64 protein-coding genes and 1 pseudogene (1 of these 65 cut by a window edge) are annotated in these 56,791 nt (G+C 46.2%); 30 read left to right on the plus strand and 35 right to left on the minus strand.

The window, feature by feature from the left end; translation table 11 throughout:
- Positions 1-139: 139 nt before the first annotated feature.
- Positions 140-904: a YoaK family protein gene (locus GO755_RS27540; protein WP_157588539.1), complete on the minus strand. Its 765-nt coding sequence runs from the start codon at positions 902-904 to the stop codon at positions 140-142.
- Between the two features lie 723 nt (positions 905-1,627).
- On the opposite strand from GO755_RS27540, the gene GO755_RS27545 reads away from it, so the two are divergent.
- A complete protein-coding gene (locus GO755_RS27545; RefSeq protein WP_157588540.1) occupies positions 1,628-3,265 on the plus strand; it encodes a Na+/H+ antiporter in 1,638 nt (545 codons plus the stop codon).
- Positions 3,266-3,406: 141 nt separating this feature from the next.
- Entirely contained in the window at positions 3,407-4,132 is a 726-nt protein-coding gene (locus GO755_RS27550) for a DUF72 domain-containing protein (protein ID WP_157588541.1), read from the plus strand.
- Between the two features lie 277 nt (positions 4,133-4,409).
- Here GO755_RS27550 and GO755_RS27555 read toward each other — a convergent pair whose 3' ends face one another.
- Positions 4,410-4,964, minus strand: a complete 555-nt coding sequence (locus GO755_RS27555) for an RNA polymerase sigma factor (protein WP_157588542.1) — start codon at positions 4,962-4,964, stop codon at positions 4,410-4,412.
- 661 nt (positions 4,965-5,625) lie between these two features.
- Between GO755_RS27555 and GO755_RS27560 the strand changes: the two genes are divergently transcribed.
- The gene (locus GO755_RS27560; RefSeq protein ID WP_157588543.1) at positions 5,626-5,979 is read left to right on the plus strand and encodes a hypothetical protein; all 354 of its coding nucleotides are present in this window, start codon (positions 5,626-5,628) and stop codon (positions 5,977-5,979) included.
- A 219-nt stretch (positions 5,980-6,198) separates the two neighbouring features.
- Here the strand turns inward: GO755_RS27560 and GO755_RS27565 are convergent, their stop codons facing one another.
- Positions 6,199-6,522 carry a hypothetical protein gene (locus tag GO755_RS27565; protein ID WP_157588544.1) on the minus strand — a complete coding sequence of 108 codons (324 nt, stop codon included), beginning with the start codon at positions 6,520-6,522 and terminating at the stop codon, positions 6,199-6,201.
- Between the two features lie 721 nt (positions 6,523-7,243).
- Positions 7,244-7,453 carry a hypothetical protein gene (locus GO755_RS27570; protein ID WP_157588545.1) on the minus strand — a complete coding sequence of 70 codons (210 nt, stop codon included), beginning with the start codon at positions 7,451-7,453 and terminating at the stop codon, positions 7,244-7,246.
- Between the two features lie 934 nt (positions 7,454-8,387).
- On the opposite strand from GO755_RS27570, the gene GO755_RS27575 reads away from it, so the two are divergent.
- Positions 8,388-8,561 (plus strand): hypothetical protein, encoded by a 174-nt coding sequence (locus GO755_RS27575; protein WP_157588546.1) that lies wholly within the window; start codon positions 8,388-8,390, stop codon positions 8,559-8,561.
- Positions 8,562-9,011: 450 nt separating this feature from the next.
- Here the strand turns inward: GO755_RS27575 and GO755_RS27580 are convergent, their stop codons facing one another.
- Positions 9,012-9,230: a hypothetical protein gene (locus GO755_RS27580; RefSeq protein ID WP_157588547.1), complete on the minus strand. Its 219-nt coding sequence runs from the start codon at positions 9,228-9,230 to the stop codon at positions 9,012-9,014.
- An 87-nt stretch (positions 9,231-9,317) separates the two neighbouring features.
- Positions 9,318-9,548 (minus strand): hypothetical protein, encoded by a 231-nt coding sequence (locus tag GO755_RS27585; protein WP_157588548.1) that lies wholly within the window; start codon positions 9,546-9,548, stop codon positions 9,318-9,320.
- A 1,352-nt stretch (positions 9,549-10,900) separates the two neighbouring features.
- Here GO755_RS27585 and GO755_RS27590 point away from each other — a divergent pair.
- From GO755_RS27590 to GO755_RS27610, 5 genes are all read left to right on the plus strand, one after another.
- On the plus strand, positions 10,901-11,305 hold the full coding sequence (locus GO755_RS27590) for a response regulator (RefSeq protein ID WP_317165969.1): 405 nt from the start codon (positions 10,901-10,903) through the stop codon (positions 11,303-11,305).
- A gap of 730 nt (positions 11,306-12,035) precedes the next feature.
- Complete coding sequence (locus GO755_RS27595) at positions 12,036-12,251, plus strand: hypothetical protein (RefSeq protein WP_157588550.1); 216 nt, start codon at positions 12,036-12,038, stop codon at positions 12,249-12,251.
- 570 nt (positions 12,252-12,821) lie between these two features.
- A complete protein-coding gene (locus tag GO755_RS27600; protein WP_157588551.1) occupies positions 12,822-13,019 on the plus strand; it encodes a helix-turn-helix domain-containing protein in 198 nt (65 codons plus the stop codon).
- 122 nt (positions 13,020-13,141) lie between these two features.
- Positions 13,142-13,576: a response regulator gene (locus tag GO755_RS27605; RefSeq protein ID WP_157588552.1), complete on the plus strand. Its 435-nt coding sequence runs from the start codon at positions 13,142-13,144 to the stop codon at positions 13,574-13,576.
- A gap of 74 nt (positions 13,577-13,650) precedes the next feature.
- Positions 13,651-14,085, plus strand: a complete 435-nt coding sequence (locus GO755_RS27610) for a response regulator (RefSeq protein WP_157588553.1) — start codon at positions 13,651-13,653, stop codon at positions 14,083-14,085.
- Between the two features lie 662 nt (positions 14,086-14,747).
- Here GO755_RS27610 and GO755_RS27615 read toward each other — a convergent pair.
- Both GO755_RS27615 and GO755_RS27620 read right to left on the minus strand, forming a co-directional pair.
- Complete coding sequence (locus GO755_RS27615) at positions 14,748-15,149, minus strand: LytR/AlgR family response regulator transcription factor (RefSeq protein ID WP_157588554.1); 402 nt, start codon at positions 15,147-15,149, stop codon at positions 14,748-14,750.
- 239 nt (positions 15,150-15,388) lie between these two features.
- Positions 15,389-15,790 (minus strand): LytR/AlgR family response regulator transcription factor, encoded by a 402-nt coding sequence (locus GO755_RS27620; protein ID WP_157588555.1) that lies wholly within the window; start codon positions 15,788-15,790, stop codon positions 15,389-15,391.
- A gap of 311 nt (positions 15,791-16,101) precedes the next feature.
- On the opposite strand from GO755_RS27620, the gene GO755_RS41895 reads away from it, so the two are divergent.
- The gene (locus tag GO755_RS41895; protein ID WP_262887030.1) at positions 16,102-16,275 is read left to right on the plus strand and encodes a hypothetical protein; all 174 of its coding nucleotides are present in this window, start codon (positions 16,102-16,104) and stop codon (positions 16,273-16,275) included.
- Positions 16,196-16,360, plus strand: a complete 165-nt coding sequence (locus GO755_RS42210; RefSeq protein WP_394351048.1) for a hypothetical protein — start codon at positions 16,196-16,198, stop codon at positions 16,358-16,360. The genes GO755_RS41895 and GO755_RS42210 overlap by 80 nt, the downstream gene beginning before the upstream one ends.
- Positions 16,361-16,386: 26 nt before the next feature.
- Here the strand turns inward: GO755_RS42210 and GO755_RS42335 are convergent.
- A pseudogene (locus tag GO755_RS42335) lies at positions 16,387-17,245 on the minus strand (IS982 family transposase).
- A gap of 116 nt (positions 17,246-17,361) precedes the next feature.
- Between GO755_RS42335 and GO755_RS27635 the strand changes: the two are divergent.
- The 3 genes from GO755_RS27635 to GO755_RS41595 all read left to right on the plus strand — a co-directional run bounded on the left by GO755_RS27635 (position 17,362) and on the right by GO755_RS41595 (position 18,413).
- Positions 17,362-17,595: a helix-turn-helix domain-containing protein gene (locus GO755_RS27635; protein ID WP_157588557.1), complete on the plus strand. Its 234-nt coding sequence runs from the start codon at positions 17,362-17,364 to the stop codon at positions 17,593-17,595.
- Positions 17,596-17,686: 91 nt separating this feature from the next.
- A complete protein-coding gene (locus GO755_RS27640) occupies positions 17,687-18,226 on the plus strand; it encodes an ABC transporter permease (protein WP_227687109.1) in 540 nt (179 codons plus the stop codon).
- Positions 18,195-18,413: an ABC transporter permease gene (locus GO755_RS41595; protein WP_227687110.1), complete on the plus strand. Its 219-nt coding sequence runs from the start codon at positions 18,195-18,197 to the stop codon at positions 18,411-18,413. The genes GO755_RS27640 and GO755_RS41595 overlap by 32 nt, the downstream gene beginning before the upstream one ends.
- Positions 18,414-18,750: 337 nt before the next feature.
- On the opposite strand, the gene GO755_RS27645 is transcribed toward GO755_RS41595, so the two are convergent.
- The 5 genes from GO755_RS27645 to GO755_RS27665 all read right to left on the minus strand — a co-directional run bounded on the left by GO755_RS27645 (position 18,751) and on the right by GO755_RS27665 (position 22,805).
- Entirely contained in the window at positions 18,751-19,179 is a 429-nt protein-coding gene (locus GO755_RS27645) for an SAM-dependent methyltransferase (RefSeq protein ID WP_198174953.1), read from the minus strand.
- 59 nt (positions 19,180-19,238) lie between these two features.
- On the minus strand, positions 19,239-20,123 hold the full coding sequence (locus tag GO755_RS27650; RefSeq protein WP_157588559.1) for a c-type cytochrome: 885 nt from the start codon (positions 20,121-20,123) through the stop codon (positions 19,239-19,241).
- Between the two features lie 361 nt (positions 20,124-20,484).
- Complete coding sequence (locus tag GO755_RS27655) at positions 20,485-21,222, minus strand: carboxypeptidase-like regulatory domain-containing protein (protein ID WP_157588560.1); 738 nt, start codon at positions 21,220-21,222, stop codon at positions 20,485-20,487.
- Between the two features lie 42 nt (positions 21,223-21,264).
- Complete coding sequence (locus GO755_RS27660; RefSeq protein WP_157588561.1) at positions 21,265-22,596, minus strand: glycosyltransferase; 1,332 nt, start codon at positions 22,594-22,596, stop codon at positions 21,265-21,267.
- Between the two features lie 35 nt (positions 22,597-22,631).
- The gene (locus tag GO755_RS27665; RefSeq protein WP_157588562.1) at positions 22,632-22,805 is read right to left on the minus strand and encodes a hypothetical protein; all 174 of its coding nucleotides are present in this window, start codon (positions 22,803-22,805) and stop codon (positions 22,632-22,634) included.
- Between the two features lie 706 nt (positions 22,806-23,511).
- On the opposite strand from GO755_RS27665, the gene GO755_RS27670 reads away from it, so the two are divergent.
- The 5 genes from GO755_RS27670 (at position 23,512) to GO755_RS27690 (ending at position 28,763) form a co-directional block, all read left to right on the plus strand.
- Positions 23,512-24,087 carry a cupin domain-containing protein gene (locus GO755_RS27670; protein WP_157588563.1) on the plus strand — a complete coding sequence of 192 codons (576 nt, stop codon included), beginning with the start codon at positions 23,512-23,514 and terminating at the stop codon, positions 24,085-24,087.
- Between the two features lie 71 nt (positions 24,088-24,158).
- Entirely contained in the window at positions 24,159-25,523 is a 1,365-nt protein-coding gene (locus tag GO755_RS27675; RefSeq protein ID WP_157588564.1) for a hypothetical protein, read from the plus strand.
- Between the two features lie 39 nt (positions 25,524-25,562).
- Entirely contained in the window at positions 25,563-26,651 is a 1,089-nt protein-coding gene (locus GO755_RS27680; protein WP_157588565.1) for a S41 family peptidase, read from the plus strand.
- A gap of 65 nt (positions 26,652-26,716) precedes the next feature.
- Positions 26,717-27,811 (plus strand): sensor histidine kinase, encoded by a 1,095-nt coding sequence (locus tag GO755_RS27685; RefSeq protein ID WP_157588566.1) that lies wholly within the window; start codon positions 26,717-26,719, stop codon positions 27,809-27,811.
- A gap of 175 nt (positions 27,812-27,986) precedes the next feature.
- Positions 27,987-28,763, plus strand: coding sequence for a LytR/AlgR family response regulator transcription factor (locus GO755_RS27690; RefSeq protein WP_157588567.1), 777 nt, complete (start codon positions 27,987-27,989; stop codon positions 28,761-28,763).
- 4 nt (positions 28,764-28,767) lie between these two features.
- On the opposite strand, the gene GO755_RS27695 is transcribed toward GO755_RS27690, so the two are convergent.
- The 5 genes from GO755_RS27695 to GO755_RS27715 form a co-directional block, all read right to left on the minus strand.
- Positions 28,768-29,625, minus strand: coding sequence for an arylamine N-acetyltransferase family protein (locus tag GO755_RS27695; protein ID WP_198174954.1), 858 nt, complete (start codon positions 29,623-29,625; stop codon positions 28,768-28,770).
- Positions 29,549-30,418, minus strand: a complete 870-nt coding sequence (locus GO755_RS27700) for a hypothetical protein (protein WP_157588568.1) — start codon at positions 30,416-30,418, stop codon at positions 29,549-29,551. The genes GO755_RS27695 and GO755_RS27700 overlap by 77 nt, the downstream gene beginning before the upstream one ends.
- Before the next feature lie 76 nt (positions 30,419-30,494).
- A complete protein-coding gene (locus GO755_RS27705) occupies positions 30,495-31,112 on the minus strand; it encodes a hypothetical protein (protein WP_157588569.1) in 618 nt (205 codons plus the stop codon).
- 153 nt (positions 31,113-31,265) lie between these two features.
- Positions 31,266-32,045: a LytR/AlgR family response regulator transcription factor gene (locus GO755_RS27710; RefSeq protein WP_157588570.1), complete on the minus strand. Its 780-nt coding sequence runs from the start codon at positions 32,043-32,045 to the stop codon at positions 31,266-31,268.
- An 18-nt stretch (positions 32,046-32,063) separates the two neighbouring features.
- Positions 32,064-32,993, minus strand: coding sequence for a sensor histidine kinase (locus GO755_RS27715; protein WP_157588571.1), 930 nt, complete (start codon positions 32,991-32,993; stop codon positions 32,064-32,066).
- A 174-nt stretch (positions 32,994-33,167) separates the two neighbouring features.
- Between GO755_RS27715 and GO755_RS27720 the strand changes: the two genes are divergently transcribed.
- Both GO755_RS27720 and GO755_RS27725 read left to right on the plus strand, forming a co-directional pair.
- Entirely contained in the window at positions 33,168-33,323 is a 156-nt protein-coding gene (locus GO755_RS27720; protein ID WP_157588572.1) for a hypothetical protein, read from the plus strand.
- A 164-nt stretch (positions 33,324-33,487) separates the two neighbouring features.
- Complete coding sequence (locus GO755_RS27725) at positions 33,488-33,937, plus strand: hypothetical protein (protein ID WP_157588573.1); 450 nt, start codon at positions 33,488-33,490, stop codon at positions 33,935-33,937.
- A 677-nt stretch (positions 33,938-34,614) separates the two neighbouring features.
- On the opposite strand, the gene GO755_RS27730 is transcribed toward GO755_RS27725, so the two are convergent.
- The 7 genes from GO755_RS27730 to GO755_RS27760 all read right to left on the minus strand — a co-directional run bounded on the left by GO755_RS27730 (position 34,615) and on the right by GO755_RS27760 (position 40,580).
- A complete protein-coding gene (locus tag GO755_RS27730) occupies positions 34,615-34,980 on the minus strand; it encodes a hypothetical protein (protein ID WP_157588574.1) in 366 nt (121 codons plus the stop codon).
- A 14-nt stretch (positions 34,981-34,994) separates the two neighbouring features.
- Complete coding sequence (locus GO755_RS27735; protein WP_157588575.1) at positions 34,995-35,972, minus strand: NADP-dependent oxidoreductase; 978 nt, start codon at positions 35,970-35,972, stop codon at positions 34,995-34,997.
- Between the two features lie 120 nt (positions 35,973-36,092).
- Positions 36,093-37,040 carry a hypothetical protein gene (locus GO755_RS27740; protein ID WP_227687111.1) on the minus strand — a complete coding sequence of 316 codons (948 nt, stop codon included), beginning with the start codon at positions 37,038-37,040 and terminating at the stop codon, positions 36,093-36,095.
- Complete coding sequence (locus tag GO755_RS27745) at positions 37,018-37,821, minus strand: AraC family transcriptional regulator (protein ID WP_157588576.1); 804 nt, start codon at positions 37,819-37,821, stop codon at positions 37,018-37,020. Before GO755_RS27745 ends, GO755_RS27740 begins: the two co-directional genes overlap by 23 nt.
- Positions 37,822-37,838: 17 nt before the next feature.
- Positions 37,839-38,747: a helix-turn-helix domain-containing protein gene (locus GO755_RS27750; protein WP_157588577.1), complete on the minus strand. Its 909-nt coding sequence runs from the start codon at positions 38,745-38,747 to the stop codon at positions 37,839-37,841.
- A gap of 14 nt (positions 38,748-38,761) precedes the next feature.
- A complete protein-coding gene (locus GO755_RS27755) occupies positions 38,762-39,529 on the minus strand; it encodes an NADPH-dependent F420 reductase (protein WP_157588578.1) in 768 nt (255 codons plus the stop codon).
- Positions 39,530-39,539: 10 nt separating this feature from the next.
- Positions 39,540-40,580, minus strand: coding sequence for an NAD(P)-dependent alcohol dehydrogenase (locus GO755_RS27760; RefSeq protein WP_157588579.1), 1,041 nt, complete (start codon positions 40,578-40,580; stop codon positions 39,540-39,542).
- Between the two features lie 533 nt (positions 40,581-41,113).
- On the opposite strand from GO755_RS27760, the gene GO755_RS27765 reads away from it, so the two are divergent.
- The 5 genes from GO755_RS27765 (at position 41,114) to GO755_RS27785 (ending at position 46,466) form a co-directional block, all read left to right on the plus strand.
- Positions 41,114-41,440, plus strand: a complete 327-nt coding sequence (locus tag GO755_RS27765; RefSeq protein ID WP_157588580.1) for an ArsR/SmtB family transcription factor — start codon at positions 41,114-41,116, stop codon at positions 41,438-41,440.
- 43 nt (positions 41,441-41,483) lie between these two features.
- Positions 41,484-44,027, plus strand: a complete 2,544-nt coding sequence (locus GO755_RS27770) for a YbcC family protein (RefSeq protein ID WP_157588581.1) — start codon at positions 41,484-41,486, stop codon at positions 44,025-44,027.
- Positions 44,028-44,031: 4 nt separating this feature from the next.
- Entirely contained in the window at positions 44,032-45,894 is a 1,863-nt protein-coding gene (locus GO755_RS27775; protein ID WP_157588582.1) for a proton-conducting transporter transmembrane domain-containing protein, read from the plus strand.
- A gap of 60 nt (positions 45,895-45,954) precedes the next feature.
- Entirely contained in the window at positions 45,955-46,197 is a 243-nt protein-coding gene (locus GO755_RS27780; protein ID WP_157588583.1) for a hypothetical protein, read from the plus strand.
- Positions 46,198-46,283: 86 nt separating this feature from the next.
- Positions 46,284-46,466, plus strand: a complete 183-nt coding sequence (locus GO755_RS27785) for a hypothetical protein (protein WP_157588584.1) — start codon at positions 46,284-46,286, stop codon at positions 46,464-46,466.
- A gap of 497 nt (positions 46,467-46,963) precedes the next feature.
- On the opposite strand, the gene GO755_RS42215 is transcribed toward GO755_RS27785, so the two are convergent.
- Positions 46,964-47,110, minus strand: a complete 147-nt coding sequence (locus GO755_RS42215) for an energy transducer TonB (protein WP_394351047.1) — start codon at positions 47,108-47,110, stop codon at positions 46,964-46,966.
- Between the two features lie 19 nt (positions 47,111-47,129).
- The gene (locus GO755_RS27795; RefSeq protein WP_157588585.1) at positions 47,130-47,378 is read right to left on the minus strand and encodes a hypothetical protein; all 249 of its coding nucleotides are present in this window, start codon (positions 47,376-47,378) and stop codon (positions 47,130-47,132) included.
- Between the two features lie 232 nt (positions 47,379-47,610).
- Here GO755_RS27795 and GO755_RS27800 point away from each other — a divergent pair, with 232 nt between their 5' ends.
- The gene (locus tag GO755_RS27800) at positions 47,611-48,177 is read left to right on the plus strand and encodes a hypothetical protein (RefSeq protein WP_157588586.1); all 567 of its coding nucleotides are present in this window, start codon (positions 47,611-47,613) and stop codon (positions 48,175-48,177) included.
- Between the two features lie 125 nt (positions 48,178-48,302).
- On the plus strand, positions 48,303-48,668 hold the full coding sequence (locus GO755_RS27805) for a hypothetical protein (protein WP_157588587.1): 366 nt from the start codon (positions 48,303-48,305) through the stop codon (positions 48,666-48,668).
- A 229-nt stretch (positions 48,669-48,897) separates the two neighbouring features.
- Here GO755_RS27805 and GO755_RS27810 read toward each other — a convergent pair whose 3' ends face one another.
- From GO755_RS27810 to GO755_RS27835, 6 genes are all read right to left on the minus strand, one after another.
- Entirely contained in the window at positions 48,898-49,101 is a 204-nt protein-coding gene (locus GO755_RS27810; protein ID WP_157588588.1) for a hypothetical protein, read from the minus strand.
- A 38-nt stretch (positions 49,102-49,139) separates the two neighbouring features.
- Positions 49,140-50,168: a hypothetical protein gene (locus GO755_RS27815; RefSeq protein ID WP_157588589.1), complete on the minus strand. Its 1,029-nt coding sequence runs from the start codon at positions 50,166-50,168 to the stop codon at positions 49,140-49,142.
- 102 nt (positions 50,169-50,270) lie between these two features.
- Positions 50,271-50,561, minus strand: a complete 291-nt coding sequence (locus GO755_RS27820) for a helix-turn-helix domain-containing protein (protein ID WP_157588590.1) — start codon at positions 50,559-50,561, stop codon at positions 50,271-50,273.
- 35 nt (positions 50,562-50,596) lie between these two features.
- The gene (locus GO755_RS27825) at positions 50,597-51,328 is read right to left on the minus strand and encodes a hypothetical protein (protein WP_157588591.1); all 732 of its coding nucleotides are present in this window, start codon (positions 51,326-51,328) and stop codon (positions 50,597-50,599) included.
- A 744-nt stretch (positions 51,329-52,072) separates the two neighbouring features.
- Positions 52,073-53,047 carry a ParB N-terminal domain-containing protein gene (locus GO755_RS27830; RefSeq protein WP_157588592.1) on the minus strand — a complete coding sequence of 325 codons (975 nt, stop codon included), beginning with the start codon at positions 53,045-53,047 and terminating at the stop codon, positions 52,073-52,075.
- Positions 53,048-53,083: 36 nt separating this feature from the next.
- A complete protein-coding gene (locus GO755_RS27835) occupies positions 53,084-54,040 on the minus strand; it encodes a ParA family protein (RefSeq protein ID WP_157588593.1) in 957 nt (318 codons plus the stop codon).
- A gap of 977 nt (positions 54,041-55,017) precedes the next feature.
- On the opposite strand from GO755_RS27835, the gene GO755_RS27840 reads away from it, so the two are divergent.
- Positions 55,018-56,265: a replication initiation protein gene (locus tag GO755_RS27840; RefSeq protein WP_157588594.1), complete on the plus strand. Its 1,248-nt coding sequence runs from the start codon at positions 55,018-55,020 to the stop codon at positions 56,263-56,265.
- Here the strand turns inward: GO755_RS27840 and GO755_RS27845 are convergent.
- Positions 56,258-56,566 (minus strand): hypothetical protein, encoded by a 309-nt coding sequence (locus GO755_RS27845; protein WP_157588595.1) that lies wholly within the window; start codon positions 56,564-56,566, stop codon positions 56,258-56,260. The two genes, GO755_RS27840 and GO755_RS27845, sit on opposite strands and share 8 nt — an antisense overlap.
- Positions 56,567-56,737: 171 nt before the next feature.
- Here GO755_RS27845 and GO755_RS27850 point away from each other — a divergent pair, with 171 nt between their 5' ends.
- Positions 56,738-56,791 carry the 5' end (the start) of a GNAT family N-acetyltransferase gene (locus tag GO755_RS27850; RefSeq protein WP_157588596.1) on the plus strand. It continues 1,020 nt past the right edge of the window, so the window shows 54 of its 1,074 coding nt (coding positions 1-54); its start codon is at positions 56,738-56,740; its stop codon lies beyond the right edge, outside the window.

Raw genomic sequence — 56,791 nt, forward strand, 5'->3', positions numbered from 1 at the left:
TACCTGATAGCTTATCGAGTTTACTGGTTACCTTCATAAAATCCCTAAAAGCGAAAAAAGGAAACAAATTCTGGCTAAATCATATCTATAGCCAATTATATTGGTACTTAAATGGATCAATCTTATCAAAAACTACTAACTAGTCGGCAAGATCGAATCTTTTGTTAGTAGTCGCCTTTTCGCTTGAGTTGTTTTTGCGTTTCCAACTGATCATTTTGAATTTTATGCTGTCATAAAGCAGGCCTACTGCCAACAAGGTTGCTGGTAAAAGTAAAACATAGAGGCCTGCATGGGAATAAAGAAGTCCGCTGACAATGCCTCCTAAAAAGAAGTATATAATGATTCTTAGCCGAAGTCTAATCGTGGCAATTAGTTTATCTCGTTGTTCTTTGATTTTATAAAAAAATAGTTGAGATAACTCGATACCCAAGTCCGTAAAAAGGCCTGTTAAATGGGTTGTACGGACCATAGCATCCGAGATTCTTGTTACCAAAGCGTTTTGTAAACCCATGGCGAACAATAGGCTATAAGTTATAAAATCTGCGTGCCCTTGAAGTAAGGCTTGCCCCCCTAAGGCAATGGCATATAATATAAGGCTTTCAAGTAGGGCCGGAATAATATAAATAAAGCGTTCATTTTTTCTAGTTATAATTTCGATAAGCAAGCTTGAGGTAAATGAGCCCAAAAAGAAAAATAGAATATAGATAAAAAAGATAAGGCCATTAGCGAGGTGAAGCTTAAAAATTTCATCAATAAAAAAGGCAAAGTGTCCGGTTACATTGGTAGTGAGTCGCTGCACCGATAAAAAGCCTGCCACATTGACTATTCCAGCGACAAATGACAGTAAGGAAGCAATTTTTTTATTATGGCTTAACATTCTAGCCTTTCCCTGATGTCTGAACATGCTGTTAGGTTATCAAGTAGTCACTTGATTTGGTGGGACCTAAAATTATAGCTAACTGAACGTAATCGATTTATACGGAGCTCCCAATTATTGTATATCATCAACCGAAAGTGGACAGATGCAGGTGAAAAGAGAAGAGAGACTTTTAAGTATTTTGTAAACGCTGAAAAAAATGATTTTTCCGGCTTTTCGACAGCGATAACTGTTTTAATTTTTTGCCGTTCCACTAGGATTTACTCTTGACGGCCCCAGTATGCATCCCTGGGTCGTACATTGTCTAGTGATTCATGGTAGTGTTAGTGTGGACTAGCTACATTTGACTGGACACCAAGTTAAGCATAATCTACCTTAGTAAATTATAAAAACTAGGATACAGGGGGTGTTCCTTTGAATTTTTTGCTTAATGATGATCACAGCCATCAATTGGCTATCCGGTCAGGCCAACTTCATTTTGTAAAGAAAAAGGGGCAGATTCCGAGATTGCTTAAAACAAAAATCGGGAGGCCAGAATAAGTGACATTGAAACTCAGTAATAAATTAATCCGCTCTACTCATCGTGCTGAGAATGAAGGTGACAACCGACGTCTCCCAATACAATAGTTCTAGCTAGTCACAAAAGCTAAAGATATACATCCCGGATTGACCAAACTGAAGAAGCTCTGGCAGTTGCGGCCATAAATCGGGAAAATCGGTTATAGAGGAAGGAAACACTATTCAGCCCACATGGCCAACTTTCAAACCGTCATCTTTATCCTCGCCATCTTGATTGGCTTGTCAGCCATCGCTGACAAAATCAAACTTCCTTACCCAATTCTGCTGGTGGGAACGGGCTTAGTGATTGGGTTTGTACCTTTCCTGCCTAACCTGGCTCTGGATCCCGACGTAGCACTGGTCATTTTTCTACCCCCGTTGCTCTACGATGCGGCCTCCAAAACGGCCTGGCAGGAGTTTACCCGCTCCATTCGACCCATCACCACTTTAGCTGTTACGCTGGTGTTTTTCACCACAACAGCCGTCGCTGCGGCTGCCCATTACGTGATTCCAGGCTTTAGCTGGCCGCTGGCCTTCGTGTTGGGGGCTATTGTCTCGCCCCCGGACGCCGTGGCCGCCAATAGTATCATTAAAGGCTTAGGACTCAACAAACGGGTAATTGCCATTCTGGAAGGGGAAAGCCTGCTCAACGATGCCTCCGCTCTGGTGGCTTATCGATATGCCGTAGCCGCCGTGATGACCGGCAGCTTCGTACTCTGGGAGGCCAGTCTGCAATTTCTGATCCTGGCCGGCGGGGGGCTATTGTTGGGTGGGCTACTAGGTTGGTTAATGACGGTAGCCCTCCAACGAATCGCCAGTGCAACGATCCAAACCAGCCTGACCTTACTGGCCCCTTACCTAGCCTACCTAGCCGCTGAACACGTCCACGCGTCGGGTATACTGGCCGTCGTCAGCGCCGGGCTCGTTATCACGCGTCGAACCCCGGAAGTGTTTTCGCCCCAGGCGCGCCTGGAATCCCGGGCCGTCTGGGACACCGCCATTTTTTTGCTGGAAGGGGTGGTCTTTATTCTGATTGGCTTACAGCTTCCAACTATTGTGACGGACTTGCACGGGTATACCACTGGTGAGCTGGCCTTATATAGTGTTGTGGTGAGCGTCGTCACGATTGTGATCCGAATTCTTTGGGTGTTTTTTAGTTCGTATTACCCGAAAGTGTTAGGTTGGTCTGAGCAATCAACCATCAGTAGTTCGGACACCGATAAACCTCCCAACCAAGTGGATTGGCGAAACGTACTGATTGTGGCCTGGACGGGCACGCGGGGCGTGATCTCCCTGGCGACGGCACTAGCCCTACCGCTCTCGCTGGCAGGGGGTGAATTGTTCCCCCAGCGCAACCTGATTCTCTTTTTGGCCTTCGTGGTTATCCTATCTACCCTGGTGCTCCAGGGGCTGACTTTACCCCTGCTGATCCAGCTGCTGGGCGTAAAATCTCAGAACGACCAGGCGCGGGAAGATCAGGCACTGGAGTTGCTGCTGGCTAGCCGGGCATTAAGGTATTTGGAAAATGACTTTCCCATGGCCTTACCCGGTCCCTTGAAACAAACCCTTGCCCGGCGGTATCAACTGTTAGTCAACGAACTTGGCGCTACACTTCAGGAATCTGAATTCGGGATAAACCCAGATAATGAACGCTCGTTAGTGGGTGAGATGCGGGCGGCTGAGCGAACCTTGGGGGAATACCAGCAGTCCTTACTGGTGGAGCTGGCCCGGGAAAATCGCTTTAGTGATGAGGTGTTACGAACGGCTGAACGGCGATTAGACCTGGAAATGGCCCGGCTGGATGCTTCGGAGCAAGCCGCTGGGGAGTAGGGACTGATCCTACAGTTCAAGGGAATCAAGAGCCGGTTTATGACCGAATTTTCGGCATACGAATTTACGGGCCTTGCTCTCTTTTACGGGATAGCGAGATCCTGTTTAAGTTAGTGTCGAGTTGAACCTAACCAATCCAGTATGAAGATTCACATTGGTACCTCCGGGTGGAGCTACGATCATTGGCAGGGCATTTTATACCCCCATGGAACCCCTGTCCATGACCGGCTAGAGCATTATGGGCAACGCTTTCAGACCGTTGAGCTAAACAGTAGTTTCTACCGCTGGCCAAAGCAATCGACGTTTGTCGGCTGGCGACGACGTTTACCGGAGGGCTTTCTGTTAACCGTGAAAGCGCCCCGGGGCTTGACTCACGCCAAAAAACTCTATGCCCCTGAAGGCTGGATCGAGCGTATACAAGCTTGCTGGCACCAACTGCGCGACAAGCGAGCCGTCCTGCTGGTTCAGCTTTCCCCCAATCATTCCTACGATTATGAGCGACTTGCCTATTTTTTGAAACAGCTTCCAGTCTGGATGCGGGTAGCCATCGAATTTCGGCACATAAGTTGGCATACTGAAGCCATTTTTGGCTTGCTCGAACAGTATCAGGTCGCTTACTGCATTATGAGTGGGGCGCACTTACCTTGTATGCTGCGCGCAACCGCTCCCTTTGTTTATGTACGCCTGCACGGGCCTGATCGCCACCATCTGTATGGGGGCTCCTACTCGGATACAGATCTGCGCTGGTGGGCCCATCGGCTAAGGGAGTGGGTTGATATGGGCAAGGAGGTCTTTGTTTATTTCAACAATGATGGGGGAGGGAATGCGGTTCGGAATGCCGAAACACTCCGTTATTTGATACAATAGAGAACGTTCCCCTGGACGTTTCAAGCGCATAAGTTGATCGACTTAGCCGGTCAGTCAGCTGTATACTTGGTATCCTTTACGGGACATGTCGTTAAATGACCTTTACGTAGTGTCCAATTTTAGATCGTTTACTGTTTTGTCCAGTAAAAGGTAGCGAATTCATAAAAAGCAACAGCATTAACCTGGAGGCCTTCAGCTAAACTTATGTCAAGCTCGATAATAGCTCTATGGTGAAAGTGTATAGGCTAAACAAAGTAGGAAGCTGACCTCAAGCGAGTCAACTTAAAGACGGTTGAACACACAGACTCCTTACCTTCTCCCGACTTCGCTTCAGGCGCATCTTGACCGCACTCGGTTTGATTTCGTACAACTGGGCCAGTTCCTCAATACTCATGCCATCCTCGTACTTCAAGCGCAGCAACGCCCGTTCCTCGACCGACAGCGCAGTCATGGCCTGTTGGACAACCTGGAGTGCTTCTTCGTGCAACTGGCTGTCCGCTACATCAGTTGTATGGTGGTCCATACCTGCTTCTTCCCAACTGGTGGTGGGCAACCGTTTGGCTAGCCGGAGTTGATCGGCACAATAGTTATAGGAAATTGAATAGAGCCAGGTCGAAAAAGTAGATCGTTCCTGAAAGGCATCCAGCTTATGAAATACTTTTAGAAAGATGTCTTGGGTAAAATCCTGCGCCTGATCGGCATCTTTGGTCATCGAAAGGCACCGTTTATAGACCTTATTAACGTATCGGTTATACAGGGTTTCGAAGCACTGATTGGGTTGGTTAGGCAATAATTGACGAATGGTTTCTTCGTCCGATAAGGAAGCGTACATGAATAAAGGAACTGTTACAAGTTTAAACTATCATGTATGATTAAATAAAAAGGTGTTTATTATATACTTTAGATTCAAATCGAATACTAAAGACACAATTAATCTACTAGACGGTAGACTTAATTTGGGCTATCCTTGTCAAGAATAGCTAGCTCCTTGAGTAAATCTACTCAAGGAGCTAGCAGCGTATTGATCTATCCGCTGCTGACTTAGCGCTTTGACAAGTCTAGTCTTAATTAATGAGTTCTAGAGGCCAGACAGCGTAACTGACTAGTTCACCCTAGCGGGTAGGTGCCTGGAGAGGAGTTAGGAAGCAGCCACAAACAAGCGGAGGTCCAGGAATTTTACTCAGGTTACTAAAACCAAACGAGTTCGGCTTTGACCGTTACTTTTTCGACCTATTCCGGTCTAAAAAGGAGTCGTTTCACTAAATCTGTAGCGGCTAAAAGGCTGGCCAATCCTAACCATCACCGCTGACCTTTGCTCAGCGTGACCAATCAAGACTTACCCAATTGGCTCGCTATACCCGTTGGTATAGGGTTTGCCCGTCAACGCAACCTGACTTAGGGGGGCTCCCTATTGGTGAACAGGTTTGGTCAGCTGCTTTTTACGTTTGAATACGCCGAACTTCTAAGGCGACACCCTTTACGCATATCCACTCATGGATACTAAATTCCTCAGCCGCCAACGACCCCCATCCCAGCACTTGGACGACCGAACTGTAGTGGCCGATTGGGTAGCATCGCTCGCTACGTTTTATGACTCCTATCATCAAGTGGCGGCTTGTCTTCACGGCGAGCCGGGGATAAACAGCGGTTACCCACCAGAGACGCTAATGGCCCTACGGATGAGCATGGAAGCGGAGTTGCAACTGCTTTTTCAGGATATGGATCGCTCCCCCCATACGTCTGCCCATGAAAAGCCATTCAATCAAAAGCTAGCCACTCACACAAAGCACCTAACCCACTTAAATCAGCAGGCCTTCTTGCTGCTAGTTGACCTGTTCCCCAAGTAGTTTTTTACGGCTGCCCGCTGATCACCTAGGTTGTCGTTCTGATTATACAAAAGTAACTCCCAGGCTCTTTACGGATGGGCATGCAGGGACAAACACCAATTTTTTCGTCGGATTAAACGCTTTAATCAGAAAGCAGCTTGGCTAGTCGGGCAGCTACCTATGATTAATGGTTGGGGTAACAACCCTCCTGGGGCTAGTTTATGGGCGACAGGAAGAGGATCAGGCCAATAACTTTATGCTTTGGGCCACTTTAGCCTGCAAGTCGGCCAGGGCAGATCCTTCTCCGCCTAAAAAGGCTGCCAGGTCTGGCTTAGCCCGGATTTCAATTAGTGTCGAGGCCATCGTGTAGTGGGTGATGCGCGCCCAGTCCTGCTCGGTAACGGGCGCTAAGAGTGGGCTTGGCTCAACTACCTCCAGCAGGAGCCGCCGAAATTCGGCGAAGCTTTCAGCGACTAGAATAGGGGATGAATGGGGGGTGAATTGCTGGATCTGCCGGGCTTGCAGTTGCAACCGTTCGATGCGAGACAAAGGAGGGTTAGTCATGTTATGGGTTAGCTAAGGGTCTACTAGATGATTTGGAATCAATAAGTGCTATTGGTCCTTGTTGGTACTTTTTTGACGAGCCTTTGCCGAACGGACTGGCTTCGTGTAGCCCTGGCCAATGGGTTAAATGGATGGCGTGCTTCTGGCGCATCTACTGCAAGAGTGCAGCCCGTGAAGGTCAATTTTTTACCGCTAGATAATACAGCATGATCAGGCTGATGGAACACAAGACCAGGACCATGATTAGAATAGGCCGTAGCCGCCGTTCAGTAGGAGTGGGCATAAAGGCTTGCTTTTAGAAAAGGTACGTGGCATAGGCTTAGTCCTCTACAACCTACAAGGAATACTCAATAATGTCAAATGAGAAACAAATTCTCCCCTGGTGAAGACCATTACTTCACGATCCGGCCTAGATTCTAGTTGTCTTTTGACTGCCCTAGTTGCATCTTTGTCCCATCGCTATCAAAAAGTTTCTCTTAACCAGTCAGCCACTCTATCAGGGGGTGTACCCCGGTTGATGGGGTCCAGAAAGCCTGGGGCAAGGCGCTATTTAATCATTAGGCTGCATAACGTATATGGCCGCAAGTTCACCCGCCAGGATGGGTTGCTGGTTTTAGAAGTACTTCGCAAGCTGGGTATTGACTTGGGGGAGATTACCGTTGCCGCTAGCTAGTAAGGTCAATTGCACTTGGTACCAACTTACCCTGGTTAGCTCACTTGGTTACGCTCCTGACGAGGGATCAGATCTATCAGCTAGCTTCCTGACCCCTGTTGAAGCAACGGTTTTGACGATACCGCTTCCGTCGAGTTTAACGGTGAGTCCCCCATTGCTCGTACTGCGAAGCACGACCGCTTCACTACGGCTCCGCAAGAAGCCTTTCACGGTATTGGTCACACTGACGCGATCACCGGCAGAAAAGATAAGGTTCATACAGAGAGACTTGGCTAGGGAAAGATACAAAAAAAGTTCAGTAATATATCAGTTCGTTACGTGTTTTGCCCAAACCTTTTGCTCGTTACCCGGTTAACGTATGCCTATGGATTTCATAAAACAGAATTAGGGCAGGTCACCTCAGATTGAGGTGGCCTGACTTGTTATTGAGCGATCTTATAAGCTGGTTTTTTAGTAGTACCACCGCCAAGTTAATCCTCAGTTTAAGGCTGCCAATGTCTTTTCAGGCTGATTGTGTAGCTCTTGTAAACGCTGTTGAGGCCGTAGCTTCTCTGGGACCAACTCCAGGTGGAGGTCAAGCAAATCAGCCAACTGCTGGACCTGCTGACAAAGCCACTTGTCGTAGGGGTGGTTCATTGCCTCCTACTAAGGGTCATAGGATTTATCTTGAATGGTCGCTGAAGAATATGAGCCAGCTATTTGTTTATTATTTTTCCTTTTAGTAAATAATTAGTGACCCTTTTGTGAAATAGAGTCTAAGGTATAAACTGTATTTAAGTGGCTTACTGATCATGAAAACCCAAAAGCGCCATTCTGTTCTGCTCAACTATATCGTTTTCACGCTGGCCCTCATGTCTGCCCTTGTTGCCGGGTTGATCATACTCTCTTGAGGGCCTTCCGTAAGTGAATCCTTCGTGTAGGAAGTGCAGGCGGTAAAACATCTTTTTATTTTTTAGTAAGCACTGGCGACTGTTAGCAGAACTGTATTTTTAAGCCATACAGCCTTCAGCCTAGCTGCAGCGCCCAAAAAAGCGCAACCCAATCGTCAGGTTGCGCAGGTTAAGCTAGAAGAGTACGGGAGTCAGGAAAGAAGGCAAAGTGACAGGGGAGTCTAAACTACTGTTAAACCATCCCTACTTTTGTCTGTTTCATTCGTATGAATCCAGTTATTTCCTCTGGCGACAGGGTTAATGTGGAACGCATCGTAAATGGCTTCCACCGGGGCGAGGATAAAGCGACCGTGTTGAGGAGGCACCGTAGTGGCCAAGTCAGGATCAAGCTCGACGGAAGTGGCATCGTTAGAACCATTTCACCCGATCGGATCAAGAAGATTGCCGACGGCAAGCCTATACGATTTGGTCTGTAGTAGGACTTACTACTCACCCAGCAACAAATCAGGCTACCCTAAAGCCGAAGCGATCTGAATACAACCCTTGAAGAGTAATTCTCTAGCTAATCAATCCTGAAAGACGTTCGGGTCAGTAGCGGTAATTTATTCACCTTTTTGCCGGAGGTGTTTGGTCGCCCAATAGCCCATTACTATCGATTTCTCGTACTATAGATAGCCAGGTACAGTTATGAATTAGGTTGGATAAGATCAAAACGCCAGCCTCGTTGGAATTGGCGTTTTCTATAGTATATCACTATTACTAGGTACTGGCCTTTATGGCTAAAGTAACTACTTGCTGAATGTCCACCCACCCTGAAGCTGACTCAGGTCACTAGTAAGTTAGGTCCTGTTGTCCAGACGGTATCGGTGCTCCTTAACTTTTGCGCAGTGCTGTACATACGCTTGAGTCATTTCTGAAAAGCAGCGTTACTGTCGAATCCAGCCTTTGAGTAGGGTCTTAGCCCACATGAAGTACTGAAGCATACTCAGGTCGGGGTTATCTTGGATAAATTTTTCCATTATTGTCGCAAACTCGCGTTCTTCTTCTGGGGTAAAGGCGGCCTGTTTTTCTTTCAGCCAACGAGGCATAAATTCGGTAATTGCCTTGCGCCGGCGGAGCTCTTCATCGCTTTCCATTATAGGCATATATAATTTCGTCTCTTTGTAGTGGGAAGAGCCCAGCGGACCTTCCTGTTTATTGGTAAAGCCTGGTGGATCATTCGCAAAGCTTTGTTATCGTATAGCGCCTTTATCGTTAATGGATTTCAGCATCTGCAATACTTCCTTATCGGTAAGCGCCTTGCCCCAACTAGCTACGATACCCACAATCAAATTACTTACTCGTAATTGCTGTAAACTTGACGCAATTACGAGTGGTGGCTTATTGAGTAGGTTGGTTAAATCACCTGTAAGGCCTTCAGCATGGCATGTAAGAGCGATTTCATGCAGTATCTGGTCTCGCATATCATACATGGCTTTTTATAGCTAAAATGGCGTTTATAGGCTTTTTCCTCTTTTTCGCCTTCTATTTTTAAACTAACAGGTATAAAGGATAAAGGGCTGCAAGGCGTTTTTATAGACTAGAGATGCTTTAACATGAAATTTCGGTTTTACGCTCCCAGGCTTTATTCATTCTACTGCCAGTCGGTTTGCTAGCTACTTCATGAGTGTATTTCTATGGCCTAATGACTAACCTAAGAGTAATTTAGGAAAATAGCAAATAAGCCAAACAGGTCTATGGAAGGATGGCTCTCAGTGCAGGAAATGCAGGCATAAACAACTATTTTTTATTTTCCCCTGCAACCGATCAGGGTTATTAGTGCCAACTTGCCTGTTCCAAGAGATTTCTGGAAAGACTCTATAGGGAGCTTTTGCCATGTAGACGAGGGCTTGTTTGACAAAATGATTGGGCCTTATTGCTCTCAATTGAGTTACTCTTAGCAAATTGTACGCCATAGGCCCAACATTCTTTAACTTCCCCAACCCATCAGTTAATTACCCATGTTAGAACTAAGTAAAATTACTTGTCTTTCCGTCAAGTAAGACACAAGTGTTTGTTAACAAACCAGAAACGCCGGTCTCGCATGAGGCTGGTGTTTTTTCTTATGACGCTCACTATTCCCTTTTCGTCTAAGCCGCAGGATTGCCAGGCTACAATCAGTTACGGTAAGTCTCTAACGCTGGCTCTGGTAGGGTCATCATTGTTTAGTAGATACCCATCTGGAGGTTCAAAGTCACATAAATATAACAAGCTGCCCAACTAATGAAGCCGGGCAGCTTTATTTTTACTTGGTTAATATCGCTAACCTCGATTACTGCGCTAGCTGGCACAAGGCGATATACGTAAGCGCTCCCCTAATCAGTTTCCGATAAGTTCCGGCTTTATAAGCAATAGGTGTAGCCACTTAGCTTGCATAGCACGGGTAATACGCTCCTGCACGATTTGATCTTTATTGACAACCTGGCTATACTCTAAGTGTACGCTCAATGAGGCCACCAACTCGGCTGCTGTTCTTCCAATGACAAATTTTCCTGTTGACACTGCAACAGGATAAAGTCAATCGTCGTCATCGTCGACTACTAAAATAGTATACTTCAGGGGTTGTTGAGTAGAGAAATTGGCAAAATGTAGGCCGCATTTAAACGTCAAATTCTCGAACTAGGGCCTTGACTCTGAGTGATTAACCGCTTTCGACCAACTTAGTTTTTACGAATTATAATCACGTTAAATACTAAACCAACCAATAAGTTGGTACTTGTTTATTACTCATCCAATCAGTAACATTGCCTGTATCCCCCACTTCCTACTTCATCCCGTGCCATCACCTCTATCCCCAACTGTTTGGATTGTTGACGACGACGAAGACGATCAACAATTTATTCGCTCCGCCTTTTGGGATGGAGAGCCTCCCATTAGTGTGCTTTCTCTAAGTGATGGGGAAGAACTACTACCCATGCTGGCTGACTGTATTGAAGTACCCCGACTAATTCTGTTGGATATTAATATGCCTCGTAAGGATGGGTTTGAGACCCTGCAGGAGTTGCGAAACCTTTATTCTTATACCGATCTGCCCGTTGTCATGCTGACTACATCTTCGAATGAAGACGACCGGAAGCGTTCTTTCCGTTTAGGAGCGAATCAGTTTTTGACCAAGCCGCTTACCTATGAGCAATTGCGTGAGATGGCACAGGCATTAAGCAAGAACTGGGAGTTAACTTAATACCTACGTACTTGCTTTGCCAACTCGGTAAGCGGGAGTTGGACCGGTAGTTCGACGTTGAAGCAAGAATCCCCCGTACTTTAACTGGGGAGGTCAAATTTATGGGCTAAAGGGGAAAAGTACTCTTGAGACGTTAAAGGTGCAGTTTGGACACAAAAAACGTTGGGGCCAGTAGCGCCAACGTTTCATCTAACCTATATATGTTTGTAATCTACCGAAACGATTGGCTTACAACCGACAATAAAATAGTCAAAATATTCTGCTATTACTAATTAATAGACGGCCTTGTTAAGTAAAAAAATCACGTTTAGGTAACAATAAAAAACAGCCGTCCTCTAAGTAGCTAACGGCTGTCAGGATTCTCACCGTAACAACTTCAGTTACAAATGGTATACAAGCACCGATTCTGTTTGTTATCTACTGAATTGAATAGTAAGGCAGTGGGACCGTCACCCTGTTACCAATTTTTGTCACTAAAAGCGCATTATGTTTATTCAAAGTTACCGACTAGTAAATTAATTAACAGTTGGCCTTAACAAACGATTTGCATGTTGATCGTCTACTTAGGCGAGTTCTTATGGGTTAGATCTAAATGCTGGTACTACTAATAGCGCCAGCATTTTTTTGTTACCACATTGTAGTTTTTTAGTATAAGTAGTATTGCCTAACTTTATATTGTAAAATATTAACATATTTAATGTAAGCCTATAGTTAAAACAAGATACTAATTATGATGCGTGATCTTGACGAACTTCTTGACTTCTACGGGTCCCAACAACGACCTCAACCAACCCAGTACTCCTTCCATTGGACCAATTCCAAAACCCTGCGAAACTGTATAACTCTGGCTATGCTTGGGGCTAAAAACGGCAATACGTCCAGCCTTAAGACGTTGCGCCTGATCAAGGATTTATGCATGGTGGAAAGATTAGTCATGATTAACTAACCGAAAAGTAAGGCCAAAACCTTCTCAATTATATGTTGTGAATGGCCGGGGTCTGGCTGTCAATGACAGGAGTTTGTAGATAAAGTAGTCAACTAAACAGACGCCACCTAAGCAGGTGGCGTCTGTTTGCCTTACTTAAAAATTATCACTGGCCTCTATTACTCACTGAAGACATATTTGTTGCAGAAACTAAGTGCAATGGAAAAGCCCCTGCCATGGCTGGTCAGGGGCTTTGAGGTTAAAAAGAGAAAGTTGCCTGTGAACAAGTAGCCAAAAGTAACATAGGTTCAGTTACTAATTGAAGCAAATGTTGTGAATGACCCCAGTTGGATGGTCAACAACAGGATTTTGTAGGTGAGAAAAGACCAACCCTAAACCCTGTTGAGGGGGAATAAAAATCATATAACCTTAGCGATGTATTCTTTTAAATCTAAAATAGCTCGCTTAAGCGCGTAGTAGTGTGGGTAAATGTGAAATGCCGACCTGGATCGAAATTTGTGAGGAGAATGACAAAAAAGTTAAGTAAAATTATTATAGTTTTATCGTATTAACTTACTGGCACCGTCTGCAATGGGGCATGTTATAGGTCAAAAGATTAAGGAAGCTCGACTAAAAGCGGGCTTGACCCAAAAAGAACTAAGTGAACGGCTAGGTATCTCAGCCGCAGCCGTTAATAAATTTGAAAGGCGACAAACACCTCCTTCAATATCTACACTTGAGCGGGTTGCTAAAGCAATTGGCTGTACGCTAGTGATTGATTTTAATTGATATTTTTTCCCAGCAATCCCTAAATCCTTTGCTTGAAAAGAAGAGAAAATGGCTTAAAGATCTTTATAGAGCCTATACATAAACTTTTATATTTGCCACTCTGCGTTTACTTAATTGGTTCAATGCCTGCTCAATTTACCATATTGCTGGTCGATGATAATCCGGATGTTGCCGACATCCTAAAACGGGTTTCTAGTCAATCATTTCCCGAAGTCCACTATGTACAGGTCAACAATTTTACAGAAGCTTCCAGATATCTGGATGATCTGGAAGGACTAGGGCCAAACATAGTCCTGTTAGATGTAAACCTCCAGACTGAACCAGGTGGGTTAGAATTTTTAACTCAAATGCGAAAGCACCCCGTTGTTTGCTTAGTGCCTATTATCATTCTAACAGGCATAACTAGTAAGGCATTAGCGTTAGAAGCCTACAGACGAGGAGCTAATGCGTTCACGATCAAGCCGTTTGATTATGGGGATTGGAAAGCTTACGTTAATGACCTGCGAACTTTCTGGTTTTTAACCGCAACAGTACCCAGATTATATTTCGGCGGGTAATTTTCCGGTTGATTCATAGAACACTACAGCTAATCAGCTTGTTAAGCTCTACTTTGTCTAAACAGTCATCCCCTATGCCAGACGCTAAATCCTTTGAAATCTTAGTAGTGGATGATGAGCCCCCCATCTGCGAGCTACTGGAATGGGTAGCCAGTCAGCTATTCCCGGAAGCTACGTTTATTAATGCCAGGTCAGCCCAAGAAACACTTGATCATTTAGACAAGAAGCCCGATAAAATCCCGCAGTTAATTCTGTTAGATATTGATTTAGGCACTTCCGTTAATGGATTGGACTTGATTCCTCAACTCAATGACCGCTTAAGGGGCAAGACTCCCATCGTTATGCTGACCTCCTCTACGGAGCCACCTGTCGTTAAGCAGGCGTATGAAAAAGGAGCAGTAGCCTATACACGGAAGCCCGATGATTTGCAGGGGTGGCGTACGTATGTGACTGCTCTGCGTTCTTACTGGCATGACACAACCATCCTGCCTACAACTATACAGTCTTAGCAAACCGCGACAAGCGATTTATAAATTCCCCTACCTTGTTAATGGTTTCTTTTTTAGTTATAACTTCCCGTTATAATACTTATTATTTTTAGCTATGGAGTGCTTATATTGCAAGCAGTTTTTTAATTAAGCAATCAGGCTGTCGATGAATTCTTCCACTGTGGCTCTTTCCTTTGGTACACTAATTCGGGATCCTGAATTACCGTACCATTAAAGGAAATACGAATATATAGTTATCGGGAAATGCCCAAAGGTTAAGTTTCAGGGAAGGGGAGAGCTCAAATAAATGCTTACTTTCGTACTTTAAGTAGAAAAGGACGAAATGGCATATTACAACGCAAACCGCCATAAGCGGACATTTTTAGTATTTAGATGATCTTCTCCCAATTGTCTCAGAAGATATGAAGTTATCAAGGCAGTTCAAGTAGTTGCGAAGGTCGCTACTAATTGAATGTAACTTAAGCAGATCGGTTATGCTTTTTTGTAGTTTCTTCCGTCTAGCACAATTTACTTTTGCTTGAGAAGATATTGCCCAATCAAAAAGGCAGTGCTGTTCTAACCCGCTGCTTAATTACCCATTCAAGGAGAATTTTCTGGCCATTACGATCGCAGAAACGGGGAGACAACACCGCCTTTTCAGAATAGATAGAGTCAAGCTGTGGTCAGGCAAGCTGGACTTGGGCTAGAGCAAACGAACGCCAGTCCGGTTTGATCATGTGCGTATTTATACCAGAATATTTGGATAAGGCAATCCCAAGCTGATCAACCACTTCATTAATTCGTCTGCGGCCAACAGCAAGTCGGGCGCCGTTATTCATCACGAGGTGGGCTTCGATAGAGGAAACCACAATACAACTGTGAATATGAGCTGGGTTAACCAGATTGCCTTTGTGAGCGCGTAGAAACTGAGGCCACCGCTCACAGTACCATTTTAGGGTCCGGCTGGTTAAAATAGCCTGGCCATTCCGTAAATACACAGTGCTATAATTAGCGTCTCCAGTTAAATAGAGGATATCCTTTGGGTCAAACTTATGCTGGACTTGAGCAGCGTCTGATCGCTTCATAATAGGTATACTTGAAAGGAGTGGAAAACCTAGATCGCCATATAGTTAGTCAAAATTAATAAGACTACCTTTATAATTCATAATTTTAAAGTTTCAGTAACAAAGAATCTCCTGATACTCCAATAACAGGACAAATAGAATCCCCAGCAAATGCAAAAGCCGACTTGATAAGTTTCACCTGACCCCAAAAAGCGTCTTTGCAAGCTGTAAAGACTCATTATTAGTTTCTGCTTAAGGGGCTAGGCAATCTGGACTTGGACTGCTATAAAGGCAGCCCATTCCGGATTAATCACATAGGTACTGCTGGCGGAAAATTTGGGCAAGGTAATGCCTAGTTGGTAGGTAACGGTTTTAATTCGCCTGCGGCCAATGAGAAGACGAGCGCCATCGCGCATAATCAGGTGAGATACCTCAGAAGAAACCACAATACAGCTATGAATCTGCTCGGGGTTAACCAGGCTGCCTTTGTGAACGCGTAGTAACTGGGGCCACCGCTCACTGTACCATTTTAGGGTCCGGCTGGTAACAATGGCCTGGCCATCCAGGAGGTATACCGTGCTGTAATTAATATCCCCGATTAAATACAGTATCTGGGAGACATCAAACTTGTGTAGCAGCGGAACTGCGTCTGATCGTTTCATAAAAAAAGAGGTAGGCAATAAGTAGTCTAGGGTCCTATAAGTATAGAACTAATAATCCAATTACATTTTAACCCTTGTCCAGGAGCAGTCTACCGAGGTGAACAAGCAGGGTCCTACGTAGTTAGATGGCCATAAAAAAGTGCCTTTGTGGCTTGTAAAGATGCTTTTTCTATATTCTACTAATAATCAGATAGTTATAAATAAAGCCCCAACGCTAAGAACTGTGCACGCTATTAGCGTTGGGGCATGTAAACACTCAAAGGGTCAGTTAATTATGCCTACGAAGCAAAGCTACGTGGGTAAAAGCAAGTATGCAACCCCTGCTTGGAGCGGCCACACTTACTGCACCCAAATTTACCTACTTATTGCGGCCATTGCCCGGATTGGCCCATGCAGCAGCAGTTTTTGGCCAGGCGTTATACGACGCACTGGAAGGAGATACTGAAGGTGAAGAAAAAGAGATTGAGCTACAACTGTATTTTTGACTATCTTAGTTGTATCATTTATATAATGGTGGGATACAAACGGAAACGCCCGGCTAAATCTAAGCCGGGCGTTTTTTTGATCTAGGCCACCAAAGTATATATAATACTAATCTAAGTTGCGAGATTGATCGGATAGACATAAGCTTTATCAACGGCGTAGGCCAGCACAAATAGGAACACCTTCAATAGAAACCCTTTGGCCGTAACAGCGTGAATCTTACGAGGGAAAAGTGCCTCTATCTGGCTAATGACCGTCTCGATAGGCTTTCGAAAGTGCTTCTTGAGAAAACGTTGCCAAGCTTCATCGGGTCGTTTTGAGGTACGCTTACGATGAATTAGAAGCGTAATCTGCTCGCAGTCAGCATACAAGTCCTCTTGTTCATAGTCGGTATAGCCACTGTCCCCGTATAACTTACTGCCTGCGGGTAAATCCAGTTGCATCGACTGGAAGGCCGTGCTATCATGAAAGCTGCCTGCACCAACGTAATAATCCACCGGTTGACCGGACGCTGTTGTGATGAGTTGGACTTTAAAGCCGTAGAACGGGGCCGCCCGCGCGGTACTCCTCTTTAGCTTCATTGTAGCCGTGGTAGGCTTTGCCCGTCAAGAGTTTACAAACAGGAATGCGACAGTTGCGGCAGACAGATACCGGAAAGGAGTCAATGATGTAACGAGCGGACGCATTAAGCTCTTTTAAGGCCAAGCCCATAGCCTGAAAGACCAGCAATAGAGTGGCTTCTAAGCGGTGTAACCGGTGATTAAATCCTGATTTGTCAATCATCCGGCACCCCATATGGCGTTGCATGTAATCACAAGCGGTGGCTTGATTTCCGTAGAAGAACAGGGCTGCCATTAGGGCAGTGGTAGCTACTTCAGCCTCATTAAGTTTGCAATGAGCGTCCGTTTTTAGGCCCATGATTTGAAACATATCATCGAGTAGGCAGTAAATTGCCAGTGCCTTGTCAGTCATGTGGGTGATCGTATAAAGTGTCAGCTACTTCAAAACGATCTCCCCGGCTGACGGGGTTCATATCTCGCAACTTAGATTAATACTAATTAAGAATTGGTTTGTCGTATTTTAACCCCATGAATTACGCTGACGAAATTATCCAAGATTTATCATACCTGAAACTGCTGGAGAAACAACAGACCAAAGCTCAACTCCGTGATTATGTCCAGTTTCTCCGACTGCTTAAGGCAGGCGAGTGCCCGACTCAGGAGGCAGCAGCTAACCAGGTCAATTTAAGCCTACGACAGGCACAACGACTTTGGAGACGCTATCGACAGGATGGACTCGACTCGCTGATCCAAACTAGATAGGCTGGGTATATGGGTAAACTATCGACTACCCAAATGAGTCGATTGCGGCAATTCCTCTTCGATGATCAAGCTCAAACCTTAGCGCATATCCATGCAAGCCTTGGTGTCAGACGAGAACTATTTGCAAACCTGCCAGATTCCGCTGGTAGCCGGTCGGTTTTTTGAGGGTCGTGATGCCGACTCGCTGACTATTGTTCTGAACGAAAAAGCGGTTCGGGCGATGGGGTATCGAAAATCAGGGTATACTATCGGCAAACAACTCCGGATGATGAGTGACCCACGGCTGTTTACGGTAGTTGGGGTGAGCGAGGATTTTCATTTCAATTCTATGCAGCAAGCTATCCAACCCATGCTGTTTTTTCGATCAAGGGCGTTTCTATCTACCGTTAACTCTCCTTCAAACTCCATCCTGGTTATATTTCTCACAGCTTGGAGTCCATTCAGCAGCAGTAGTCTACGCTTTTTCAAGATGCCCTTTCGAGTACCAGTTTATGGATCAGACGCTGGAAAAGCTCTATCAAACGGAATTGCAACTGAAGAAGGCCGCTTACCTAGCGACGGCTCTAGCCTTGCTGGTGGTGCTGCTAAGTTTGGTAGGCTTGGTCTCGCTGAGCGTAATTCGGCGGGCTAAAGAGATCGGTATCCGTAAAGTGCTCGGCGCATCAGTCGTGGGCATCGTGGGCTTATTTGTGGCGGAATACGCCTGGGTGCTGCTGGAAAATGTATTAGCGTGGCCATTAGCCTACTGGCTCGTATCAAAATGGCTAGCGGACTATACGTACCACATTCGATTAGTTGGCTACCCTTCGTGGGGGTAGGGTTAGTCGTTGCTCTGTTAACTACTTTACTCATTAGCTTCCAATCGATCAAAGCGGCTCTAGTGAATCCGGTCCAGTCGCTACGAAGCGAATAAAAGTAATTTTGATAGCAAGTGGTATTAGCTATTAGTGGTTGGGATGCAAGTTTATAAAGTCGTCAAGGCCGTTCTTAGCTTGGCAGTGCTATTTTCCTTGTCTCAAGAATCGCTCCTCAGCATGAGGCGTGAAAGACGAAGTCTGTTGTAGGCAAAAGTAGTGATTTCTACAGTTAAAACTTACAACTAGTCCCTTCTAAGGAGGCAGTTGTAGGTTTTTTATTGATTTATAGCTAGACCTACTAGCGCCAATACTGGCTCATTAAATCAGCTACCCAATCCGGTTGTTTGAGACTAGTCTGAGGTTGAAATTCTTGGAAAACAGGCTTGATATCCAGTACTGGGGTCCCATCAATTGCGTCCAAAAATTTTACGACAATCGTTCTGCCTCGGTGTTCTACCAGTTCAACCGTACACAGACCAAGCTGATTAGGCCGATCTTTTTTACGTTGACCAAAAATGCCCATCAATGGATAGGCTAGATTACCGCGTGGGTGCCCAGAAAAGACAATATTTTCCGGGGCAACTTGATTAAAATAATATATAATCTCTAAGTGTGAGAACGCTTCAATGTTATCTAATACTTCGCTAGGCATATGGTCAGCTAGTTCAATCTCAGATATAATGTCTCCCCAGGCGTCATCGATTGGCTGCTGACGAGTGTTTTTCACAACTGCTACATTAGTTAGGTGTATGTCCATCTCAAATGAATAATGGGTGGATCATTTCGCTATCGAAGCGAATGGAGGTACTGATACAGCGACTTTAACTCGCTGTCGGTGTATTGGGCCGTCATTTTCCAGGGCATTTCATTGTTATTCAGTTGATGACCAGTTGGCGTTTTGCCCGTTCGTAAAGTGCGGATAAACTGCTCTTTCGTCCAACGGCCGGTAGCACCACTGCGGGTCAGATCGGCTATCCGTGATCCGCCCGGCAGGGTTGGTTTCCCGCCTTTCATCGAAGGCTGGTGACAGCCTATGCACGACACAGCCAGATACTTCCCCTGCGCAATGCCTTCTAGCGTGTCGGCCTGGACAACCATCGGCCGGTTGTGATCAATCTGCTCGACTGGCAGCAACGGCATCTTCCCGACATAAGTCAATAGCTTCACAACGGGCCCTAGCTGATTCGCTGGCAGCTGGTTGTCAACAGGGCGGAGGTGTTGGCAATAGGCAATGAGAGCTTGCAAATCCGATTTTGCCAGGACTGTCGTTTCGTGGGAAGGCATGTACAGCAGCGGGCGTCCACTTCGATCCACCCCGTGCCGAAGGGCCATCAGCCAATCAGACGTGCTGTAATCGGTAGGGCGACCGCCCTGGCCCCACGTTAAGTTAGACGACGATAAGCGGCCAAGGGGGAAATTGTCAACCAAGACTTTTCCGGACAGCTTTTCGCCGTGGCATTCAACACAGCCTTTAATCAGGGCTAAGTGCTCACCTCGTGCCAGCGTAGCCCCATCCTGAGGAATAACTACTTGCTCAGTCTTAAATGCGTATCGTTTATCGATTCGCCCGTTGATCATGTAGGCGATAAAGAGGTAGATCATTAAGAAAATAACGGTCATCGCCAGGAGGGTACCGCCGATCCATTTGCCAAGTTTGCGCAGAGTGTTCATCCAACGTTTTGTGTTTGTGGTCACACAAAACTGGGGACTTGGTTGCTTTGGGCCAGGTGGCATCTGTTTAAAGCAGCGAGTTAAACGTGCGAAGCGGCTTAATAGTGGATTAAACTCTTTAGGCACAAATCGGCTCCTTACTTCTTCAGCCCTTAAAAATCAGTGGCTCGTTCCTGGTTCATCAAGACTTCTTATTAAGCATAGAATCAGTTTCTGGTATACTAGATATTGATATAATGTAAGCCGCGCCAGTAGGAACTGAACGCGGCTTTTCTCAGGCAAAGAGAATGCTCAACTGCCTGCAGGTTTCGAGAATTTTATTCCTTTATAGTCTATTCTATATTGGCTAAGATATTAGGCCCTATTCGGCCACCTCGATGTGCATTTCATAAATAGTTTCGATATAGTAACTCGATTGAAAAATCGTCGTTACGGATTCTTCATACGCCTGGTTGGAATCCAGAATACGAACGTAAAGCGGTTGGTTGGTCGAGATGCGACGGGCCGAGACGCGGTATTTGCCGATAGGCACGCCTTGTGCGGTATAATAATCGGTATGGAAGGTAAGCGTTTCGCCTTTGGAGCCATCGATCAGGGAAATTGGTTCCAGCATGAACTCAATATCACCGGTGTTAAAACTCGTGCGATTCGTTACTTCTACAGTGCCGCCGTATAAACCATCGTCGCCAAAGTTGCCCGTTTTTTCGCCCCAAAGTTTGAGCTGTAAGTTTTTAACGGCTCCCTCATCGGGCAAAAAGGTATCGTCGGCCTCGGTGAACAGCGGTAGCTGATAGGTCTTCCCTTCGAATTTCATCTTCACGTTCCCCCGCACGTAGAACGCACCGATGCCGGGCTCGTTGGGTAGGCTGATTCTGTAGTTCCCATTCGCATCCGTTGTACCGATGACGTTCTTACCAACCCAGATAGCATTGTTGGCAATGATGGTAGCCTCAGCCAATGGTCGGCCCTGGGTGTCGACCACATGACCTTTGACAAAACCGGCCTGAACCTTACCAGGATCAGTAGAGAGAGAATCTTTGGTGCAGGCTGCCAGACTGAGTAGGCCTGCTAGTAGTAAAAAACGGTTTATAGTTTTCATAGCAATTGTTGTTTAAAAGAGGATTGAAAAGGAATAACCTGATTAGACCAAGGTGGTCTGGTTTTTGGCTGGAGCGGTGGACGATTCGCTCAGCAGTTCCGAGATATATCTTTCACACAGACTGTTGGTGGCATACTGTTTAAACTCAGCACCAAGTCGCTGGACGTTGATTCGGTAGTACGGATCGCTGAGCACCTTTTCGACACTCTTTTTTATTTTTGCCGCAGTAGGGGTTTCCGTTTTTAGATTGATACCTACCTTAAAATAGCCGATGCGGGCTGTGATCTCGTTTTTGCCTTCGTGGACGCCCGCAGCTATTAGTGGCAGGCCGTGTTGCAACGCCAGCATTGTTCCGCCGTATCCCCCATTGGTCACGTAGACATCGGCAAAAGGCATGACGGAGTTAAAGTCGATAAAGTCTTCAATAAGTACGTTGGCCAGCGGATAGTTCGCCCGAAGTTCTACCGTCTGGGAACCACCGGTCGTTACGATAACCAGCGTACGAGCATCGTCTTTGAAGGCTTCCAGGGTAGGAATGATGAGTTTTTTCGGATCGCGCTCAACGGTGCCTTGTGTCACCAGAATTACCCGCTTATATTGATTTACCCGGGCCACGTGCTTGAAAGGATGCTTCGGTCCCTGGCTATAGGGAAGCAACGGACCTACGAATCGGATGTTGGGGCTCATATCCGGGCGAGAGTACTCGAAACCGGGCGTACCACTTTGCAGATACAGGTCGGGAGTACGGGTAAACGTATCGAAAACAAACTCCTTCTTGGGCGTTAATCCATACTGAACCAGTATTTGATTGTACACATCGGTACAGGGCTTCAGCAGAACGTTGGTAATCAGGTAGCGCATAAAATCCTGCTTAAGTCGCCCCAGGAACGTATTGGAAGGCTCCATACCGAGTCCAGTTGGGGGTAACGCTTTCGAGCTCTCACCCAATGGCCCGATGCCGATGGATACGACCGGTACGTTTAACAGCTTTCTCAGGATTAGCCCACCACTGAAGGCAGCATCGCACAGGAGCAGATCGAAGGGAAATTCTTCATAAATGGCTTTTACATCACTGACCAGTTCGGGGGCTCTGAAGAAAAAGACATTATTCAGATCGAAGCGAAGGCGCTTGATGGTACCTTTCATCTGTAGTCGTTCGGGAAACGCAGTGTCCAGATTGAGTTGGTTGACTTCGCGAGCTTTTTGGTATGGGTAGAACGGAATACCCAGTTTACGGATTTTGTCTTCGTAGCTGGGGCCCGTGTACCAGCGAACGTCGTGGCCGACACCTTGTAAATGTTTGGCAAGTCCCGTTAGCGGGTTCAGGTGGCCATCCAGGGGCATAGTGGCAATAAGAATACGTTTGTGGTTCATTGGATTGTTGTTTATGGTTTTTGTAAAAGAGAAAATTAACTGACTGTTGCCCATTGCAGCAGGGCCTGCTTTGACGGGAGCTTATCCTGAATAAAATCAGTGAATACTAAGGCATAATCGACTAGTAGACAGCTAACACCCCATAAAAGGGTCAGGAGTAGCGTTAGCGTGATAGTCACCCATTGGTTGTAAGGCATTGCTTTTTTCATGCGTATGGATTGGTTTTGGGTAAACCGTGTTGTTTACTGTCCGACAAAATTCTGATGATTAGTCAGCTTCTGAAATCCCGCCCTGTCTAAAGTATCGTTCTCACCCGTCGAAACAGCACAAGACTCATTTTAAGCAGCCGCGCTATCTGCGCTGCCGAATCGACTATTCTCTGATTGATTTGACGGAAATACTTGTCGAAATACCGTTCAGATTCCCTTCCCCAGTTGGCATTGGAGACGCTAAACCCCATACTTCTCTTTAATAATGAACCTATTTCAAGCTTTTGTTCAGAACCGTTTTTGTCATTGTGAGGGACGAAGAATCTTAGTGCCTCTTAGTTCGTAAGTAAGGAAACTGTAAGATTCTTCGTCCCTCACAATGACAAAAACGGCTCCTACTGACTTCGCTTCGAAACATGAAATAGGCTTACTTAGTAGACCGTCAAGACGGTTCATTGAATGGGTATATGTTTACTGAATTCACAGCTAAAGCGGTGGCACAATACGCTTATTGATCACAAGATAGCTTGACTGCTAGGCGCTGGATTCTGGCTGCTTCGATTGCAGCAAGTGCCACTTCGAGCACATACCGATTGGTTAAAGCACCTCCCTCCCCTCAATTTTGGGTGATCAAACCAATACCAAGCTGATCAATTGGGTCTGTTCCTAACCAATTAGACACGCTTGTTAACCACCGGAAAAACCAATGACAACGCCACCCCGCTCCGGACCACTTGTCGGGCGAACCATAGTCAATCCTGTTCTAAAAGAGGAAACAATCTTCTTGGAAATCAGCCGTGAAAGCGGTGGACGTCATACACTCGTTGATGTACTACTAGCCCCCGAAGCCGGAACCCCAATGCATTATCACACCGATTTTTCGGAAGAGTTTACGTGCCTGGAAGGTGAGCTGAGTATAAAGCTTAACAAGAAGATTATCCGGCTAAAACGGGGCGAATCCATTATCGCGCCCGCTCGTAGCAAGCATCGCTTTTTTAATCAATCGAGAGCGCCATGCCGATTTCAGTGCCGATTTACGCCCGGTTTTCCCGGCTTTGAGCAGACGCTACAGATTTCCTACGGCCTGGCCCGCGACGGGAAAACCACGGCGCAGGGAACTCCAAAAAATCCCTATGTACTGGGTTATCTGGTCCTGATTAGCGAAACGCGCATGTCAGGTTGGCTAGCCTTTTTGCAGCCGCTATTAAACTGGCTGGGGCGGCAGGCGCTCAAAAATGGCGTTGCTGCTGAGCTTCAACGGCGCTATCTGGCGGTCTGGTAGCCGTCAATTCATCTGTGTTCTCTTTCAATTTTTTACAACAACTAATGAATCAATCAACTCTCTTTTTAATCATGAAACGTTTCCTGTATGTCCCCCTATTTTTTTTCGTCGGTCTGCTGGCCTGTCAAAAGGCTACTGAGGCTGTCAATCCGGTGAATACAAATAAACCATCTGACACAACGACCCATACCTCCCCGACCCACTCTGGAGTTGTATATGAGCATGGTACGCCGGTCGGCCAGCCCACTCAGAAAACAATCGGCCCGCAAGGAGGTACGATGACCTCAGCTGATGGTACGCTGGCCATGACCATTCCCGCCGGAGCTGTTTCCAAAGCGACAACCTTCACCATGCAGCCGGTTAAACCCACATTACCTGGGTTAATTGGGGAGCAGTCGTTCCGACTTCTTCCCGAAGGACAGACCTTTGCTCAGCCAATTACCCTCCAGTACCACTACGATGCCGATAGTCTGGACGGCACGTCGGCGCAGGCGCTATTCATGGCTTATCAGGACAGTGATGGCTACTGGAACGCATTGCCTAAAACGGCACTTGACGAAACCGCACAGACGCTTACAGTCAGCACGAAACACTTTAGCGATTGGGGAGCCTTTGCCGAATATATGTTAACTGCCAGTCCCGATGTCATTTTCCCCGCCCAATCGTCGACGCTTGACATCGTCGGCTACGGAGACGATTTTTCACAACCGCTGCACGAGTTGGATGATGCCGTCAAACTGGCTCACCAAAAAACACTGGAGGACCCTGCCAACATCAAAAACTGGCGATATGCTGGGAGTAGTGGTACGCTGGAAGTGGCAAAAGCCCGCACGTCGGCAACTTTCTGGCCTTCAGAAAGTGTAGCTAAAGGTAAAACGGTGATAAAGGTCGATATCTATAACATTATACCGGCTGAGCAATCGCCCCGGGGCAGCGCAACTGGTAAAGTTGAACTCCTAAAAACCATCCGAATTGAGGGGGCCTATTTCCGGGCTACGGTGAACGGCAAAAGTTCCGAGGGCAAAGTCTGGCATGGCCTGGTAACTGCCAACCAAACAAGCATCGGTGGTTTATTGGTCAGTGGTGACTATATCGATCTGGCGATTGGCCAAACAGACCTTCATCCCGGCCGGATTGCCTATGCAGGCGACGACGCGACCAACCTGGCATCGACGGGCAATGCCCTAGCCACGCTGGAAATCGACGGCGACCTGACCCGGGAGTATGTAAGCTGGTATTCCCCCTGCGAGGGCGAGCACCTCATTCCGTCATCAGGATACATCACTATCGATGAGGTGAAGGAGTTTTACGGGGTTACCTACGTGCGAGGATCGTTCGAGGTGACGACGTACTGGGAAGAGGGCGAATGTCCGGACGTAAAGCTCGATAAGAAAACCATCAGTGGGGAGTTCCGGGTGCAGCTGAAAAAGAAGTAGCCGAACATCAAAGAAGAAGAAGAAATCCAACTGTGGCCAATGAACCCAATGTTCAACTCATTACGTCGGTCTCTGTTACCTATACTCATCTGGATTGTCTGCTTATTACCACGGGTTAGCCGTAGCCAACCCGTGGTGGCAGGTCCTGATCAACCGATTGACGCTCAGACGCGCAGAGTTGTCATTCAGTCGCTTATGCAGCAACTCGGTAGCCAGTATGTATTTCCGAAGGTAGTCGCTCAGATTCAGGAAGTTATTCAAGCCAAACTGAGCGCTGGCGACTATGACTCAATTACTAGCAGCAAGGCATTTGCCGATACTCTTACCGCTCATATACAGCGAATTAGCCACGATAAGCATTTGCGGCTGTTTTACCAGAATACACCGAGTAAGTCTTCTGACGGTAGCTCAACGGCCAATGAGCAAGCTGCGCTGCAACAGTATGGTCGGAGAATTAATTTCGGTTTCGGAAAACCGGAACTGCTACCGGGCAATATTGGCTATCTACGAATCGATGAATTTATGCCGATAGCACTGGCTGCCGGAACGGCTACAGACGCGATGAATTACCTGAGTCAGACCGATGCACTGATTCTGGATGTCCGCCATAATCGAGGGGGAGATCCCGCCATGGTGGCTTTTCTGGCCAGCTACTTTTTTGGGTCCGATTCAGTGCATCTAAACGATATTGTCAGCCGGGGTGGGAAGTCAGTTCAGGCGTTCTGGACGCATTCGCAGCTTCCGGGCAAACGCTACGTCGGCAAGCCGGTTTATCTGCTTACCAGCACAAAGACGTTTTCGGCGGGCGAAGAATTTGCCTATGATTTGCAGAATCTGAAACGCGCCATCCTCGTTGGCGAATTAACGGCCGGTGGCGCTCATTCCGGAGAGATGATTCGAATCGGAGATCATTTTACAGCCTTTATCCCCGTCGAATATGCCCGAAATCCCATTACCCAAACTAACTGGGAGGGAACGGGTGTAAAGCCAGACCTGGCGATCGCTCAGCGTAAAGCACAGAAAAAAGCGCATATCATAGCCCTGAAAACACTGATTTCCAGCACGCCCGGGGCTGTAAAAAAACGGGAGCTTGCCAGGGTCATTGAGCAGCTAAACGCAGTAGACTAACCAACATCGCAACCTTGTTTAATCGATCCAGGTACGTTATCTTTAACGACTCCATCCATCAATCCATGAACCGCCCTATCCACGACTTTTGGATACGCGTCGTCGGTATTAGCTTTCTGGCAACCCTAGCCATTTTAGACGATGACGTGATTCAGCAGCCCCTCACGTCGGAGGGGCTGGCTTCGATTGGCCTCAACGTCGTATCGATTATCCTGATCTGGCATCTGAACCGGGCCATCAATATCTACGGCCGGTACGTTGTGCTGGACCAGCTACACCCTACGTACCGACTGGCCCTAACCCTGCTGGCCTGTATGCTGGCGACTACGCTGTTTTCCTGGTCGGCCGATTTAATCCGGTACAGCTACTCGCAGGGAACGTTTATTGGGTTTCGAGTGGGCGAGCGACCTACCGTGATTCGCCTGGGCAATCATGTGTTCCGATTTAGTCCGAATGGCATCGATTTTTTTCATGCTAACTTCATTGCGCTGTTTTTTGTAACAGTCTATGAGTTAGTGTTTTATCGACTGGATTCGTCGCACTACAAGGCTCAGTTGCTTCAGTCAGAGCAGGAACGCGAGAAACTACGGGTGACCAATATGCAGAGCCAATTGGATGCACTCAAACAGCAAGTGAATCCACACTTTCTGTTCAACAGCCTCAATTCCCTGATTGCCCTGATCCGTAAAAATCCTCGGCAGGCCGAAACCTTTGCCGAAGAACTCAGTTCGGTATATCGCTACATATTACGCGCCAATGAACAGAATCTAACCGATTTAACTACGGAACTGGAATTCATCCATTCGTATGCCCATCTGCTACAAACACGATATGGCGAGGGTTTTGAGTTAACTATTCAGGTAGATCAGCGATTTGGGCGGTACCAACTGCCTCCATTGACGTTACAGCTTTTACTTGAAAATGCAGTGAAGCACAATGTTGTGCTCGCTAGCAAGCCATTACGGGTTGACATTCAGACCGATGAACTAGCGAATCTCCACATCCGAAACAACTTGCAACAAAAAAAGCAGGGTGTTATCTCCAACGGCGTGGGCCTGGCCAACATTATGGCGAAATACGAAACGCTGGGGCAAGCCAAACCGTCGGTGCGGGAAGAAGCTGGGCAGTTTGTGGTGGCCTTGCCCCTAATTCCTGTGTAATACTCGTTTTCGTAACACCTTCTTCAGGCTGCTTTAGGCTGGCTTTACGCTGTTTTGACCATCCTATTGACGGATTCGAACGGCCTATAGGTCCTATTCAGGGCGTCAACAGTTTACTTTACTGACGAAACGAACCTTCTGGCTTACCAGCTGCCCCCTCAACGCTGGCCATGTGATGAACGTACTCCTGATTGAAGACGAAGAATTAGCGGTCTTTCGGTTAACCGAACTCCTGTCGGAAGTGGCTCCACAGGTAAAGATTGTTCAGACCACGCCTAGCGTTGAAGCGTCGGTTGCCTATCTGCAAACGGCTCCTGAGCTGGACTTAATCTTCATGGACATCGAACTAGCGGATGGACAGAGTTTCGAGATTTTTGACCAAACGACGGTTTCAGCGCCAATCATCTTCACTACGTCCTACGATGAATACGCTATCAAAGCGTTTAAGGTCAATAGTATTGATTATCTGCTCAAACCCATCAAGCAGCAGGAACTGGCGGCTAGTCTGGAAAAATATGGGCAACTCAACCGTCGACCCCAAGTCAAATCCGTCCCGGTTGTGGCCATCGATGCCTTAATTCAACAATTACGACAACAGACCCAACCGACTGACTACCGACGTCGTTTTCTGGTTCGGCACCTCTCGCAATGGTTGCCGATCGATGTAGCCGACATTGCCTATTTTCACTATGAAGATCGGGTTACGTTACTTCGCACCTTGAGCGGTCAGAAATATTCACTGGATTACAAACTCGAAGAGCTGGAGGATATGCTCGATCCGTCTCTGTTTTTTCGGGTGAATCGTCAGTTTCTAATCAGTGTCCATTCCGTCCAGCAAATCCATTCGTATTTTCATCATAAACTGAAGCTGGTGTTAAAACCGGTGCCTACCGATGAGGTATTAGTCAGCCGGGAACGCGCCACGGATTTTCGAAAGTGGATGGGCAAATAACCATCTAGTAAGGATTCATCCCAAAATAATCGGTCAGCAACTGATCAAACACTTTAGGACTGGTAACAAGTTGCTCATACGTTTGCCCATTTTTGGTTCGCTTTAGCGAGTGATCTGTTAGTGTTATGCGGCCTTCTTCCGTGATGAGCGTACAGACTTTATTCCGGGTAAAAAACGAGGCAGGTGATGTCTGATGATAGTGACACATCGCATCAAAGGCAGACAGTTCCTGTGGGGTAAGCGTAAACTGATACACATTTTCCCACAAGCCAGCTTCGGTACGTTGAGACAGCATAAACGAACCATAAGCCGGTTGGGTAATTCGATAACAGCCCGTGTGATCTTCCTGAACAGAATCAACAATAAGCCGTAAAGGATACAGCGGAAAACGACGTCCCAAACCGATATCCACCAGATAATCAATCTCGTTTATTTGTACGATCAGCGCTAGATGGTCAAACTCTGGATTGAAGCCAATGCCTGCCGTATAGGTGCGTCCTGACACGCGCTTTACAGTGAAACCCAGTTCAAGGAGCAGTTCATAAAAAAGTCCATTCAACTCGTAGCAAATTCCACCGCGTCGCTGGGTAACGATTTTCTCGAACAGTGCATCGACCGACAAGCGGATAGGAATACCTGCGTGAATCGCCAGATTTTCCAGCGGTATGGCCAGCAAGTGCTGGTAGTGTAAGGTTTGCAGGCTAGCCAAACAGATGTCGGGCCAGCCTACATAACCAATTCGCTTCAGATAAGCGGAGGCATTCATGGCGATTGCAGATTTGTGCTTAATACGAATAGGTAGCGGATAACGAACCCCCAGAATAGTACGTCGTACGTTGTTTGGGCTTACCTTCCGCGTCATACATATAGACGTACGTTTCCCGTCCAATCTCGTTGCCGTCGCGGTAACGCACAATGCGGGTGCGGTAATTATTTGCGTAGAAGGTTACGTTCGGCAGGAAAGGGAAAGCTGCGAACAGGTTCTCTACGTGTTTACCCCGGTCAAAATCAGCATATGTCGTCACGGTTTCGATTCGATAATCGTCCGTACCGGGGATTTTCACCCAATCGGTACAGGTCGTCAGGTTGCCCGATTGGTCATACTGATACGTTTTACGACCTACGTAGCTGTCGGTCATGGATTGGGCGTCAAGCTGCACTAATTGTCCAATAGCGCTGTATTGATACGTTCGTATAAATAGCAGGCGTCCTTTAGCAGAATATTCCTCTACGCGATTAACCTGATTGGTTGGGCTGTATTGATAAAGAAAATAGCCCGCTCCCCGTAGATCGACCCGTTTTAACTGACCATTCGGCTGGTACAAGAATTGATACTCTCGCTGCTGCATCATGCCATTACCACCTAATACAGTTGTCGCCTGATTACGGTAATATATCACTTGATTAGCGGCATCGTATTGCACTTCCTGGTAATCATTGGCGGCATACGCAATGCGAAACGTGCGGAATACTCCAACAGAACCGTCGGTTGTCGTACCACTGCCCGGTTGGGTAGTCGTACTACTATTGGGCTGGGTTGCAGTGCCGCTACCCGGTAGGCTGCTAATGGGGTCGGGCGCTTTCAACAGATCAACATCGTGCTTACAGGCGGTTGTTAGCAGAGCCAGTATGACTAAAAAATAGATTGTTTTCATGATAAGAGGTGTAGCTATGAATCGGTGCGGGTGACTGCGCTAGCGATGGCGAGCGAAGCCACCCACCTAGATTCGTTTATTGTTTGAAGTAGCGAATGGTCCCGTTGGATTGCTCACTTTCGAAGCATGTTTTGCCGTAATAGGTCGTCAGCTTGCCGAACCAGTTGGTGTAGGTGGCCGGATAGAGTTTCTCTACTGCCAGGTCGTGGGCAAATACATCGTTATTGTAGACTTTGCCATTGGCCGGGTAGTACTTGAATTGCATATCACCGTTGCTATCCAGGTCAATTTCGTACGTGCCGTTGGTTTCAACCCGCTGGGTATCTTCTGACGAATACGTAGCCGTCGAAGCGGTTACGATGCTGAAGCCCGTTCCATCGGGGTTGATGTGGAAGACTGCGCCAAAAGCCCAGGCTGGCACGGTATGGCCGTTCGGACTGACTACATTGGTGCTGCTTACCTGCGTGAGTTGCCATTCGCCGACCAGTTCAGCGGGTACGGTTTTGCGTGGGCCATTGCCATATTCATTGGGTCGAAGCCCGTTACCCGGCTGGCAGGCCGTGTTCGTTAGTACTAGGAAGACGAGTACAAGCCAGCTGATCCGGGGAAGCACAAAATGGTAGTGATTCGTAGACCATTTGGTGAGAGCTGCTTTAGCAGCCATTGAGAAAGTACTTGTTGTGAACGTTTTCATATGTGTCCGCTACGCGGTGTTTAATGGTTCAAAAATTTGTCGTTTAACACCACAAACGTAGACAGGCACTGCGGACGGTGGAATCTCAACCGAGTCGAATTGAGGATTGATGAAGCCGAACCGGATGAAAGTCGCGCTTAATCTTTTGGGCGATCACCTTCCCATCCATTCTTTAAAGGACGTGAGTTTCTCCCGGCTTACCACCACATCTTTATCACTATCTGGTTTAAGCTTGAGAGCCAGTCGGTTGCCAAAGTAGGTTTGGATCTGATCCACACTAGTTGCCGAGACCAGAAACGAACGACCCACCCGAAAAAACTGTGCAGGGTCCAGCATCTGCTCCAGCTCATCCATACTGTAATCAACCAGCATCTTCCGGCCATCGAAGGTCCGAATCTGATTCATTCGGTTGTCGGTAAAGAAATAAGCAATCTGATGCGTGTCGACCGAAAGCAGTTTAGCGGCATACTGCACCAGAAACCGCTTTCGATAATCTTTGGGAGCGAGTTGTTTTCGGAGCTCATCCAACAGGTTATTCACACTCACTTCCGAACGTGACCCTTGCTGGCGACCGAACTTATCCAGAGCAGCCCTAAGCTCATCTTTCTGTACAGGTTTGAGCAAATAATCGACGCTATTGACCTTAAAGGCGCGTATGGCATATTCGTCGTAGGAAGTCGTAAAAATGACGGGCGGTTTAACCCCCGTCTGTTCAAAAATCCGGAAACTCTGCCCGTCCGATAGTTCGATATCCATCAGAATCAGATCGGGTGTATCAGGCTGGCCTGCTGCCTGGTGAGCCTGTAGCCAGGCCACCGTTTCCCGGACACTAGTCGTGACTGCTACTACCGTAGCGTCTGGTTCGACGGCAGCCAGCGTCTTGGTCAATTTCTTAGCCGCAATATCTTCGTCTTCAACGAGTAAGATGTTCATGGTATTGGTAAAAAAAGGTTATGAATAAACAGAAACATTGTCCGCCTGAATCAGCGGAATAATAACGGCAAACTGATCGTCGGTTTCGTCAATACGAATATCTCCCTGACCCAGCAGCCGGAATTTGGTCGTGATATTGCGCAACCCGATCTGGGTCGATACTAGGGATTGCGGCTTTTTTTGTAAGTTATTGCGCACGGTCAGCGTACCGTCGGGCTGAGTATGAATGCTGACAGTCAATGGCTGGAATTTATCAATGACATTATGCTTGACGGCATTTTCGACCAGCAGTTGCAGGGTCAGCGAAGGAAGCAGATACGATTCGTAGACCGATTCGATGTCTATTTGCAGATGTAGATTATCGCCGTAGCGAGTTTTCAGCAAATGAAAATAGGACCGGATAAATTGAAGTTCAGTACTGAGATCAATGAGTTCGTGTTCGTTAGCCCGCAGCAGGTAGCGGTATACTTTACACAACTCATTGAGAAAATCTTCCGCCCGCTCGGTATCATCCCCAATCAGGTACGAGAGCGTATTGAGGCTATTAAACAGGAAGTGTGGATTAACCTGTTGCTTTAAGCTGTCCAGTTGGGTTTGCAGATTTTCTTTTTTGAGTGTTTCGGCCTCTTTTTCGGATTTCAGCAGCCGGATGAAATAATAAACGGCTTCTTGTACACCTGCGATAAATACCGTAAAAAGTACCCCGGTTGGCAAGGCATTGGTAAACGCAAATTCCGGATACGGAGCATGGTAACCCGAAACATTCACCAGCAGCATGTCCGTACAGTCAATTAGGACGATGAGTACCCAGCAAACTGGTAACATCAGCGACACGCGCCGTCGGATCTGAGACAGATGCGGGAACCATTTTCGAGACTGGATAATCACCCATCGCAATGACTCCCAACTGGCTGTCCGAATCAGCAGAAATTCCAGGCTATACTTCAATGTAGTCAGCCTGGGGGCTGAGCTAGTAACCCAAAGCTATACAGGTCAACGATTACCAGCAGGCTGATACCCACAACACGAATCCAACGGTAATCGACCTTTTCCACGCGATCAGTAAGAGGCTAAAGTTTAGTCCTGAAATTAGGCCATGATAGAACTAACGACCAGTTAGATTTGCTCGAAGTGCGTGAAAATCAGGCTGAATTGCGTGAATATCAGGTTAAAGTTCCTACTGATGCTGGATGGATTGATGGGGAAATTAATACGGCTAAGCTACAAGTGAAGAAGGTAGCCTTTGTGGCAGGTTTATGGCTGGAATCAGGGTTTTGACTACTTAAAACCACCAGAATGTGGACTCAAATAGGCTTATCCTCAATTCGAACAGAACCCCTATCGAACTGACTGATGCGTCTGCCAACTTTGTATCGCCGGACGGCAAAACAGTCTCTCTCCGGCAATAAACTTTATTCTTTCAACCAAAAACAGTAAACACCGTGTACAGTCAAATTCTCCGTCGTGCTTCCCTGGCAGCCTTGCTGCTCGTTGGTTCACTCTCTGCCTGTAAACAACAGGCTACCGAAGTTAATCCTGCTCCCGCTCCTGTCAGCGAATTGTCCAGCCGCGTTTCTGGCCAATACACGCTCAAACAGGTAACGGCAAACGGTCAAGTCTACTCCGCCGACGACGCTGATCTGAAGGGCGGTGCCAAGATCAGTCGTGTCAGCGCCACCAGCGTAAACCTGGATCTAGACATTAATACGCTCTCGACGAACGAAGCCGTCATGAACGGTTCGGTCTCTGGCCTTACCTTAACCGATGCTGGTAACGACGAAGTGAACCTGGTTAAAGGTTCGGACACGATTGGTAAAGGCAGCTCCAACAAATTGACACTGAACGTAAAAGGTGGTGATGGCGTAGCATATGGCTTAATTATGACCAAATAAGTAGTGTTGGTTTAGCCAACTTTTCCAAACCTGAGTCCTCGTCTGGTCAAAACGAGGACTCCGTGTGTTAACTGGTAATGGTAGCGTTCTTATAAGTTTGTAAAAAGAATTTTGCAACATCTTTAACGTATACTACAGATTAAGCTTCGGTGGCCGGTACCGTAACGGCAGACCGTACTGGTGCGGGAACACTGGAGAGCTATTAAACTAGTAGGCTGCCATTGTAAAAGGAAAATTCTCTCAAAACCCTCCCAAAAGAGACGAAGAGAAATTTGCGTATCTGTAATTGGGGCGTTTTCTGAAACGGTAATTAGCATGAAGTTTCGTATTTTGGCCATCACGTAACCTAAAGACAGTTTTATTAACTCTTCTAAGGTAATGGTGAAGTAGCGGCAGAGCTTCTGCCAACTATTCCAGGATACAGAAGGGAGAAAGCTATCCTAGGTATACTTTCTAAAATCGCGACATAATCAAGTTTACTTTTCGCCCTGCTAAAGATTACTCCCTATTAATTTTAGAAAGCTCCCGTTGAAATACGGGAAGCCCGCGACCATAGACGAATACCATCAACCATGAAAGAACCCCATTAAGCAATCCTGGATTACTATATCGTGCCTTTCACGGGTCGGCATAAAACGGGCTTCCCTATTTAGTTATATATCTGGTCCAACAGGTGATTAGAGCTGATGGTTGTAAAACACAAAGTCTCCTCCTTGGCTCACTCCCTTCATAAACGCCACCGTTGATTCAGAATAAGATCCACTCAGTTCCATACGGTTTACGGTCCAATCCACCGTATATTTTTCGGAAAGCGGTTTAATCGCTTCAAGATGGCTCAAGAAAGCGGCTTCATCTTTATAGGCTTCAATGATCAGGCATTCGTAGCTATCCGCCTGATGATACGTAACATGCGTGAGCACATTCTCCGAACCTTCCTGCTGAACGATCTTTTTTACTTCATTGACCATTTGTGTGAAGCGCTCCCAATCGGTAGGGCTTATCGTGACTTGGGCATGGAGTCGAACGATTGATTGATTTGACATGGCGGGGGATCGTTTTAGGGTTTAACAATGATTTTACCGACCGTATTCTTGGTTTGAATCAAGGCGTGCGCTTTTGCCATTTCTTCCAGAGGGAATATTGAGGAGATGTGCGTCTTTATAGCACCCGAAGCCAGTAAGGCGGCTATCGCCTGCATATCGCGCAGGTAGCTTTCCTCCGGATGTCTCACGTTTACCCGGAGTACAGTCACATCCTTTTCTGCCTTGGCTCGCTCAATAAACTCGGGGTCAGGATATACAATCAGGCTTAACAGGGTTCCGCCCGGCTTCAAGGCTTTTAACGAGCGCTCGATATGCCGTTCGTCGTCACTCCAAACGGTATCATGCACCAGGTCGGCGTCGGTGATGATTTCTTCGAACCGTTGGGTTTCATAATCAATGAACTCATCGGCCCCTAGTCCTAACACAAACTCCCGGCCGGATGCGGCTGAGACGCCAATCACATAAGCCCCGAAATGTTTGGAAAACTGAACGGCATAATGACCAACTCCGCCTGAGGCACCGTGAATGATCACTTTGTCACCTTTTTTCAACTGGCCGTGGTCCATAATAGAAACCCAGGCGGTTAGGGCGGCCATCGTTGCACCAGCCGCTTCTTCAAACGAAACATTGGCTGGTTTTAAGACCATTTCGGCTTCCGGTGCTGCTACGTATTCAGCGTAAGCGTTAGCCTGACCCACAAACTTAAAATTGCCAAATACTTCATCCCCTTTTTTAAAGCGGGTAACCGCGCTGCCTGTTTCGACAACAACGCCCGCCACGTCCCATCCGAGGATAATATGCTCTTCGGTGCCTTTGTATTGGTAGACCCAGTCCAGGGCTTCTTTGGTTCTTCGGACAAAAGCGTCCACTGGATTGATACCAATGGCTTTTACCTGCACTAATACTTCGTTCTCGGTAATGGCCGGTGTTGGGATGTCGATCAGCACTAGGTTTTCGGGTGCGCCGATTTCTTTTAATACGATTGCTCTCATTTTTCTTTGTTTTATGAGGCAAAAGTAGCGGCCCGGACAAGGAGGGATTTTGTTTAAACTGTCATTCTGGTTTGTTCAACATGTCAATGAAGAATCAGAAATTAAACGGTGTGGGCTGAATCAGCTTTTGTAGAAAATTCTCAGCTGCTTGATTCGAGCTTTAACCCGTTTATTGTTCATCGGCTCAAAGCGCACTACCTCGACATTATTCTTTCTAACCAATATTCGGAATGGTTGGCCCATTTTGCGGGTATGATGATAGATGGCTTCGAGCTCGGCCAAATCCTCAAACCAGGCGGCCATTCCATAAAGCGAGGCAAATGGCGTCTGCTGAAGGGCTTTGTAAACGTCCGCGGCTGAGTCGATGGGTGCCGACCCCGTTCGGAAGCGGGTCTTTTCTAATAATGGATGGACAAACGTATTAACCGGACGATTCATCGTAGACCAGATATTTTTTGTAAACGTAGTCGGTTCAGCCAGTGCTTCGCTGGTTTTGGGATGAGGTGTAATGCTTAAAACGGCATCGACCACGTGGGTCGCTTCATGGAGTAAAACATATTGAATAGCATCCGATGTCCCCGCTTCAACCCGGATGGTAAAGACCGAATCAGTTGACTGGTTAAAGGATGTATATTCTTTCTTAGTGGCCCATTCCGAAACGGTTTCCCCTAAAATGCCTGCCCGAAAGGTTATGTTATACAGTTTTGTCGAATCGGAACTTTCCACCGGAGAGGTCAGCGCGTTATTGGGCATATTATCCATGAAGCTAACGCTTTGCAAATGCGCTTTCAGAATTTTCTGATGGAGAGGAGGCAACACGGCAAAGGCTCGCTCAACCTTTTCCTTTTCGGCTTCGGTTAATTCATGGTTTATCGGCTTCATCCCTGCCTCCCGAAACATCCTAAAAACAGCCTCTGGGGCTACCGAGATACGTTTCCCGGGTTCACCGTTGAGCGGTTGGGCTACTGTTGGAGCTTGAATGATCAGTGAGGAGAACAGGAATAGAATGAGTTTAAAAAGCCGTTGAATTAGGTATCGTTTAGTGTTAAATCGACTCGCTGGGTGCATATCCAAACTGTTTTTTGAACGCGAAGGAGAAGTGGGATAGATTTTCAAATCCGGTTTCCAGATAGACGTCAACTGGTTTTTTATGGTTTTTAGCAATCTGAAAACGAGCCAGTTCAAGCCGTTTATGGGTCAGCCATTTTTGGGGCGTCATCTGAAAAGTCTTCCTGAAGTCGCGATTGAAGGTGGATAGGCTTCTGCCCGTGAGATAGGCAAATTTCTCAAGCGGTATATTGAACATGAAGTTCTTCTCCATAAACGCCACCAGATCCAGTTTGCCGGGGTCGGAGAAATCCGTCAGGATAGCATCGGCATTCTTACTGATTGATCGAATGATTGAAATAGCCTCTTCTATTTTCAGTTGCGCGATGGTAAGCGGGAGTTGGTCCTGTAAGTTAAAATAAGGGATGACGGACGCAAAAAAACTGTCCAGCAGTGGATGCGACCCAAGCGGTTGGGTTTGACCGGAATAGTGCAGAGGTCTGGTAAACGTTGTTTTCGAGTAATATTGCTGCAACTGGGCGGTAGTGAGTGCCAGCACAATAGCTTTATAGGGCTTTCCATCCCGGGGCTTTTTGATGACCGAAGAAAGCTGATGGCGAGGAAACAAAATCGTATCGCCTGGCAGAAAGGTGTAGGATTGATCAGCCTGTACCACTTTCATTTCCCCCGATAAGATCCGAACGAACGAATGGAAATCGAGAACGATCTCGTCTTTAAAAATAGCCTCTTCGGTCACAGCCCAAATCATGTTGGCAAACCGGTTTTCATGCTTTGTGGCCATACGTAAACTGCGTGATCTCAGTTAAATGACTGCCTGAATGCTAGGGGCGAAACGTTGGTTTTCTTTTTAAACAGTTTGTTGAATGATTGCGGATAGTCAAAACCTAACTGATAGGCAATCTCTCGAACTGTCAAATTCGTGGTGGATAGCAATTCCTTGGCTTTTTCCATCAATTTGTTATGAATGTGCTGCTGCGTGGTTTGGCCGGTGATGCTACGGAGCATATCGCTTAAGTAATTCGTGGAAATGCCTAATTGCCCGGCGATGAACTGCACTGTAGGCAATCCCGAAGCTAGTGCTTTTTCATCTGTAAAATACTCGTTTAACAAATTTTCCAGCCGGATTAGCGTTTCATTACAGGCAATTTTTCGCGTGATGAATTGCCGATTATAAAACCGGTTACAATACTGCAAAAGCAGTTCGATCTGGGCGATGATGATATCCTGACTAAACTGATCAATGTTGCCCTGGTATTCTCGTTCAATATTGTTGAAAATGCCATCCAGGATTTCTTCTTCCTGCTCGGACAAATGCAAGGCCTCGCTTACTTCATAGGAGAAGAAGCCATAGTTCTTGATCGTTTTTGCTAATGGATAACCGGCCAGAAAGTCAGGATGGAAGTTCAGGGCCACTCCTTCCTGCAATTCAGTTTCACCTTCTTCGTGGGCTAGCACCTGGTTAGGCGAAAAGAACGACATGGTGCCGGAATCATAGTCATAATACCGCTGACCGTATTTGAACGTGCCGGCATCCCTTTTAATGGCAATACAGTAAAATCCAATGACCATATTGCCGGTCCAGCCTGCATTGGCGTTAGGCACTTCATTCAACCTAAAAACCGAAACCAGTGGATGTTTCGGTTTGGGCAGCCCTCTCAGCTTGTGGAGGGCTGAAATAGAGTCTATATGGATCGATGTGTTTTTCATTGCTACTTATCCGCTTAAATTGTCGCTCGCATGAGCGCGTCTTTCATCGCTTGTCCATACGCCCTGGCATCGGTTTCTTTATGCTGGGCCACCAATTCGGCGTGCAGCTTCAGACCGAGGCTAAGTCTTTGGGGCAACGAGAAACGCTCCACCTTAGATAGCCATTCGAGCAGTTCCTCTTTAGTTACATTTGTACAATAGATCGGCGAACCCGGCTGTTGTCGCCAGGAGTCTGCTATTGTACCAGCATCATGAGGTTCGTAGCCCAACTGATCGACTAGGGTTGCGATCCGTTGTTTGGCCTGGACATCATCGCCCGAAATGGGCAAGGCAATCCGGCCAATTGTACCTTTGGGCATCGACAGGGCGTCCAGGGAACGCCAGTTGATGGAGTTGAATACCTTGATGATCGGGTATCCTATCTGCTTTTCAACCCATTCGCTTTCTGTTAACCCGTTTTCAATGTCATCAATAACGCCATCACGGATTGGATAGTAATTCCCCACATCAACAACAATGGTCCCGTTTCTCACGGTTCGAAACAAGCCGTTTGGCAGATTAACGATGTTTTTTTGTGGAATGACGAGAAACACCACATCGACATTCTGCACGACCTCATCAACGGTAACAGCTTGTGCGCCTATTTCATTGGCAAGCGGTTGAAGCGTTTCAGGCCCACGCGAGTTCGTCATTTTCACGTGATGGCCTGCGGCTACTAGTTTTCGGACGAGCACTTCGCCAATAAGGCCGACACCGATAAATCCGAATTGGAGCGTTTCCATCTCTGTTGAATTACAGCGTTGCCATATCTATCACAAAGCGGTAGCGAACGTCGCCTTTTTCCATGCGCTCAAAGGCTTCATTGATGTTTTTGATGTCAATGAGTTCAATGTCGGAAACAATATTGTGTTCGGCACAAAAGTCCAGCATATCCTGGGTTTCTTGCAAACCGCCCGAACCCGATCCGGTGATGGCTTTATTACCTACTACTACCGAAAAGGAGGAAATTTCCCAGGGCTTTGCGGGTAAACCGACATTGATATAGGTACCATTTGTTTTCAGTAAGCCGATGTAGGGATGAATGTCGTGGTCGGCTGAAACGGTGTCGATAATGAAATCGAATGAGTGAAATACCGATTTCATCTGGGCTTCGTCTTTAGAGACAATGAAATGGTGCGCTCCTAATTGGTTGGCAGACGCTTCTTTACTGGCCGATGTACTGATGACGGTTACTTCGGCGCCCAGGGCAAGACCGAACTTTACACCCATGTGCCCTAAACCACCCAAGCCGACGATGGCCAGTTTGTGCCCGTTGCCCACCTTCCATTTTCGCAGGGGCGAATACATGGTGATACCCGCGCACAATAAGGGGGCCGTGGCAGCCAGATCAAGTTGGTCGGAGATGCGGAAGGCAAAATCTTCGTGAACGACAATATTGTCCGCGTAGCCACCGTAGGTTACCTGTCCGTCTTTACCCACTCCGTTGTAGGTATAGACCACTTGCTGTTCGCAGAAGTTTTCGTGCCCACTTTTACAGTCGGCGCACTCCCGGCAGGAATCGACCATAGTGCCCACTCCCGCGTAGTCGCCGATGGTGAATTTGTGGGCCTGAGGGCCTACCGCCTTTATTATACCGACAATTTCATGCCCCGGCACCATAGGGTAGATGCCTGGGAACCAAGTGTCTCTGGTGAAGTGGATGTCGGTATGGCAGACGCCACAGAATAAAATCTCAATTTGCACGTCGTGTGCGTCGAGTTCTCGACGCTCAAAATTCCAGGGAGCTAACTCTGCATTCACTCGCTGCGCTGCATATCCTTTTGTGGCGATCATACTGCTTTGTGTTAAAACAGCACAAAATTGGGTAACGGGCAGCAGAAGGAGTTGTCCAAATCTCAGAAAGGAGTATCCAAAATTGATCAGGCAAGAAATATGGTTTACTTGATAAGGAGCAGTCTCCACCTGGTGTGTGAACCATGATTTCAGTAAACAATTTTTTCTTAATGACACTTGCTTTCACGAATTACACAATCTCAGAAAATGCTCGTTGCGAGGAATGTCGGGCTGATTGTTTTACCAGAAGCTGGATGGTCAAGTCCGCTTTACTGATCATAGTGGAAGAGATTACTAAACAATCTCCCAGAAATATACCTAACCGCCCTTTAATTGTGTAGCACTTTACCTCTACACTTCCAGGTACTTACTCAACTGGAACCCGCTACTTGACCGCTGGTGCTTTCTTTGGCCCTAAGAAGGCCTCTTTTTATTACCTGGCAGCCCGGCCCACTTGTTTACGCATTAGTGGATGAGGGGTATCTAAATTTTTTTTGCTATATTTGAATATTCAAATATAATAAAGTTAATACATGGATAGTCCACTGCATCGGTATAAAGCCGAGTTTTTCAAAACCCTGGGACACCCTCTCCGACTGGCCATATTAGATGCACTACGCTCAGGGCCCTTGTCGGTTACCGAATTACAAGCGGTTACCAAGGCCGATCAATCCATGCTTTCCCAGCATTTGTCCCGGCTCCGGAATATGAATTTCGTCACCGCTCGCCGGGAAGCAACAACCATCTTTTATCAGGTACATGACCAAGAGATTTATCAATTTCTGGATCTGGCCCGCCAGATCTACGGGCGCCAGTTAAAGCGTTCAGAAGACATATTGACCGAGTTGAATCAGGCTTAACGCCCCAGACCTGCTCGGAAATATTGCTTAAGGTATTTAGCCCATGAATGGACACACTGTTTTCCAAAAAAATCAATCCCCTATTCCGGGTGGAACATCGCATCCATTGTTTTTGGAACAGGCTGTGCTGCACGAGCTAAAGCACTACCTGCCGGCGCAGGCTCCGCTGAAAGACTTTGTTCACCATAATCCTTTACATGGCTTTCAGCATCAACCCTTCGAGCGGGCTATTCAGCAGGCGGCTGAAGTAGTGGGCTACCGTGTCTTGTTTTCCCTGGAACAGTTTCGCTCGTTATATGCCGCCGGGCGAATTTCGGAGTCCTTACTGAAGGCCGTATTAATTGAACGAAAAGGGGCTCGTCAACAGGAACTCTGGACGTTTAACCTGCTCCGAAAAACGTATCCTGCGTTGGATGCCCCCCGAATTGGGCGGTTACGGGAGGGGTGGAAATTGTACTACCAGCTGGATATGGATGCCTTGGTCCATCCAGTTCTATTTCGATTACTGGGCAACTTTCTGGATCAGGGTATTGCGGTGTCGGCTTTCCCCTATCGACATCTGGATTTTCTGTCGGCTGTCCGGGCCATGGAGCAGAGTAGTCTGGTCAGTCTGTTTCACTCAAAACGAGTCCGCCGTCTTTTCCATTCGAACGCGTATACCATCCGGGATTTACTGACCCTGCTGGTTGGGCAGGAATCACTTTATAAACAATACCTCTTTGATCAGCAGTTGGCCCACCCAGGCTGGTCGGGTATGGTGGCGGTGATTGAGCATCAGCCTCAGTCGTTACTCGACCCCAGACGCATTTCCCTCCAGGAAATGATCATGCTGGAGTTGCTGCTCGAACTAGATGCGCTGGATACCCGATTCGGTGAGCATTGGCAACCCTTAGGCCAGTACAACGTCAAACCATCCATCGACCTGTTCGCCCCCATCGTACCGACAGAGCAGTGGGAAGTCCTTTGCCTCTGGCAGCAGGCCTATGAGTGGAGTTATTACGATCAGGTATTGGCGGGGATTCAATCGGCCGCTGCCGAATCCGTCTTACCGACCAAAAGTTTCCAGGGTATTTTCTGTCTGGATGATCGGGAATGTTCGCTGCGACGCTATCTAGAAAGCCTGGACTCAACTTGTGAAACCTTTGGCACGCCGGGATTCTTCAACGTTGCGTTTTACTTTCAGCCCCAGGGAGCAAATACCTACACGAAACTTTGCCCCGCTCCCGTTACGCCCCGTCACCTGATTAAAGAATTGGGAGGAGCCGGTAATTGGCCCAAAAGCATTCATTTTACCAAGGCTTCCCAAACCTTACTACGCGGGGTTGTCATCAGCCAGACCGTAGGCTTCTGGTCGGCCCTCCGACTTTTATTGACGGTCGTTCGACCGGCGATGAGCCCAGGGATGGCCTCCTCCTATCAGCACATGCAACCCGGTTCCCGCCTGACGGTGGAACAAACCTCTGTGCGCCAGGAGAACGGCTTACAGATAGGCTTTACCCTCGACGAGATGGCCGAGCGGGTAGAAGGCTTACTCACCAGCATTGGCCTGGTCAAGGAGTTTGCCCCGATCGTGTACGTGATTGGCCACGGAGCCAGCAGCGTAAATAATCCGTACTATGCCGCCTACGATTGTGGAGCCTGTTCGGGTCGCCCCGGATCGGTCAATGCGCGGGTCATTTGCCAGATGGCCAACCATCCGAACGTGCGCGACCGGCTACGACATAAGGGCATCATCATTCCCGCCGAAACACAGTTTTTGAGTGGGCTTCATGACACCACCCGCGATGACATTTGCTTCTATGACGAAGCCTTGTTGTCGCCCGCCAATCAGCAACGTCATCAGCAGCATATCGCCTTATTCGAACAGGCACTGGATCAAAATGCGAAAGAACGGTCCCGGCGGTTTGACTCCATCGATAGCCAGCTGAGTGCAGCCACGATTCATGCCCAGATTCGTCGACGATCCGTATCGTTGTTTGAGCCTCGTCCCGAACTCAATCATGCCACCAACGCCGTCTGTCTGATCGGGCAGCGCAGCCTGTCGAGGAATTTATTTTTAGACCGTCGGTCTTTTCTCAATTCCTACGATTATCGGCTTGATCCAACGGGGCAGGCCTTAGCGCGTATTGTGCAGGCGGCTACGCCGGTTTGTGGCGGTATTAACCTGGAATATTTCTTTTCCCGGGTCGATACCCAAAAGCTAGGGGCGGGTAGCAAACTGCCCCATAACGTAATGGGCCTGATTGGTGTGACCAATGGGGTTAATGGCGACTTGCGGCCTGGTTTGCCAACCCAAATGACGGAAGTCCACGACCCGGTTCGGCTCTTGATGGTCATTGAACAGACGCCCGATGTCGTCCTGAAGGCCATTCAACAGGCACCCCAGACCTACGAATGGTTTCTGAACGAGTGGGTTCACCTGGTCGTCGTCCATCCCCACACGCGGGTTCTTAATCGGTTCAAATCGGGACTATTCCAGCCCTACCAACCCCGTCAGAAAAGGGTAGAGACGATTACTGACCTACCCGCGTTGGTGGCTTCCGATCCGACCAATCTGCCGGTGTTTCAACTTGCCCAACACGCCTGAACCGATGGAGCAGCTACTGCCTCTTTTGATCATTATTCCCCTGGTCGGCCTCTTCATCGGGGTCTGGATAAACCCCTCCAATGAATCCGCCATTGCCTGGACGGCCATGACTACCGTTGGTCTTCATTTACTGTTTATGGTAGGCTTTGTGGCCTATTGGGTGTTTCACCAACAGCCATCGCTCACCCTGACCAGCCTCGAACTGGTTGCCACGAACGACTACCGCTTCGGGCTGGATTTTTACGTTGACCGGCTTACGGCAGTTTATCTGCTGGTGGGGGCTTTACTAGTTCTGTTGGTGGTGATCTACAGCCGGTATTATTTACACCGCGAGCGTGGGTACAAGCGCTTCTTTTTGACCACGCTTTTCTTTTACCTGGGCTATGTCCTGATTGTGGTGGCCGGGAATCTGGAAACGATGTTTATAGGCTGGGAGGTAATTGGTCTCTCATCGTTTCTGCTGATTGCGTTCTATCGAGGCCGCTACTTACCCGTCCAGAATGCCCTGAAAGTCTTTTCGGTGTATCGGCTGGCGGATGTGGGCCTATTGCTGGCTATGTGGATGAGCCACCATCTCTGGCACGAGACGATCACGTTTGCTCAAATGACTAATTATGAGCGGGTGCATACTCAGTTACAAACCCATAGCGGGCTTGATGTAGTTGTTGGCGGCATGATCCTGTTGGCCGCCATCACCAAATCGGCTCAGTTTCCTTTTTCGGCCTGGCTCCCCCGAGCCATAGAAGGCCCAACCCCGTCGAGTGCTATTTTTTACGGATCGCTGTCGGTGCATATCGGCGTTTTCCTGCTCCTGCGAACGGCACCGTTGTGGGAGCAACAACCAGCCATTCGACTGTTGATGGGGGGAATCGGTCTATTGACCAGCTTGATGGCGACGGGGATTGCCCACGTTCAGGCTTCCATCAAGAGCCAGATTGCGTATGCCTGTATTGCTCAGATTGGGATTATGTTTCTGGAAATAGCTCTAGGCTTTCCTACCCTGGCCCTCATTCATTTTGCGGGACACGCGTTTCTGAGGACCTATCAGCTGCTGGTATCGCCGTCGATTGTCAGTTATTTGATCCGGGGACAAGTCTACAATCCGGTTCCAATGACCTCTACCAGCATGTGGCCTAGGCGCTTAAGAGACACCTGGTACGTATGGAGCCTACAGGAATGGAACCTGAATACCCTACTATACCAACTGCCGCAGCGAGGAATCAACTGGCTGGGGCAGCACCTGTCGGTCTTATCCCCAAACCGGGTCATGGGGCTGGGCCTACCGCTCTACGGCATCGGTTTATTGGGCGCTTACCATCAGGAGATCATTCCGTCTCAATTAAAGCACTGCCTAGCTATCTTCTTCGCACTGATTGGATTACTATTCGTTTTGCGTTCCTTCACCAAGCGAAAAAATGGATGGCTGAGTTGGCTCTTGGTGGTGATGAATCCGTTCTGGGTTGCCCTGGCCGTGGCCTACAATGAGGCCTTTTCGGTTGGTCAGGTTCAACTGTATCTGAGCGGGGTTGCAATGGCTGGCCTAGTGGGGGCTGGTTGTCTTCGTTGGCTCTTATCAACGGAGGGTCGCCTACCACTGAGTCCGTATTCGGGTTATGCGTATCCCTATCCCAAGCTGGCTTTCGGATTTTTATTGTGCTGTCTGGGCGTAGCTGGCTTCCCCATTACCCCAACTTTTGTCGGGGAAGATGTACTGTTCAGTCACATCCATCCCCATCAGGCAACGCTGGCTAGTTTGGTTGCAATGAGCTTTATTTTAAACGGCCTTTCGACGATTCGCCTATACGCCAGGATCTTTTTAGGTCCCTGGCCTGATACACCCTATGGTACAGCCCATCGGTCCTCATGATGGGCTCGTAGCCATGTACCTTCATGACCAACGATCTTTTTTTTCGCTAACCCCATACATATGGAAACTATTTATAAGCGACTTACCCATCAGGTTTTAACCCAGGGAATTGTTCGTTCGACAGTCCTCCAACCAACGGCTGACCTTCGGCTGGATCTGGCCTATCGCCCCTCCGATATCAGTGAACTGGCCAGCTTACTAGAGCGAGAACTGAACCTGTCGATCCCTACTGAAGACTACACTCGCTTCACGACCCTCTATGAATCAGCCAGATACCTGAAGGAGCGGCTTCAAACGCCTTAGTAACCGACCATCCGTTGGCTAGTTGTCCTGATTCACATTCGTTTTTTAGTACTCACTATTTTTTCACAAATTATTTTTTTTGTCTTATGAGTCATCCCATCTATTCAGAAATTCCCGATACGTCTGACTTAACCTACTGGTCGATCAAAGCACAAGACGGTCAACTGCGTTGCGTCACGTTTGTGCCCCGCGATAAGGAGTTACACCAACAGCTAAAGCGCAAGGCATGGGCGGCTAAGGCGCCAACAGCCCGAAATCGAAAGCACTAAGTTTACAGGGAGGTAGGATACGTTTGTGATTTGGTAGTTTGTCAGACGGTGCAGGCAACCTCACCGGACTTACCCTATACCCTGTTTATAAGTACACAGCCGTGGGTTTAATCTCATTAAACTGTTAGGTTCGCTGTTGAGACAAAACACAGATTCATGGCTGGCCTTTGTCGCTAAAAACCAAGACCTTTCAATAGGTAGCGGGGCGAGCTATTCAAAAAACTAGGTATAGACCTATCGATGCGATACAGACCCCGCTACCCTTTGAGTGCAGAACAGGGAACTCATAGGAATTGAGGCACCAGGCCTACTATCGCTCCCAAACGAGACGAACGCATTATCATGCCTCTATTTCAAGAGTGGGGCTTTTCAAGAGACAAATTGGAGTTTCAGGGGGGGCAATTACCATTGGTCAACCCTCCGGAATCTCCAATTACTGCTAACAAGTGAAAATAAGGGCCAGTTGGGCAGTTAAAATTCGTCCCATCGAGGTTGCTTCACCGTACAGAAAAATTGATCGGCAAATTATAAAAGCAATCCACCGCTTGACCATCTACTTTGCCAGGAACCCAATTTGGCATACTGGCGACCAGTCGTATCGCTTCCGCATCGATCTCAGGGGACACCCCCTTTAAGACCTTCACCTGCTCAATGCCACCCTGTTTAGTAATTAGAAATCGAATAAAAATCCCGTCCGGCTACTCCGGCTGCCTGGGCTGCTTTCGGATACCGTAGATTTTCACTGATATACTGACCCAGTTTACTCATGCCGCCCGGAAATTCGGGTTGTTGTTGGACAACTGTGTACAGCACACGATCAGGCGTTGAACTGGAATCTGTTTGAACCGTTTGGGCTTGAAGAGGCAGCCATAATGCTGTTAGAACCAAGGTCGTTAGAAGGGACGTATACATGGCATTGCTGGTTTTACAAGTGCATATAGGTTAGCCAAATTACAAACTATTTGGCTTCATACTCATCTACGATTAATCTCATGAAATCCTCCCATCTGAGACGAAGGAGCGTTCATATATAAACCCAATAAATGTGGTGTTTACCGAAACGGTCGCTCGAAGCATCCCAACTCCACTGGTACCTTCATAGTATACGACAGAGTATGTGTACTTTTCAGTAAAATAATGACCGATGCCTTACCGGAAGTACTATTTTTTGCCCGAAACGCGCGCCAAATACTGGGACTATTTCTTGCTTTCAGCCCAAGTCTTATTAGCTTGGACGCTATTGCGGTATGGATGGGCAAAGCTGAATGATCAACAGTTTGGGGTGAATGAAAAGGTCTTGAATATGCCCCTCAAAAGTGTTGGACTCTTTAAGCTTTCATGGTATCTGGCAGATCACGAGCCGTTTAAATCATTCATTGGTGTTTCCCAGATTGTCACGGGGCTACTCATGCTTTGGCCTAAAACAGCCCTGATCGGCACACTACTATCGATCCCTATTTGGCTTAATATTTTGTTTTGGGATATGACGTTTATGGAAGGTTTTACGGATGCTTTCCAGTTTCGTCTCAGTTACTATTTAGTACTCAGTGGGCTAATCATATATCACTACCGAACCCATTCGTATCCGGCTCTACGCTCGCTCTATATAGCGGATATTAAAATCACTTACCCAGTCTGGACATACTTTCTATTACCAATTATGGCCGTTGGCGTTGAGGTTATTGGTGGCCTTCTGAGGTGGATTCTCTAGCTATATTTGCTGCTTGTATAGCAATTATAGCAATCTCAAATAATGCTCATTTGAAGTTGCACTAGCTACTGAAATTAATCAATTTTACAATCGGTTTATTGTCAACGACTTATCCCTTTAGAAAAATGGCCAAGAAACCCTATACAACCATGCTGCTTGCTACCGTATTCCTCTTGCTAGGCCTAGTGGGAATCGCTGCTTTTGTGGTGGCATTCCAGGCTTGGCTAACCACTACCGGAACCTCTTCCTTAGCAGCCCTATTCACCTTGGGCTGGAGTGTTACCTTCCTCGCCACTGCCGTCCTCATTTGGCTTCGATCTCGGCGTGCTGCGTTGGTTTTCCTGGCAGCGATAGGCTTCCTGTTATTTCTGGCCTCGTACATTTTCCCCGGCGCTCAGCTTCTTCTCCTCCTCCCTTTGTTTGGCTTCATTCTTCTTTTGGCTTTTCTGGGCTATCAGCATCTCCAACGTGCAGGTAGTAAGACCACCTAACAAGTGATACAAGCTGACCAAGGGTTGTTCCGACTTTATGGAGATGTCTGCGAAAAGCTTGCCTAGACTAGCGTCGCATAAAAACGCTCCTACACGATACAGCTTTATACACAACTGGTGTAAACGATGGCAAGTCGAGCGCGTCGGATGGCCGATGCCACTCCGAGACGAACCGTCGGTGCCGAACCATTCCTTAGAACTACCCGACTAGAGCCCTACCTCATAGAATTCATTCCGATACATCGGAGGGCGATGGCGGCTTCGTGTTATCTAAGCGGGCATAACTGAAGAATTTTTGCCGACCCGCATACCGAGGATTCGTGCCCGTTCTAACCGGTGAAAACGAAAGATGGTGGGCAAACAACGATTCAATCGTATCGGCGATGGCTTGTACTTCATCCGCACTATCTCCCTCAAGGCGTATCTGTACCATGTTCTGACTAATTAGCTCGGGCTTCTTAGCAATAGCTGTTAATTGCTGGTCAACACCAACTGGGCTAAGTCGTGATAGACAGCTTCGTCTTGTCGAAACCGGTCATTCATGGATAGATTGGCCTGGGCGGTAAACAGCGTATAATTGATCGCATTATAGAGCAACCACACATTCGATTCACTTTCCAGCAGGCGTTCCTCCTCCCCCATGCGGGTCATCGCCTGGCGGGCTAACATTTTGGGTAGCTTCGCATCGACCAGCAATTGTTCGGCTTGTTGTTTGTCGACTCGTTGCTGGGCCATCTGTTTATAAATGTCCAAGGTCAAACCCGTATCCTGCTTGAGAAACTGAGCGACAACCTGTTCCAAATACTGCTCAAAGAGGTCTAAGTCCAGCCCTTTATGATGAAACTTCCGGGATAAGGTCTGCTCCTGCTGCTGCCCTTTTAGGTGCTGGTAGGTATAAGCGGCCTGGAAGCTCGTTTTGATTTCCTTGGCTTCCTTGTACTTTTTGGGTTTTCCTTTGAGTAACCAGTTTAGGTATTCATCCAGGTTCATGAACTCATCGGACCAACCCATCAGGCCATTACTGCAAACCTGGCGGTAATAACTAATGCGCATCCGAGCTTCCTGGTAATGCTCGACGGTGGTGGTGTTGACCACGGTTGCCTGCACTTTGAAAGGCATTTTACCATTGTAGGAGTTATTAAACACCAATGATCGGGTTAGTGTATCGGTTTGTTTGCCAATCTGAAAACGCTCGCCTTGCGTGACAACGTTAATGGCAAATTCGCCATTAGCTGTAAAGCGTACATCCAGTAGGTAATCTGAGATGAGTCGATCCACGACCTCACGCAGCAACGAGTTTGGGATGATACTGTATTCATTGCTTTGGGCGGCATAGACGATGGGTTTGCGGCCGGATGGTTCACCAATAATGAGTTGTTGCCGATCGGTGGCCGCGATTTCATAATCGGGCAGAATGTCGGAAAAGGGCACTGCTTTAATGGGAAAGCAGATGTCGTCCCACTGAGACGATGCGGATGGGCGATTACTGACAGCTGGCATAATTAGTAGTTGTGTTTTTGTAATTACAAATTTACAATTACTATTTAATAACTACTTAAATATAACTATTTTTTTGTAATTACAATCCTATTTATACGCCTATCAATCTTCGATTAGATCACTTTTATCCTGATTTTCAGGGAATACGGTTTGATCTACCGGCATTTTCTGCATCGTTAGGGCTGTCAGTTCTACCAGGCTGATTTTAAGATAAGTCGCAATATCCCAGATTACAGACAGTGTTGGATTCTTAAGCCCTCGCTCAATTCGTGAAATATAGGTTCGATCAACTCCACATTGGTCTGCTAACTCGTCCTGAGTTAAGCCTTTACTTAATCGCTCCTGCTTAACGGCTTTCCCAAAAGCAATCGAAATAGGACTACTACCGGGCATATAACATACAATTTAGCAACACTACGATACCATTATTATTCACTTATCGACCGAATATAAATACTGGCTTTACCAAAACTGACTTTATCTGGGTAGGTCTCCAATTCTCGATCAATCAATTTATTATCGTAAGCAACCGGGCGAGTTATATATTTGGTGTCGATAAAGATAATATTGAGCCGCTCACTAATGGCCCCCCCTTCTTCGGCCCGTTGGGTATGCTTTAGTAAATGTTCATTAGCGGTTCCTGTCTTGAGTTGATCGGCATCTTCAAAGAAGCGAAACGAGCAGTACCAGTACCGATAATAATGTTCGTAATTGGAGGTGCAGAACTGAAACTGATCTGGTGTCAGTTGGATTGCCCGCAGTAAATTATCAATCTCTAGCAGTTTGCGGTTCTGGCCAGGTGTAAGTTGATCTAAAAATGAACGGGCATAGAGTTCATCCCGCTGCTGTCTTAAAATAGTTAAGGCGGTTTCAGCTTTGACGTCCCTGTCGATTTGATACTTATGCTTATTGTAAAAGGTTAGGGATATGGCTGGCCGCTCGAAATTGACGAGCTTAAAATTTTTATATGGCCTGCCCGGTCGATGATACGGTCGAAACAACTCCATGTGACTGGCGGGTACAAAATAAAATTCTAAGTCGGTCTCATTTGGTAAGGCACTGATCTGATGGATCATGGGTTGCAAATCGACCTTACAGGTATTGAGTACGAGTCGGATGGCTGGTAAAGGCAGTAAGTCGGATTGTTTCGCTTTAGCCATGGCTCAAATTTTAGTATTGGTTAGCAAAAATAAGCATTACTATTTACCTGGAAGGGAAATAGTTGATATAATTTCCAACTTTCTCCCCTATTATATGATCAGAAATTACCCTTTTAATTTTTTGATCCTTATCAAAACCTATTTTTTGACTATAAATTGCTAATAATCAGTACATTATTAAAGTTAAAACCTTTTTCGTTATCACTCAACATTCACAAATACGTCAGATTTTACCAGTCAAAACATTTAATTTTAGATATAACTAATCAATTTTAAGTTCTGCAAAGGATATATAGTTACATAATGTTTAAAAAAGATTACTAATTCTTTTAAGCACCCCACTTCGAAACTCCTTAAAGCTAATAATATAAAGATATAACATATTGATCAATTATTATCTAACTTACTAAAAGTTAGCAAGTTAGATAATAATAAGTACTGTTTAACAGGTGCTATTACAAGTTTTAAGGTGGATTTTCTAACTTTTAAGTATGGCCTACTAAAATACACACTACTATCGCCTTTAATTATGTGAGAAAAACAAGTTCATGGATGTGTTTTTAACTCAATTACAAGTTCTAAGGTGAAAATTAATGTTGTTGCTAAAATCTATCATTAATAAATAAAATCCCATCACTAGATTACTAATAATAAACCACTTTTTTACTAAAAATCTCTTTAATCCTTATAACAATTAGCATTTTGGGAGTTTATCACTACTGTATTTTAGGGTTAAAAATACATTTATAAAGTTTGCTTCTGCAACTGACGAGCATATTCTATAATTTCGTCGCAGACCTGGTTTAAATCGACATTCTTTGTATTCAACTTATTAATTAGCTGATTAAGCCTCTGTTTCAACTCCTCAGTTTTGACAGCTTTTTCATTTTTTACAGTTCGGCGGGATTTAGTAATATTACCTTGTTGCTCCTCGCCTTGTTTAACAGCATTTTCTAGCTCATCTTGATTCAAAATTGGCGCAGGAAGATTACCTAGCTTTCCCAGTTGTTGTACTAAAATTTTATCTACTTTTAGCCTTCCCGATAATATTTCCTGTTTGAAAGTTGGATCTAATAGCTCTAACCCTTGAGCATATGCCGCATCACGTTTAATGGTTTTTTCACTAACATTAAACTGTTTGCCAAGTCGATTAGCTGTTGTTTGCTGGCCCTCTCCTCCTATTTCTAGATCATCATTTTGAATCCCCTTTATGCCCTCTGACTCATAAAGGTCATTCTGACCCTTTTGATTATCCCTACTGTATTTACCTTTTTCCTGCTTTTCCCGTAAATATCGGAGGCCTCGCAAATAGGACACCTGCTCAGGAGCCAAATTACGCCTACCAAGTTGATTATCAATCATAAAGAACTTCACCTGTTCAAGCGAAGGGAAGCTCATTAGATGTACTTTAAAATCTAAATGATGTTTCTGACAAATAGCATATCTATTGTGACCATCAATAAGAATATAGGCTGTGGCAGTCGTTCCTAAATCTGGGACATTATCGCCTGTTGTCTCCCAGACAAGAAGTGCTTCTCGACAACCATTCTGTAATATGTTTTCCTCTAACTGCTTATACTCATCTGATAACAGTGGGGGTATGTAGGCCGCAAGCTCAGGTAAAACGATAATATGTTGTTTAATGTCTTCATGACGCAGTAAACTTTGATCTTTTATCATTGTTTTTGCATCCAAGCCTAACTGATATTTCTTTGCCATGAATAGGTCAATATAAAGGGATCGGTTTTAATTATTCTATGCAACACGTTGCCCGGTTAATTCTAAAGCCAAATTTCGGTAATCGACTGCACCATGAGAATCTTTTGCATAAGTAAATATGTCTTGCTGTGCAATTTGCGATTCCTTCAATGCTACATTCAATCTTATCTCCGAATTAAAAATTGTGAAATTCGTCAAGACTCCTCCTCGAATGTAGTTAAGCATATCTCTATGAACATTCAATCGTCTATCGACTAAGGTCAAAACTATACCCTCTACCTTTAATTCGTGATTAATACGATCTCGTACCTGCATAATGCGCTCGAATAAGTTATTAATCCCTTTCATTGCGGATGCTTCTGGCTGAAGAGTAATTAAGCACGAATTAGAGGCAACCAAGGCTGAATTGGTGAATATATTAAGTGCGGGAGGACAATCAATTAGAATATAATCATACTGCGAGCGTAGTCCTGAAATTACATTTTTTAGCTGATTAACCCCTCCTACTGCCTGTACTAATTCCAAATCAGCATTGGCTAATTCTAAATCGCTCGGTGATAAATCGAAATTGCTACTGATTGATACAATCGGTAATGGTTCATTTTTTAATAGTGAATGAACTACCTGCTTTTGTGGCTCCTCTACTCCTAGTACTTGAGACAGATTGCCTTGTGAGTCTAAATCAATAAGCAATACACGATTTCCTAAAATCGACAGAGCCTTTCCAAGGTTTAACGTTGTTGTAGTTTTACCAACACCCCCTTTGTGATTTGCTATCGAGATCACTTTTGCCTTACGGGCTGAAAAATCGACGTAACCATATTTTTTTAGAATAGGGTATAATGATCCTAAGTGTTTTGCATTAAGAACCCTCCCACCCGCCAGAGCCTTTGTTAGTGTAGTTGTGGGTATACCTGCTTCTTGTTCAATAACTGAAGCTGATAATGCTGGATTCTGATGAAAAAACGTAAGTACGTCTGAGTTCGTGATCATAAGCCCAATAGCCAATATTTGTCCTAATATTAGGACAAATATTGGCTATTGTCAAGTAATGTGGACTAAAATCTATAATAAGGGTGAATATTTACTAATAAATTTAAAATCTATGCCTTAATTATGAGTAAAAGCCCCTCTAATTGCGAGTAAAGTACCGTCACGGGAATTTTACATTTCTGGTTTTTACAGGCTGATAGAAGTTTGCCTACGACCCCTTTTTTCCTGAATTTTTTCAAAAAAGCTCGCTATTAACTTAATTGGCTTAGCATTAATAATATTTAACCTATTAGTAAATTAAAGACTCTGTAACTATCTGATAAACAATTATTTATAAGGGGTAATTACGAGGAAACTACCGTTAATTACGAGGAAACTACCGTCTAACTGCGAGGAAACTACCGTTAATTACGAGGAAACTACCGTCTAACTGCGAGGAAACTACCGTTAATTATGAGGAAACCACCGTACCTACGAGGAAACTACCGTGAACTGCGAGGAAATAACCGTATTTACGAGGAAACTACCGTGAAAAGCCTATTTTTTCAAAGGTTGTCAAACAGCAACATTATATAAAGTGGTGATTTTAAAGCTATTGAATATCATCGGTTTTAAGAAATATCTATTTATAATCTATTGCGAGTAGAAGTACGTCAATACTTATAGATTTTCAATGAATTACGAGGAAACTACCGTGAAAAGATTGTTTTTACACACTTTTAAGCTCATTTCAAATGATTGATAAATCAATTGCGAGTAAAGTACCGTCAAAATTATAGCTTAATCATGTCCTGAATCAAGTAAAGACACTTATTCTTTATTCAGATATTCAGTCGCTCACAAAGTGACGGGCTTTTACTCGCAATTCATAAAAACAATGCTGACAATGCTTGGTAGTATTGTAAAAAATCCTCAACTTGAAGGATAGCTTGTAGGCTCAGGAGCTTTTTTTAGCTTTGTAATAAGACTCATATTATATGTCCAAAAGTACTAGGGCTGACGATTCTCAAACCGAATTATTCAGCAACGATTCAGAGTTCCTAGAAGCAGATAGGAGGGCTACAACTCGCCAAATAAGGCAAGATAATATGGTTGCCCAACATAACGACTTAGTTCGCGCTCGTTATGAAATGTCTTTGCTAGAGTCTCGTTTGTTCGTTTGTCTGCTAGGAAGAATCGATAGGAAGGACAAAGATTTTGTACTATGCCGCATTCCTGTCTCTGAACTATACCCGGATGAGAAAGTAGGAGGGAAGGCATATTCACAAGTACGTGAAGCTGTGGTTCGATTAGCCAGCCGGGTTATTCATGTAGAAACTAGAGATGAGCAGGGCAGACGAGAGATTGTTAGTAACCCGCTAATGGCAACTTGCCGTTACAAAGAAGGCTCAGGATACCTTATTGCCCAATTCAACAATTTCGTAAAACCGTATCTACTAGAACTTCAAGGTAACTTCACTGTTGCCGAAATACAGACCCTGCTAGGGTTTCGGAGTTTTTATTCATACAGGCTCTATTGGCTCCTCAAATCTTCGTCCTTTCACCATGATAAAATAAAACTGGAATTAGCTGCCCTTAAAAAAACATTAAATCTGGAGCAACGTTATCAGAATTTTGCCGACTTCAAACGCTTTGTTTTAGATATTGCTAAAAATGAGCTGAGTGTTACGGACATGGCCTTTGAATATGAGCAGATCAAAGAAGGAAGGGCTGTAAGTTCCCTACTTTTCTATCTATTACGGCCAGCCGTCATTACGCAAGACGAGATTAAGTTACCAGAAGGAACCCAACAAACATTAACTGAAATAGGAATAAGCCTAAAATCACTTAATGAAATAAAGGTACGCTTTCAACAGGAGCAACTTTCCGAAGACTATTTGCGATTCGTCATCAAGTATTACCAAGAAGCAAAAAAGAATGGTCGGATCAAATCCTCAGCAGGGGCCATCTATAAAGCACTAATGACCGACCAACTAAGCCAAGAATTTAAGGCTTGGAAAGCTGAACAGCCTATTTATCAGGCACCCAAATCAACACCAAAAGCACAGAATGTAGAAGTAATTGATTTAGAGGTCTTAAAAGAACAATTCACAACTTTACGGGGAAAAGGGCTTTCTGATTATAGCACATTTGAAGAATATTTAAACTGGATGTTAAGTCAGAAAGAATATGATATGGATATAGTTGATGGAAAAGAAGTATTGACTTATACAGAGATTAAGTAAAGATTGACTTCATTCGTCGCACTTCGAACTCACTATACTCTAGAGCGAAGAAACGACAACTACTGGAGTACTGCATACGTAGATTACTAAGCTGCGAATATACCTGAAAAACAGTGGTGGCTATAAATGGGCTACCGAACGATTCGTCAGTTATAGGTTTCAATGTCCCTTCACTATTCAAAAAGAACTCTTGGCAATTACCGTCCTCCATGTACAAAACATAACTCAGTGTTGTACTCTCCTGACCAGTTTCGATAGGCTCATCTACTTTAAACGGGACTTCAGGTTTATGGGTGCGCATAATGTTTATGGATTAGCATAATAACGCCTAAAATCGGGGTAAAACGTTACCGTTTTTGAGAGAGGTTTACCAACAGGACAAAACTGTGTACCATCGGGACAAAACTGTGTACGAACGGGGTTCACCTTTTTCGCTTTTGATCGTTATATAGCAAGAGCAAACCAACGTTAAATGAGTGAACTTAATCTTGTAAACCCTAAGCATGAAGAGGAGATCTACCGGCAT

Origin of the sequence: Spirosoma arboris (genome assembly GCF_009754945.1) — a bacterium.
GTDB classification, from domain to species: domain Bacteria; phylum Bacteroidota; class Bacteroidia; order Cytophagales; family Spirosomataceae; genus Spirosoma; species Spirosoma arboris.

Coding starts and splice junctions, on each gene's coding strand:
- GO755_RS27745 (WP_157588576.1), bottom strand. CDS start 37,821: ATGGCCACAAAGCATGAAAACCGGTTTGCCAACATGATTTGGGCTGTG.
- GO755_RS27620 (WP_157588555.1), bottom strand. CDS start 15,790: ATGAAACGATCAGACGCAGTTCCGCTGCTACACAAGTTTGATGTCTCC.
- GO755_RS27695 (WP_198174954.1), bottom strand. CDS start 29,625: ATGACGCGGAAGGTAAGCCCAAACAACGTACGACGTACTATTCTGGGG.
- GO755_RS27700 (WP_157588568.1), bottom strand. CDS start 30,418: ATGAAAACAATCTATTTTTTAGTCATACTGGCTCTGCTAACAACCGCC.
- GO755_RS27555 (WP_157588542.1), bottom strand. CDS start 4,964: ATGTACGCTTCCTTATCGGACGAAGAAACCATTCGTCAATTATTGCCT.
- GO755_RS27755 (WP_157588578.1), bottom strand. CDS start 39,529: ATGGAAACGCTCCAATTCGGATTTATCGGTGTCGGCCTTATTGGCGAA.
- GO755_RS27540 (WP_157588539.1), bottom strand. CDS start 904: ATGTTCAGACATCAGGGAAAGGCTAGAATGTTAAGCCATAATAAAAAA.
- GO755_RS27840 (WP_157588594.1), top strand. CDS start 55,018: ATGTCCAAAAGTACTAGGGCTGACGATTCTCAAACCGAATTATTCAGC.
- GO755_RS27560 (WP_157588543.1), top strand. CDS start 5,626: ATGGATACTAAATTCCTCAGCCGCCAACGACCCCCATCCCAGCACTTG.
- GO755_RS27635 (WP_157588557.1), top strand. CDS start 17,362: ATGAATTACGCTGACGAAATTATCCAAGATTTATCATACCTGAAACTG.
- GO755_RS27770 (WP_157588581.1), top strand. CDS start 41,484: ATGAATGGACACACTGTTTTCCAAAAAAATCAATCCCCTATTCCGGGT.
- GO755_RS27605 (WP_157588552.1), top strand. CDS start 13,142: ATGCCTGCTCAATTTACCATATTGCTGGTCGATGATAATCCGGATGTT.
- GO755_RS27670 (WP_157588563.1), top strand. CDS start 23,512: ATGACAACGCCACCCCGCTCCGGACCACTTGTCGGGCGAACCATAGTC.
- GO755_RS27835 (WP_157588593.1), bottom strand. CDS start 54,040: ATGATCACGAACTCAGACGTACTTACGTTTTTTCATCAGAATCCAGCA.
- GO755_RS27750 (WP_157588577.1), bottom strand. CDS start 38,747: ATGAAAAACACATCGATCCATATAGACTCTATTTCAGCCCTCCACAAG.
- GO755_RS27570 (WP_157588545.1), bottom strand. CDS start 7,453: ATGAACCTTATCTTTTCTGCCGGTGATCGCGTCAGTGTGACCAATACC.
- GO755_RS27805 (WP_157588587.1), top strand. CDS start 48,303: ATGGCCAAGAAACCCTATACAACCATGCTGCTTGCTACCGTATTCCTC.
- GO755_RS27550 (WP_157588541.1), top strand. CDS start 3,407: ATGAAGATTCACATTGGTACCTCCGGGTGGAGCTACGATCATTGGCAG.
- GO755_RS27810 (WP_157588588.1), bottom strand. CDS start 49,101: ATGGTACAGATACGCCTTGAGGGAGATAGTGCGGATGAAGTACAAGCC.
- GO755_RS27585 (WP_157588548.1), bottom strand. CDS start 9,548: ATGCGAGACCAGATACTGCATGAAATCGCTCTTACATGCCATGCTGAA.
- GO755_RS27545 (WP_157588540.1), top strand. CDS start 1,628: ATGGCCAACTTTCAAACCGTCATCTTTATCCTCGCCATCTTGATTGGC.
- GO755_RS27665 (WP_157588562.1), bottom strand. CDS start 22,805: ATGAAAAAAGCAATGCCTTACAACCAATGGGTGACTATCACGCTAACG.
- GO755_RS27830 (WP_157588592.1), bottom strand. CDS start 53,047: ATGGCAAAGAAATATCAGTTAGGCTTGGATGCAAAAACAATGATAAAA.
- GO755_RS27765 (WP_157588580.1), top strand. CDS start 41,114: ATGGATAGTCCACTGCATCGGTATAAAGCCGAGTTTTTCAAAACCCTG.
- GO755_RS27780 (WP_157588583.1), top strand. CDS start 45,955: ATGGAAACTATTTATAAGCGACTTACCCATCAGGTTTTAACCCAGGGA.
- GO755_RS27675 (WP_157588564.1), top strand. CDS start 24,159: ATGAAACGTTTCCTGTATGTCCCCCTATTTTTTTTCGTCGGTCTGCTG.
- GO755_RS27740 (WP_227687111.1), bottom strand. CDS start 37,040: ATGCACCCAGCGAGTCGATTTAACACTAAACGATACCTAATTCAACGG.
- GO755_RS27815 (WP_157588589.1), bottom strand. CDS start 50,168: ATGCCAGCTGTCAGTAATCGCCCATCCGCATCGTCTCAGTGGGACGAC.
- GO755_RS27730 (WP_157588574.1), bottom strand. CDS start 34,980: ATGTCAAATCAATCAATCGTTCGACTCCATGCCCAAGTCACGATAAGC.
- GO755_RS27710 (WP_157588570.1), bottom strand. CDS start 32,045: ATGAACATCTTACTCGTTGAAGACGAAGATATTGCGGCTAAGAAATTG.
- GO755_RS27610 (WP_157588553.1), top strand. CDS start 13,651: ATGCCAGACGCTAAATCCTTTGAAATCTTAGTAGTGGATGATGAGCCC.
- GO755_RS27785 (WP_157588584.1), top strand. CDS start 46,284: ATGAGTCATCCCATCTATTCAGAAATTCCCGATACGTCTGACTTAACC.
- GO755_RS27580 (WP_157588547.1), bottom strand. CDS start 9,230: ATGCCTATAATGGAAAGCGATGAAGAGCTCCGCCGGCGCAAGGCAATT.
- GO755_RS27680 (WP_157588565.1), top strand. CDS start 25,563: ATGAACCCAATGTTCAACTCATTACGTCGGTCTCTGTTACCTATACTC.
- GO755_RS27735 (WP_157588575.1), bottom strand. CDS start 35,972: ATGAGAGCAATCGTATTAAAAGAAATCGGCGCACCCGAAAACCTAGTG.
- GO755_RS27565 (WP_157588544.1), bottom strand. CDS start 6,522: ATGACTAACCCTCCTTTGTCTCGCATCGAACGGTTGCAACTGCAAGCC.
- GO755_RS27650 (WP_157588559.1), bottom strand. CDS start 20,123: ATGAACACTCTGCGCAAACTTGGCAAATGGATCGGCGGTACCCTCCTG.
- GO755_RS27595 (WP_157588550.1), top strand. CDS start 12,036: ATGATGCGTGATCTTGACGAACTTCTTGACTTCTACGGGTCCCAACAA.
- GO755_RS27640 (WP_227687109.1), top strand. CDS start 17,687: ATGCAAGCCTTGGTGTCAGACGAGAACTATTTGCAAACCTGCCAGATT.
- GO755_RS27685 (WP_157588566.1), top strand. CDS start 26,717: ATGAACCGCCCTATCCACGACTTTTGGATACGCGTCGTCGGTATTAGC.
- GO755_RS27660 (WP_157588561.1), bottom strand. CDS start 22,596: ATGAACCACAAACGTATTCTTATTGCCACTATGCCCCTGGATGGCCAC.
- GO755_RS27655 (WP_157588560.1), bottom strand. CDS start 21,222: ATGAAAACTATAAACCGTTTTTTACTACTAGCAGGCCTACTCAGTCTG.
- GO755_RS27825 (WP_157588591.1), bottom strand. CDS start 51,328: ATGGCTAAAGCGAAACAATCCGACTTACTGCCTTTACCAGCCATCCGA.
- GO755_RS27800 (WP_157588586.1), top strand. CDS start 47,611: ATGCCTTACCGGAAGTACTATTTTTTGCCCGAAACGCGCGCCAAATAC.
- GO755_RS27820 (WP_157588590.1), bottom strand. CDS start 50,561: ATGCCCGGTAGTAGTCCTATTTCGATTGCTTTTGGGAAAGCCGTTAAG.
- GO755_RS27795 (WP_157588585.1), bottom strand. CDS start 47,378: ATGTATACGTCCCTTCTAACGACCTTGGTTCTAACAGCATTATGGCTG.
- GO755_RS41895 (WP_262887030.1), top strand. CDS start 16,102: ATGCAACCCCTGCTTGGAGCGGCCACACTTACTGCACCCAAATTTACC.
- GO755_RS27615 (WP_157588554.1), bottom strand. CDS start 15,149: ATGAAGCGATCAGACGCTGCTCAAGTCCAGCATAAGTTTGACCCAAAG.
- GO755_RS27760 (WP_157588579.1), bottom strand. CDS start 40,580: ATGATCGCCACAAAAGGATATGCAGCGCAGCGAGTGAATGCAGAGTTA.
- GO755_RS27600 (WP_157588551.1), top strand. CDS start 12,822: ATGGGGCATGTTATAGGTCAAAAGATTAAGGAAGCTCGACTAAAAGCG.
- GO755_RS27845 (WP_157588595.1), bottom strand. CDS start 56,566: ATGCGCACCCATAAACCTGAAGTCCCGTTTAAAGTAGATGAGCCTATC.
- GO755_RS27690 (WP_157588567.1), top strand. CDS start 27,987: ATGAACGTACTCCTGATTGAAGACGAAGAATTAGCGGTCTTTCGGTTA.
- GO755_RS27775 (WP_157588582.1), top strand. CDS start 44,032: ATGGAGCAGCTACTGCCTCTTTTGATCATTATTCCCCTGGTCGGCCTC.
- GO755_RS27705 (WP_157588569.1), bottom strand. CDS start 31,112: ATGAAAACGTTCACAACAAGTACTTTCTCAATGGCTGCTAAAGCAGCT.